This is a genomic window from Streptomyces sp. NPDC015171, from assembly GCF_043079545.1.
GTDB lineage: Bacteria > Actinomycetota > Actinomycetes > Streptomycetales > Streptomycetaceae > Streptomyces.
Genome location: NZ_JBIBUO010000011.1, coordinates 282,107 through 338,657, shown reverse-complemented (window position 1 = coordinate 338,657; position 56,551 = coordinate 282,107). Strand labels below are relative to the sequence as shown.

Genomic DNA, 56,551 nt, shown 5'->3' with positions numbered 1-56,551 from the left:
TATTCCTTTCTTCGGCAACTCATGTCACCCCAGGGAATTCTGACGCTGTGCCTAACGACTTCCGGCCGGGCCGGAAACCCCGTGCGGAGAAGACATATGAAATCCCCGACAGACCTTGGGGATTCGCCGTGTCGCCGCCGGCCGCCGGCCGGCGGGACATCAGCCGGCGAGAGGTCAGGCCGGCCGTCAGCCGGCCGTCAGCCGGCCGTCGGCGCGCTCGGCTCGGCGGCGGTCGCGGACGTGCTCGGCTCCGCGGTGAGCGAGGACAGCGGGGGCAGGTCGGTCAGGCTGGGCGCGGGGAGCCCGCCGCCGAGGAGGGTCGACGTCAGCAGGTCGACCAGCCCGGAGACCACGTCCGTGGCGGCCGACAGGAGCCCGCCCAGGCCGTCGGTGACCGCCTTCACCAGGTTGTCGACCGCCTTCTGCAGCGCGGCGAGCGCGTCGCCGGCGAGGTCACGGGACGCGGGCGTCACAGCGGCGGGCGCGTGCCGCGGCGCCCCGAGGGCGGTGAGCGCCGCTGGTGCCGCGGAGCCGACGGGGGCGGACGGGGACGCCGGGACCGACGGGGACGCGGGCGCGGAGGGGCTCGCGGGTGCGCTGGGCGCCGCGGGCTTGGCGGGGCTCGCGGGGGCGGTCGGCGTGGCGGATGCCGACGGCGACGCGTCGGTCGCGGGCTTCACCGTGGTCGACGGGGTCGCCTGAGCGGCGGGCGCGGTCGGCGTCGCGGGGCTCGCCGGAGCGGCGGGCTTCGTCGGCGTCGCCGGAGCGGCGGGCTTCGTCGGTGTCGCGGGGGCCGTCGGGGTGGTGAGGGACGCGGGCTCCACCGGTGTCATCGGAGCGACCGGCTTCGGGTCGGCGGCGGCCCTGGCGATGGCCTGCTTCGCCGCCTCGCCCAGCCTCCTGGCCTCGTCGGCGGGGAGCCTGCCCTTCTCCAGGGACTGATTGAGCAGGTCGATGACCGGATCGAGCACGGAGCCCGTGTTGCCGAGGGCTCTGACCTGAGCGAGCAGCTTCTCCTTCTCCGCGGCCGGGACAGCCGCCCCGGAGGCCGTACGCCCGTGCTCCCGGGCCGTGTCGGAGGCGACGGCGGCCGGGCCGGTGATGCCGGCCAGGACGGCCGCGCAGAGGACGGTGGACGCGAGACGCCGGGCGGGCAGATCACGCATGGGGGTTCCTTTCGGTGAACAGTGGGACCTGAGCCCACCGTCAGTTCACCGATCGCACACCGCAACCGCTCGTACACCGGCCTGATCCGTCCGAGGGAGCACACGACCGGCCGTCCGCCCCGCGGCTGATGCGCGGGGCGGACGGCCGGTCGAAAGGGTGCGCCCCGACGTCAGTCGTTGACGCAGGTGTTGCCGAACGCCGGGTTCAGCAGGCCGATGATGTCGACGGTGTTGCCGCAGACGTTGATCGGCACGTGGACCGGGATCTGGATGGCGTTGCCCGACAGCACGCCCGGCGAGTTGGCGGCGACGGCGCCCGCACCGGCATCGGCGGCAGCCACGCCGACACCGCCGGCGACGGCCGCGACGGCGGCAGAGGTCAGGACCAGGCCCTTGGCGATACGCGACATGGAGAGATGCTCCTTGGGATCGACACAAACATCCGGGCGGGATACCCGGCGTTGTGTCAACGCGCGGCACCTCGTGGGGTTGTGCGGCCGATGGGGTGATATGCGCAGCGGAGACCTTCACGCTTCCGACACACTTGTCCGGTTTCGCCAGATTAGTACGTATAGCGACTAGAGTTGCGCATCTCCCCAGCACGTGCGAAAGGGCACCGCCGGTCATGCGCAAGTTCCTGGGTCCGCTGCGTACGACGGCGGGCGCCCCCGCCTTCGGCCCGCGCCACCACACGGCGCGGCGGGCCGCCGCGAACGGCGACTCCGGCGTACTCTCCGTCGGCGACGACTCGTTCGGGACGCGCACGCGCTCCCCCGGCCCCCGGCGTACGCCGGTCGCACCGGGCGACTGCGCCGGTCCTGAAGACGGCGTACCCCACTCCACGATCAGCGGACCGGGCGGCGTACCGGCCCAGGGGGTTCCGGCCTACGCCAACACGCTCGGCTACGGCTCCGACGTGCGCGAACCAGGTCCGGCCCCCGGTCCGGCCCTACGCCAAGGCGGTGACCAGCCGGGCTTCCGGCTCGTTCCCCACCCGGACGCGGCATGGGCCGGTGCGCTCTTCGTCGCCGTGGACGCCCGGAGCTGACGGCGCGTTCACGACCGCAGTCCCGAGCGCCCCCGTGAGCGAGGTAACCCGCGAATGCACCAGCCAGCACGCGCCCCCGGCCCCCGGGTCCTGCACCTCGCGCAACCCGTCGACGGCGGTGTCGCCCGGGTCGTGCTCGACCTGGCACGGGCCCAGCTCGCGGCGGGCCTGTCGGTCACGGCTGCCTGCCCCGGCGGCGCGCTCGCCGCGGACCTGCGGGAACTCGGCGCCGATGTCCGGCACTGGCAGGCGGCGCGGTCCCCGGGACCCGGCCTGCCGGGCGAGGTACGACGGCTCGCACGCCTGATCGAGGAGGTACGGCCCGAACTGGTGCACGCGCACAGCGCCAAGGCCGGTCTCGCCGCGCGGCTCGCCGTCCGCGGGCGCATCCCGACCGTGTACCAGCCGCACGCCTGGTCGTTCGAGGCGGTGGGCGGCGCCACCGCGGCCCTCGCCCTGCGCTGGGAGCGGTGGGGTGCGCGCTGGGCGGACCGGGTGGTGTGCGTCAGCGAGGCCGAACGCGCGACGGGCCTGCGGGCCGGGGTGCGCGCGGCCTACACGGTCGTCCCGAACGGCATCGACACCACCCGCTTCGCTCCGGCCCCGCCCACCGAACCGACAGCCTCGCCCACCGAACCGGCAGCGCCGCCCGCCGAACCCACGGTCGCATCCATCGAACCCACGGTCGCGTCCACCGAACCGACAGCCCCGCCCGCCGAACCCACGGTCGCGTCCACCGAACCGACAGCCCCGCCCGCCGAACCCACGGTCGCATCCATCGAACCCACGGTCGCGTCCACCGAACCGACAGCCCCGTCCGCCGAACCCACGGTCGCATCCGTCGAACCCACGGTCGCGTCCACCGAACCGACGTCCGCCGGACCGCCGGTCCCGCCCACCAAACCGGCGCCCGCCACCACGACGGCCCCGCCCACCACCACGACGGCCCCGCCCGCCGACCCGGCGCCCGCCGAGCAGCCCTCCGCCGAGCAGCCGCCCGCCATCCAGCCGTCGGCCGCGCAACCGTCCGCTGAGCAGCCGTCCGCCTCGCGGGCGCCCGCCGCGCAGGCGCCCGCCGCCGTGACCGGTCCGCTCGTCGTCTGTGTGGGCCGCCTGTGCCGGCAGAAGGGCCAGGACGTGCTGGTGCGCGCCTGGGAGGACGTCGTCGCCGCGCTGCCGGGGGCCCGCCTCGTCCTGGTCGGCGACGGCCCGGACCACGCGGCCTTACGCCGGCGGGCGCACCCCTCCGTGCGGTTCACCGGCGCCGTCACCGACGTCGTGCCCTGGTACCGGGCCGCCGACCTGGTGGTGCTGCCCTCGCGCTGGGAGGGCATGGCGCTCGCCCCGCTGGAGGCGCTGGGCTGCGGACGTGCCGTGGTGCTCACCGATGTCGACGGCGCCCGCGAGAGCCTGCCGCCCGCGCTCGCCGCCCGCTGTCTGGTGCCGCCGGAGGACCCCGGGGCACTGGCCCGTGCGGTCACCGGGCTGCTGTCCGACCCGCCGCTCCGCGCGGCCCTCGGCGCCCAGGGCCGCCGACATGTCATGTCCCGGCACGACGTGCGGCACACCGCCGAACGGATCGCGGCCCTCTACCGCGAACTCCTCGGCCGCACCCCGGCGGCGACCGGTGAACCAGCCCAGCTCGTGCCCTCCGAGTGCAGGGAGTCCAGCCACCCGTGACTGCGGAAAGTACCGTCCCCTCCCCCGGCGCGTCCCCCGGCGCGCAGCCATGGGACCGCGGACTCTCATCCGTCTCCGTCCTGCCGCCCCGCGTCGCGGACGGCTTCCGGTTCCCGCTGCGGCGCCCGCCGGCGCGGCCCGCCTCACCGCTGCCCCTGCTCGCCGCCGACCTGCTCGCCGCCCTGGTGGGCGCGTTCGCGCTGGACGAGACCGCGCATCGGCCGGTGCTGGCCGCCGCCCTGGTGTCGGGCGCCCTGCTGCTGCGCCCGTACGCGGGCCGGCCGGTGCCCGGTGTGCTCGACGAACTGCCCGCGGTGTGCGGGCGGATCGCGGTGCTCTGGCTGGGCCTGGCCGCGCTGCTCGCCGCGTACGACCCCGAGCGCGCCCTCACCGCCCCGACCCTGCTGCTCGGCTGCGCGCTGCACACGGCGGCGGCCGGTGCCGGCCGGGGCGCGGTGCACTGGCGGCGCCGGATCGCACTGCTGCGCCACCCCCGTACCGCCCTGGTGATCGGGCCCGCCGCGACCGCGCAGCGGGTGTCCGCCGCGCTGCTGCGCAACGCGCGCTGCGGGGTGCGGCCGGTGGGCGTGGTCGCGGAACACCCGGACGGCACCGGCGGGCTGCCGGTGCTCACCACCGGCGAGGAGGTGGAGCGGGCCCTCATCCAGAACGGGGTGCGGGTCGTCCTCACCGTCCACCCGGCCGTGCGCACCGCGCAGGGACCGCTGCTGCGGGCGCTCGCCGGATCGGGCTGCACGCTGTGGGAGGTGGACGCGGACTGCCCGGCGTACGAGATGCGCGACCAGCTCGCCGGGTTCGCCGTGCGCCGGCTCGACCTGGGCGCCGGGCGGCGCGGCAGCGCGGGCAAGCGGCTGCTGGACGTGGCCGTCTCCGGGACGCTGCTGGTGCTGGCCAGCCCGGTGCTGCTGGTGTGCGCCGCGGTGCTGCGCTGCACCGACGGGCCCGGCGTGGTGTTCCGGCAGGAACGGATCGGCAAGGACGGCCGCCCCTTCACCCTGCTGAAGTTCCGCACCCACCGCCCGGTCGACGAGCACGAGGCGGCCACCCGCTGGAGCGTGGCCGGGGAGCAGCGGATGAGCCGCTTCTGCCGGTTCCTGCGGCAGACCTCGCTGGACGAGCTGCTCCAGCTGTGGAACGTCTTCTGGGGGGACATGAGCCTGGTCGGACCGCGCCCCGAACGCCCCTACTTCGTGGCCCAGTTCAGCAAGACCTACCCGGGGTACGCGGCCCGCCACCGGATGCAGACCGGCATCACCGGCCTCGCCCAGATCAACGGGCTGCGCGGCGACACCTCCATCGAGGACCGGGCCCGCTTCGACAACGCCTACATCGACAACTGGTCGCTGTGGCAGGACGTCTGCATCCTGCTGCGCACCGCCGCCGCGCTCGTGCGCTCCACGGGGAGCTGACCCATGGCCCTGGCCCTGCCGCTCCGCCGCCCCGTGCGCCTGTCCCCGGTCCTTCCGGTGGCCGCCGTCGTCGCGCTGCTCGCGCTGCCGGTCGCCCCCGGCGGCGAGGGCGGCGCCGGCCCCGCCGACGCGCTGTCCGCGCTGGTCGTCCTCTTCTGCGCGGTACGGCTGCTGCGCGCGCGCAGCCGCCCGCTCAGCCGGACCGCCGCCGTGGTCCTCGGCCTGCCGGTGGCCGGTGTCGCGCTGGCCGCGCTGCACGCGGTGTCGCCGGGCGACGGGATCACCGGACTCGGCCGCTACCTCCAGGTGTTCGTCCTGGTACCGGCCGCCGTCGTGCTCCTGATCCGCGACCGGGCCGACTTCCGGCTGCTGTCCTGGTCGCTGGTGGCCCTCGCGGCCTGCCAGGGGGCGATCGGGGTGCACCAGTACGTCACCGGGACCGGGGCCTCGTACCAGGGCGAGGACATCCGGGCGGTCGGCACCTTCGGGCCGTCGGACGTGATGGGCATGGCGACGGTGGTCGCCTTCGGCCTGGTCTGCGCGACGGGTCTGGCGCTCGGCCGGAGCGCGGCGCGGGAGCGCGCCGCCGCCGTCTGCTGCGCGCTCGCCCTGGCGGTGCCGCTCGCCCTGTCCTTCAGCCGGGGCGCCTGGATCGCCACCGCGCTCACCCTCACCGTCCAGCTGGCCCTGGCCGGGCCGCGCCGGGCGGTGCGGATCGGGGCCGCCGCGGTGGCCGCGGGCGTGGTGCTGGTGGGCGGCCTCGGCGTGGGCACGGCGATGCTCCAGGAGCGCATCGACAGCATCACCCATGTCACCGACGCCCCCGACCAGTCGGTCACCGACCGGTACACGATGTGGGCCGCGGCCACCGACATGTGGCACGACCGCCCGCTGACCGGCGTCGGGCTGAAGGCGTTCCCCGAGTACCGCGACGGACACGCCTCGCTCGCGCTGTCCTCGGGCAGCGACACCGAGGGCGCGGGCGCCGCCTACCGCAGGCAGCCGCTGCTCTCCCCGCACAACATGTACCTGCTGGTCCTCGGCGAGCAGGGCCTGATCGGGCTGCTCTGCCTGGCGGGCGGCTGGCTCGCGCTGCTGGTGTGCGCCGTGCGCGGCCTGTGGCGCACCCGGGCGGCCGGCGGGCGGGGCCTGGACTGCGCGCTGGTCGCCTGCGGGCTGCTGGTGTGGCAGCTGGTGGACTTCGGGTACGCCGACATCGGCGGCCCGTCGACCGTGCTGACGGCGGTGTGCTTCGGCCTGGTCGCCTGGTGGGCCCTGGTCGGCGGCGACCGCCTCACCCCCGCCGGCGGCATCGCCGTACCGGCCGGCCGGGACCCGGTGACGGGGGAGGCGGCCCTGCGATGACGGTGTCCTCCCTCAGCGCGAGGCCGGTCCGATGACCAGCCGCACGGCCGGTGAGGTGCCGGGGCCGGAGGCCGGGGCGCCCCGGGAGGCGGCGGACGCGGAGGGCGCGCGGCCGGCCGGGGCCGGTGCCGTCTCCGTACCGGTGGCCCGCAGCGCCGGACCCGGCGACGGGCCCCCCGGCACCCCCCAGACCCCCCGTCCGCTGCCCGAACACGCCCCGCCCACCCAGCGGTTCCTCGCCCGGGCCACCCTCGTCACCGCCTCCCTGTCGGTCGCGGCGGCGCTGCTCGGCCTGGTGCGGGACCAGTCGCTGGCCCGGCTGTTCGGGGCCGGGCAGGACACGGACGCCTTCCTGGTCGCGTGGACCGTGCCGGAGTTCGCGGCCACGCTGCTCATCGAGGACGGGCTGGCCTTCGCGCTGATCCCGGCGTTCAGCATGGCCCTGGCCCGCAGGGCGCAGGGCGACCCGGGGGATCCGGTGCGCTCGCTGGTCGCCGGCACCCTGCCCCGGCTGGCGCTGGCGTTCACGGCGGTCGGGGCGCTGCTCGCGCTGGCCGCGCCGCGGTTCGTCGCGGTGCTCGCGCCGGGCCTCGCCGACCCGGGCCTCGCCGTGGACTGCACCCGGCTCACCGCGACCTGTGTGCTGAGCTTCGGCCTCGCCGGGTACTGCAGCGCGGCCCTGCGGGCGCACCGCCGCTTCCTGGCGCCGGCCGCGATCTACCTCGTGTACAACGTCGGCATCGTCTCGGCGATGTACGTGCTCGGCGGCCACTGGGGCGTGCGCTCGGCCGCCTTCGGGGTCGCGGCGGGCGGCTGTCTGATGGTGGCGGTCCAGCTGCCCTCGCTGGTCCGGGAGGTGCGCCGCCGCCGTGCCGGCCGGGTGGACGAGGCAGTGGTCGCCGCGCCGCAGGCCCTTGACGTGCCGGTGCTGGCCACCGTGCTGCTGTTCGCGCTGTGCCGGCAGTCGCAGGTGCTCATCGAGCGGTTCCTCGCCTCCGGGCTGCCCGCCGGGGCCATCTCGCACCTGAACTACGCACAGAAGGTCGCGCAGATCCCGATGACGCTGTCGATGATGCTGTGCACGGTCACCTTCCCGGTGGTGGCGCGGGCGCTGGCCGACGGCGACACCGAGCGGGCCCGGCGCCGGGTGGAGCGGGATCTGGCGCTGGCCGCCTGCCTGGTGCTGCTCGGCACCGCCGCGGTCGTGGCCTGCGCCCCGCAGCTGATCGGACTGCTGTTCCAGCGGGGCGCGTTCACGGCCGCGGACACCGCGGCGACCGCGGACGTGATGCGGGTCTACGCGCTCGGCCTGCTCGGCCAGACCCTGACCGGCGTCCTGGTCCGCTCCTACTTCTCGGCGGGCCGGCCCACCTGGTACCCGCTGGCCGCGATGGCCGCCGGGATCGTCGCGACCTCCTGGATCGGCGTGTGGACGGTCGGTCCCTGGGGGGTCACCGGGATCGCCGCCGCCAACGCCACCGGCATCACCGTCACCGCCGTCCTGCTGCTCGCCGGCGTGCGGCGGCGCGGCGTGCCCATCCGGACCGGGCCCGTGCTGCGCGAGCTGAGCCGCCCGCTGCGCGCGGCGGTGCCGGCCGCCGTGGCCGGCACCCTGGCGGCGAGCCTGCCGTCGTCCCCGCTCGCCGGACTCGCCGTCGGCGGCGCCACGGTGACCGTCGTGTTCGTCCTGCTCGGCTGGGCCCTCGGCATCCAGGGGCTCGCAGCCGCGGTTGTCTCCGTACGCACCCTGACCCGAAGGCTCGCCCATGCCGTCCTCCGTTGAGTCACCGGCACCCGCCCGGCCCCTCGCCCCCGGACCGGTCCCGTGGATCGCCATGTACCACTCGGTCGGTGACTGCTCCGACGACCCGTACCGCGTCACCGTCACCCCCGACCGGCTGGAGCGGCAGCTGCGCTGGCTGCGCCGGCGGGGACTGCGCGGGGTGTCGGTGGCCGAGCTGCTCGGTGCCAGGGCCCGGGGCTCGGGACGGGACCTGGTGGGTCTCACCTTCGACGACGGGTACGCCGACTTCCTCGACAACGCGCTCACCGTGCTGGCCCGTTGGGAGTGCACGGCCACCCTGTTCGTGCTGCCCGGCCGGCTCGGCGGCACCAACGGGTGGGATCCGCTCGGGCCGCGCAAGCCGCTGCTGACCGCCGACGGCATCCGCCGGGCCGCGGCGGCGGGCGTGGAGATCGGCTCACACGGCCTCACCCATGTCGACCTCACCCGGGCCGACGACGCCCTGCTGAGGGCCGAGACGGCCGGCAGCAGGGCCGCGCTGGAGGAGCTGACCGGCACCCCGGTCACCGGCTTCTGCTACCCGTACGGCGCGGTCGACCGGCGGGCCGTGGCGGCCGTACGGGAGGCCGGTTACGACTACGCCTGCGCCATCGACCCCGGCGGGCTGAGCGGCCCGCACGTCCTGCCGCGCGTGTACGTCGGACAGCACGACACCGCCGTGCGCCTGTTCCTGAAGCACCGGCTGCACCGGCTGCGCCGGCGTCCCGTGGCGGGGCTGCGGTGAAGGCCCTGCACATCATCACGGGGCTCGGCGTCGGCGGCGCCGAGCAGCAGCTGCGGCTGCTGCTGCGGCACCTGCCGGCCGAGTGCGAGGTGGTGACGCTGACCAACCCGGGCCCGGTGGCCGACGGCCTCGCCGCCGACGGGGTGCGGGTGACCCACCTCGGCATGGCCGGCAACCGCGATCTGGCCGCGCTGCCCCGGCTGGCCCGGCTGATCCGGCGCGGCCGGTACGACCTCGTGCACACCCATCTCTACCGGGCCTGCCTGTACGGCCGGATCGCCGCCCGGCTGGCCGGGGTACGCGCGGTCGTCGCCACCGAGCACTCCCTGGGCGACACCCAGACCGAGGGCCGGCCGCTCACCGCGGGGGTCCGCGCGCTGTATCTGCTGGGCGAGCGGCTCGGCCGGTCCACCGTCGCGGTCTCCCCCACGGTCGCCGACCGGCTCGCCCGCTGGGGGGTGCCCGAGCCGCGGATCGCGGTGGTGCCCAACGGCATCGACGTCGCCCGGTTCGCCTTCGACCCGGAGGTCCGCCGGCGCACCCGTATCCGCCTCGGACTGCCGGAGAACGCCTTCGTCGTCGGCGGCGTCGGCCGGCTCGCCCCCGGCAAACGCTTCGACGTGCTGGTCCACGCGCTCGCCGCACTGCCCGCCGACTGCCGGCTGCTGCTGGTCGGCGGCGGCCCGGAGGAACCCGCACTGCGGCGGGCCGCGCGGCGGGCCGGGGTGGCCGGCCGGGTGGTGTTCGCCGGGGAGCGGCCCTATCTGCCGGACGGCTCGGCCGGGCCCGATCTGCCCGCGCTGGCCTCGGCGATGGACGTGCTCGCCTCCCCCTCCCCCGAGGAGGCGTTCGGCCTCGCGGCCGTGGAGGCGCTCGCTGCCGGGCTTCCGGTGCGCTACACCTCCTGCCCGGCCCTCCAGGACCTGCCGCCCGGGGCGGCCCCGGACGCGGTGCGGGTCGCGTGCGACGCCGGCGCCTACACCCGCGCCCTCGCCGGGGTCCGTGCCGCCGGGCCCGGCCCGCGCACCGCCCCCGAGGCGGTCCGCCACTACTGCATCACCCGCAGCGCCGCCCGGCTCATGGACGTCTACACGGCGGCGCTCGCCCGCACGTCCCCCAAGTCCCGATCCCCCCAGGGAGTCAGCCCGTCATGACCGAGAACCTCACCCGGCACCACCACCCCTCCCGCCCCTCCCGTCTGCGCGCGCTCCCGCCCTGGTCGCTGGTGGCGGCCGGCGTCCTGGCCGGCGGGCTGCTGGGCGGCGGATACGGCGTGCTGAAGCCCCCGCAGTACACGGCGACCAGCTATGTCGTGGTCGTCCCCAGCGATCGGTCCGACACCGCGAGCGCGCTCGGCTTCGCGCAGGCGTACGGCCGGGTCGCCACCCAGGTCGCGGTGCTCGGCGACGCCCAGGTGTGGGCCGGGGTCCCGGTGGCCACCCTGCGGGACAGCGTGCGCACCGCCACCTCGCCGGACGCCCCCATGGTCGCCGTCTCCGCCACCTCCCCGCGCCCCGGGCGGGCCGCCGACATGGCCAACGCGGTCGCCCGCGCCCTCACCCAGCACGCCAACGCGGCCAAGGCGGACACGCACGTCGGACTGATGCAGTTCTCCCGCGCGCCGAAGCCCTCCGAGCCCTCCTCGGCGTCCCCCGTGCTGACCGGTCTGGTCGGGGCGAGCGCGGGCGGGCTGCTCGGCGCCCTCGCGCTGCTGGTACGGCCGCGGCGCCGGCCGGAGGAGGAGACCGCCCGCCCGGCCTCGGTGCCGGGGCCGGCCGTCGCCGCCGACGCGCACGGTCAGCTGTGACCGCCACCTACCCGGCGCGCGCGGCCCGCCCCGCCCTGACCGCCGAACTCGTCACCGACGCGCACGCCTTCGCCGCGCTGGCCCCGGCCTGGGGGCGGCTGTACGGGCGGTGCGCCACCGCGACCCCGTTCCAGAGCCACGCCTGGCTGCACTCGTGGTGGCTGTCGTACGGCACCCCCGGGCGGCTGCGGCTGCTGGTGGTGCGGGCCGGCTCCGAACTGGTGGCCGCCGCGCCGCTGATGCTGGTCCGCCGGCCGCTGCCCGCGCTGGTGCCGCTCGGCGGGGCGATCTCCGACTACGCCGACGTGCTGCTGGACGACACCGACGACGGTCCGGCGGCCGGCGCCCTCACCGGGGCGCTGGCGGAGGCGGCCCGCACGGCACTGGTCGACTTCCGCGAGGTGCGCCCGGGCGGCGCGGTGGAGCGGGTCTACGACCGCTGGCCGGGACCGCACCGCGCGGTCGCCGACTCGCTGTGCCTCGAGCTGCCCGCGGTGCCGATGGCCGACCTGCTGTCCCGGCTGCCGTCGGCCAAGGCCCAGCGGGTGCGGGCCAAGCTGCGCAAGCTGACCGCGCTGGGCGTGCGGCGGCGGACGGTGTCCCCCGGGGACCCCGGGGACATGAACGCGGCGCTCGGCCGGCTGCTGGAGCTGCACCGGCTGCAGTGGCAGGGGCGGAAGGTGACGGGCGAACACCTCCGGCCCCGGTTCCGCGAGCATCTGGTGCGCGCGGTGGGCCCGATGGCGCGCGCGGGGAACGCCGTGGTCACCGAGTTCCTGATCGACGACGAGGTGGTGGCCGTCGATCTGACCCTGCTCTCGGGCAGCCTGGCCGGCGGCTACCTCTACGGCGCCCATCCCGGCCTCAGGGAGCGGAAGGCGGATGTGGCGGTGATGCTGCTGGACGCCTGTGCCGAGCTGGCCGGCGGCGGCCACGGCACGCTGAGCCTGCTGCGCGGCGACGAGCCGTACAAGCACCACTGGCGGCCCGAACGGGTGGCCAACCGGCGGCTGCTCATGGCCCGCCGGCGCACCGCCCCGCTGCTGGCGGCCGCGCTGTGCGACGCGACCGCCCGGCAGCGGGGCAGGGAGGCGCTGCACCGGTGGCGGGAGCGCGGTCAGGACCGGGACTAGCGGGTCCTCGACCACCAGTCGAGGCGGAAGCAGAGCTTTCCGCCGAGCCAGTGCTCGACCCAGTCGCCCAGCTCCAGCGGCGAGCAGTCGGGGGCGGGTTTGGCGGGCGTCGGCGTGGGCGTAGGTGTGGAAGTCGGGGTCGGCGCGGGTGCCGGGGCCTGGTGCTCGGTGCGGCCGTACAGGGCGGTCCGGTAGATCCGCGACGAGCGGGGGTTGTCCGCGCACTGCCACACACCGTGCGGGCAGTAGTCGGTCAGCGTGTTGTACAGCGGCTTGTGCTCGTCGATCCAGGCGAGCATGCGCCGCATGTACTCCGCGTTGTCGCCGTTGCGGAAGAGCCCCCATTCCGGATAGGAGACGGGCTTGCCGTGGGCCTTGGCGAAATCCACGTGCTGCTGGAGGCCGAAGGGTTCCTTCACCTGCTCGTCGAACGACATTCCGCTCGGCTGGTCGTAGGAGTCCATTCCGATGATGTCGACCGTGTCGTCGCCCGGATAGCACTCGGTCCAGGGCACCGCGTCCCGGCCGCGGCTCGGCGTGAAGTCGAACCGGAATTTCTGGCCCGGCACGGAGCGCATGACGGCGACGACCCGGTTCCAGTACGTCTTCCATGCCTGCGGGTCGGGTCCGCAGCGATGGGTGTAGGTGGTGCCGTTCATCTCCCAGCCGAGCACGAGCACCGTGTCCTGTGCCTTCAGCTCCACCAGCCGCTCGGCCAGGGCCTTGAAGTGGCGGTCGAACGCGCCGGCCGCGGCCTGCCGCAGCAGCCCTCGCACCTGGCTGTCCGAGAGGTGCTCCTCGTTGCGCTCCTGCATCGGCACATTGAGGACGAGCGTGCGGTCCGCCTGCTGGCGCCGCCAGTTCGCCCAGACGTCCAGGAAGCCGGGCGAGCCCTCGATGTCCTGCCAGCGTTCGCCGGGCAGATAGGTGTGGGCGACCTTCAGCTCCGTCCCACCGAGCCAGTGGCTCAGCTCGGCCATCCGCGCGACCCCGAGGGAACCGGAGTCGAGGAACGCCCCGAAGGGCGGGACGGCGGGGGCGGGCGCGGAGGCGGAGGCCACCGGGGTCTGCGAGGGGGTGGCGAGCAGCGGTCCGGTCGGCGTGGCGGAGGCGGGGGCGGTGGGCTTGGCGGAGGCGGGGGCGGTGGGCTTGGCGGATGCGGAGGCCGTGGGGGTGCCGGTCGCCGGGGCCGGCGGGACGGCGGGGGCCGCCGGCAGGGCCGGGGCCGTCGGGGCCGGGGCCGTCGGGCCGGCGGCTCCCGCCGTCACCGGGGTCACGGCGAAACCGGGACCGACCGCCAGGGTGACCGACACGACGACCGACGCCGCGAGGACGACCACCCGCCCGGACCGGGCCCCGCGCTGCTGTGCAGCCATGTCCGCCCCTTTCTCCACTCGCTCGACGACGACCCGGCGCATTCCGCCTATTGACACTCAGTCATATGAATACGAACCGTGCCAGTGCGGTTGCCGCATTCGGGTCCCCGAGGCCCCCGCACGGGCGAACGTCCGGGCGGGGCGGGCCCTGGCTGGTGGCGGCCGGCGGCGGGCTGCGCGCTGCCGTGCGGGACGGGCCTGACCGCGGCCGGCCGGTGGTGGAGAACCACCCGCCGCTGTGTGCGCGCTGCGGCGCCAACTGGCCTGCGGGCTGTTGGTGCTGTGGGCCCGGCTCGCGGCGGGCCGGCCGGCCGACGGCGAGAGAGCGGGCGGCCACTGAGGCGGGGCCCGCCGGCGACGGGCCCGCACGGCGTGGCGAGGTGCCACGGGCGGCGTGACCCGGAAGGATGCTCTACGACGCGGGAACGCGTCATGGGCGGCGGGTGCCGGACGCTGGGCCCGGCACCCGGCACGCTTACCTGCGTGAGGCGGACCGGCCTCGCCGGTACAGGAACGTCCCGGCCGCGATCAGCACGGCGCTGGCCGCCGAGGTCGCGATCATGGCCCGGCTGTCACCACCGGTGTGCGGGAGCGAGGGCGGCGTCCCGGGGTGGTGGTCCCCGCCACCCGGCGGCGGGGTCTCCTCACCTCCGTACGGAGGAGGCGGGGTCTCTTCGCCGCCGTACGGAGGAGGCGTCGTCTCCTCACCGCCGTACGGAGGAGGCGTCGTCTCCTCACCGCCGTACGGAGGAGGCGTGCTCGCTTCCCCGCCGTACGGAGGAGGCGTGGTCTCCTCGCCTCCGTACGGGGGCGAGGTCGTGGGCGGCGTGGTCTCGTCGCCGCCATAAGGAGACGGGGTCGCGGACGGCGTGCTGCCGTTGTCGCCGTACGCGCCCGGGGTCGCGGTCGGTGTGGTCTCGTCGTCGCCGTAGGGAGACGGGGTCGCCGACGGCGTGCTGTCGTCGTCGCCGTAGGAGGTCGGGGGCGCGGACGGCGTGCTGTCGTCGTCCCCGTAGGGGGTCGGGGTGGCCGACGGCGTGCTGTCGTCGTCGCCGTAGGCAGGGGTGGAGGGGGCCCCGTAGCCGTCGGAGTCGTCCGAGCCGCTGGAGACGCCGGAGCCGGATGTGTCGCCCAGGGCACCGGCCGCTTCCCGGGGCCCGCTGTCCCCCAGGCCCTTCGAAGCCAGGGCGGCGGCGACACAGGAGTTGACGAATCCCGGGTTCATCGCGGTCGCCGCGTCGACGGAGCCGCCGCAGACATCGGCCTTGACGTCCGCCGGGGACTGGACGTTGTCCCCGGCCACCGCGCCGGGGGAATCCTTCGCTGCACCGCGGGCATGGGAGTCGGCGAGCGCGGAGCCGCCGTACAAGGACAGCACGCCGGTCGCGACGGCGGCCACGGCCATGCCCTTGCTGAGAGTCTGTCGCAATCTCGTGGTCTTCCTGCTCGAAGATATGGGAAGGCCGGCCCCGGAACGAAGAATCGACTGATCGACGGTCCGGAGCCGGCCTGGAACACAGCCGGTGGGCTGGTGCGTACTGCGCGCGAACGTCAGACGTTGGCGCAGACGTTGCCGAACGCCGGGTTCAGCAGAGCGATGACGTTCACCGTGTTGCCGCAGACGTTGGCCGGGATGTGAACGGGGACCTGGATCACGTTGCCGGACACGACACCGGGGGAGTTCGTGGCCGTACCGGTGGCACCGGCGTCGGCGAACGCGGGGGCCGCCACGCCCAGGGCCAGGATGGCGCCGGCGACGACAGCAGCGCTCTTCTTCATGAAGTTTCCCTTCTCTGCGGTCATGCCCTGATGACGGCCGAAGCCGAGCGAGCACAACTGGAACGGCTCGCACCATGACCGGCAGGCTGTAGAACGAGGGATAGACAGCGGAAGAAACTCTGGAACGCGTGCCGTCACCTAATTCACTCGAACGCCTTCACAGAATTGACACCTTGGCGGACAAGCGGAGAAACGCTTCTTCGAAAAGACCACAAACGAAGCCCGAGCAGATGCGTGGAAAAAACCCACGCATCGCCCGGGCGGACTTCGCTTCGAGCTCGGTCAGCGGTTGCCGATACCGTTGCCCGCCAGCACGGAGATGTCGTCCAGGACGTGCGACAGCGGCTCGTCCTCCTTGGCCTGGGTCGAGTTCTCGGCGCACTGCTGGTTCTGCGGCGCGGACAGGACCGGGACGTCCTGCGCCACACCGACGGCGGCGAGGATGCCGACGACCGACTGGGCGTTCGCCTTCGCCGGCAGACCGACGCAGAGCTTGTTGAGCGAGCCCTGCACCAAGGTGGCCTGCGGGCTCATCCGGCCCGCGGTCAGCTGGTTGCCGAACGCCTCGCGGGCGCCGGTGCCGCTCGCCGACCTGGTGCCCGTGTCGTTGCCGATGGCAAGCGCCTGGGGGGCTGCCGCGGCCGACACACCGACGACGGACGCGGCGACCGCCGCCGCGGCCATTGCCTTCTTCAGCATGTGGGTTCCTTTCCTGGCTCTTCGCCAAGACGCACGTTCCTGCCTCCGCAACAACCGGGCCGGCGCCGTTTGGTTGCGGGGCGTCACCCGGATCTCCGCTCCGTGTGGGCCATCGGAGTGAACCGCAAGAACCCGGGGGTGAGAGCGGCAGTTGAACCAGGACGCTCCGGTGGACGGGGTTTCTCCAGAAGGGAATGACCAAGTGATCAAGCAGGTACTGGCCACCGCCGCGGTCGCCGCCTCCGTCGTCGGCGCCTCCGCCGCCACCGCGTCGGCCATCGGCAACGACACCGGCACCACGTCCTTCAGCGGCAACAACGCCGCCCAGGCGTTCGGCAACTCCGCCACGTACGGCAACATGAGCCCGCAGCTGGCGCTCATCCAGGGTTCGCTCAACAAGCCGTGCGTCGGCCTGCCGGCCAAGCTCAACCTCCAGGGCCTCGTCGGCGCCGGCGCCGTCGGCGTCCTGCAGGACGTGCCGGTCCTCTCCGCGCCGCAGAACCAGCAGTGCACCGAGAACTCGACCCAGGCCAAGGGCGACGAGCCGCTGTCGCACATCCTCGACGACATCTCCGCCCTCTCCGGCAACGGCACCGGCAACCACTGAGTTCCGCCGGGCCCGCGACGGGCCCACGACGGGCCGCCGAGCGCATCGGCGGCCCGTCCGCCGTTTCCCGGCCACGCCCCCGCCCGCCTCGACGGACGGGGGCGTTCATGGACTCATCGCACTGCGCTGCTCCGTTCGGGGCACTTGTCGCAACCCCGGCGGGGTGCGGGCCGTTGTCGATCACGCAGCTCCTCCCCGGAGTCCGCCTTTCGAAAGGGAACGAACATGAAGAAGCTGTGGGCAACCGCGGCTGTCGCCGCCTCCGTCGCCGGCCTTGCCGGGGTGGCGGCCCCCCAGGCCCTCGCCATCGGCAACGACACGGGCACCACGTCGCTCAGCGGGAACGACGCCAGCTCGGCGTTCGGCAACTCCGCCACGCTCGGCGACCAGAGCCCGCAGCTCTCGCTCGTCCAGGGCTCGCTGAACAAGCCGTGCGTCGGCCTGCCGGTGAAGGCGAACGGCCAGGGCCTGGTCGGGATCGTCGCCGTCGGTGTCGCGCAGGACGTTCCGATCCTGTCCGCGCCGCAGAACCAGCAGTGCACCGAGAACTCGACCCAGGCCAAGGGCGACGAGCCGCTGTCGCACATCCTGGACGACATCTCCGCGCTGTCCGGCAACGGCACCGGCAACAACTGATCCGCTTCCTCCCGCGGCGGCGGGTCACCGGTCCTCCCGGTGACCCGCCGCCGTGCTGTCTAGGCCCGCTTGCGGTAGAGCGCGTCGATCTCGGCGGCGTACGCGGCCGTCACCGCGTGCCGTTTGACCTTGAGGGACGGGGTCAGCATCCCGTTCACCTCGGTGAACTCCCCTTCGATCAGCGTGAAGGCCCGGATCGACTCGGCGCGCGAGACGGCCTCGTTGGCGTGGTCGACCGCCTTCTGCACCTCGGCGCGCATCCGCTCGTCGCCGACCAGCTCGGACAGCGGGGTGTCCGGCGGCAGCCTCCGTACGGACAGCCAGTGGGCGACCGCCTCGGGGTCCAGGGTGATCAGGGCGGCGACGAAGGGCCGGTTGTCGCCGACGACCAGGCACTGGCCGACGGGCGCCCGGCTGCGCAGCCGGTCCTCCAGGACGGCGGGTGCCACGTTCTTGCCGCCGGAGGTGACGAGGATGTCCTTCTTGCGGCCGGTGATGGTGAGGTAGCCGTCGTCGTCCAGCGCCCCGAGGTCCCCGGTGGCGAGCCAGCCGTCGTGGAGCACCTCGTCGGTGGCGGCCGGGTTGTTCCAGTACGACCCGAAGACCACCCCGCCCTTGATCAGCACCTCGCCGTCGTCGGCGATGCGCACGGACACGCCGGGCACCGGCCGGCCGACCGTGCCGGGGCGGGGGCTGAGCGGGGGCACGAGGGTGGCGGCGGCGCTGGTCTCGGTCAGGCCGTAGCCCTCGTAGACGACGATGCCGGCCGCGTGGAAGAACAGGTTGAGGTCGCGGTCCAGCGGGGAGCCGCCGCTGACGGCGTACCGCAGCCGGCCGCCCAGCTCTTTGCGGATGCGGCGGAAGACCAGCAGGTCGTACAGGGCACGGGCGGCGGACAGGCCGGGCCCGGGGCCGGGGCCCGTGCCGAGGAGCCTTCGCAGGCGGGCGGCGGCGAAGCGGACGGCGATCCGTTCGGCGCGGTCGAAGGAGGCGGCCCGTCCGATCCTCTCTGCGGTGGCCCGGCCGGTGTCGTGGATCTTCTCGAAGAGGTACGGCACCCCGACCAGGAAGGTCGGCCGGAACTCCCGCAGCGCGGGCCGCAGTTCGTCCGGCTTGACGCTCGGGAAGTGGCCCGTCTCGATCCGGGCCATCAGGCAGGCGAGTTGGAGGCTGCGGCCGAGGATGTGGGCGAGCGGCATGAAGAGCAGGGTGGAGGCGGTCCCGCCGGTGACGGCCTGGAACACCGGGTGCAGCAGCTCGACGGTGTTGGCGGCCTCGGCGTGCAGGTTGGCGTGGGTGAGGACGCAGCCCTTGGGGCGGCCGGTGGTGCCGGAGGTGTAGCAGAGGGTGGCGATGGTGCCGGGGGTCAACGCGTCGCGCCGCTTGGCGAGTTCGTCGTCGCCGACGTCCCGGCCGAGGGCGGTGAGGTCGGCGAGCGCGCCGGCGTCCAGCCGCCACAGCCGCGGGGGGTGCGGGTGGCCGGCCGTGCCGGTGGTGACGGTGGCCGCGTTCTCCTCGTTCTCGACGACGGCGAACCGGGCGCCGGAGTCGCGGACGATCCACTCCACCTGCTCGGCGGAGGAGGTCGGGTAGACCGGCACGGACTGGCCGCCGGCCGCCCAGACGGCGAAGTCCAGGACGGTCCACTCGTAGCGGGTGCGGGACATCAGCGCGACCCGGCCGCCCGGTTCGAGTCCGGCGGCGATCAACCCCTTGGCCACGGCCGCCACTTCGGCGGCGAAGACCGCCGCCGTGACCGGCCGCCAGGCACCCTCGCCACGGCGGCGCAGCAGGATCGCGTCCGGTGTCCCGGCCGCATGGGCGAACGGCAGGTCAGCGAGAGAGCCCGAGGCGAGCGGGGGCGCCAGGGGCGCGGCCCGCACCTCGCGGACCGCGCCCGCGGGGTCCCGGACGATCTCCACGGCGGCGCGGGCCATCAGATCGGTGCGCCGCCGTGCCCGTTTCAGATCCCTGTGTGCGCCCATCACGGCTCCCGGTGGGGTGCGTGGTCTGCTGAATCTCCGTGCGGAACCGCCAACTTACTCGCTAGTAAGAAAAGGTCAATGGGGTGCGCGCAGACTCGGCCGGACGGTTCACTCCACGGGCTCGGTACGGCTCGCCCCGCGGATGGTGTCGGCGAGGGCCCGTACGCCGCGCGCCGCCGAGCCGTCCTCGACGGGTCCGCGGTGCCGCGCGGGGCCGTGCCCGGCCGGGCCGCCCGGCCGCGAGAGTTGGTGCCCGGCCGGGCCGTCCCGCCGCGCAGACCGGTTCCGGGTGTCGCTGCCGCCGTTCCGTCTCGTCCTGCCCGTAGGTCCGTTGACGTCAGACGTGTGCGTCTGCCGCCGACCGTGACGGGGCGGGGGCCCGGAACGCGCGCCCCGGAGTGTTGCGGATGGATCTCGAACCGGCCACGACGGCGGACCGCCGTGACCGGCAGGTGATGTCCCGGTGGCCTAGGAGACGATGTCCTTGCGTGCGAAACCCCGGAAGGCCAGCGCGAACAGCACCAGGGCGTACGTCATGGAGAGCGCGGTGCCCTGGATCATGCCGGACCACTCGGCGTGCGGCTGGACGGCGTCGGCCCAGGCGAACTGCCAGTGCGCGGGCAGGAAGTCGCGCCAGTGGCCGAGAGCGGTGACGGCGTCCAGGACATTGCCGACGATGGTCAGGCCGACCGCGCCGCCGACCGCGCCGAGCGGGGCGTCCGTCTTGGTGGAGAGCCAGAACGCCAGTCCGGCGGTGACCAGTTGGGACACGAAGATGTACGCCACGGCGACCAGGAGCCGCTGTGCCGCCGTACCGGTGTCCAGGACGCCGCCGGTGGGGATCTGCAGCGGCCCCCAGCCGTAGGCGGCCGTGCCGGCGGCGAGCGCCACGAGCGGCAGCAGCACCATCGCGGCCAGGCTCAGGCCGAGCGCCACGACGAGCTTGGACCACAGCAGCCGGGCCCGGGGCACGGGCGCGGCGAGCAGATAGCGCAGCGAGGACCAGCTCGCCTCCGAGGCGATCGTGTCCCCGCAGAACAGGGCGACCGGGATCACCAGCAGGAAGCCCGCCGAGACGAAGAGGTTCACGGCGGCGAAGTTGGCGCCGGAGGCGGTGGCCGTGTCCATCAGGGTGACCTGGCCGTTGCGGCCCGCCGGGTCGCCGCCGATCGCGAAGGCGAGCAGCAGCACGAACGGCAGCACGGCCAGGATCGCGCCCATGACCAGCGTGCGGCGCCGCTTGAGCTGGCGGGCCAGCTCCACCCGCAGCGGCAGGGTGCGCCCCGCCTGGTAGCCGGAGGCGACCTCGGTGAGCGTGCTCATGCGGAACCTCCGATCAGGGTGAGGAAGGCGTCTTCCAGGCGGCGGTGCGGGCCGACCGAGGCGACCGGCACCTCCAGCCGCACCAGCTCCACGACCAGCCGCTCGGCGGTGCCGCCGGCGTCGAGCCGGATCAGGAGTCCGTCGTCGGTGCGCACGGCGGAGGTGACGCCCGGCAGTGCGCCCACCTTCTCCACCACCGGCTCCTCCACGGGCGCCGCGGTGCCGACCAGCAGGGTGTCGCCGGCGCCGACGATCTCCCGGACCGGCCCGGCCCGCATCAGCCGGCCGCGGTCCATCACCACCAGGTGGGTGCAGGACTGCTCGACCTCGGCGAGGAGGTGGCTGGAGACGATCACCGTGCGGCCGCCCGCCGCGTAGCGGATCATCACCTCGCGCATCTCGCGGATCTGGGGCGGGTCGAGGCCGTTGGTCGGCTCGTCCAGGATGAGCAGGTCGGGCAGGCCCAGCATGGCCTGGGCTATGGCGAGGCGCTGACGCATGCCCTGTGAGTAGGTGCGCACCGCGCGGGCGAGGGCGTCGCCGAGCCCGGCGATCTCCAGGGCCTCGTCCAGGTGGGCGTCCGCGGGCGGGCGGCCGGTGGCCCGCCAGTACAGCTCCAGGTTCTCCCGGCCGGACAGGTGGGGCAGGAAGCCCGCGCCCTCCACGAACGCGCCGACCCGGGAGAGCACCGACGCACCGGGCCTGATGACATGGCCGAAGACGCGGATCTCGCCGTCGTCCGGCCGGATCAGGCCCATCAGCATGCGCAGGGTGGTGGTCTTGCCCGCGCCGTTCGGCCCGAGCAGGCCGAGGACCTGGCCCTTCTCCACGCGGAAGGACAGGTCACGCACCGCGTACCGGTCGGTGGACTTCGCGTACCGCTTACTCAGGTCCTTGATCACCAGCGGGACCTCGGCCAGCTCCGGATCGGGTCCCGGGGCGGCGGTGCGGCGGCGGGCGGTGAGCAGCAGGGCGAGGGCGGCGGCCACGCCGGCGGCGGGCAGCCACCAGACCCAGGCGGGCAGGGCCGCGGCGGCGGCGGTGACCGCGGGGGCCGTCGGCACGCTCAGGCCGCCCTTCAGGGAGACGGTGTAGGTGGCCGGGGCGGCCGGTGAGGCGTAGCCGAGGTCGGTGGAGGCGAGGACCAGGCGGAGCCGGTGGCCCTTCTGCACCTCGTGGTCGATCGCCGGGAGGGTGACGGTGACGTCCTTGCCCGCCCCGGCGCCGGTCACCCGGAAGGGCGCGACCAGTTGGGCGGGCAGGACCTGCCGGGTGCCGCCGCCGGGGCCGACGTCGTAGACCTTGCCGAACAGGACGGCGTCGGGGGAGGTGGAGGCGATACGGATCGTGGCGGTCGGGGCGCCGGTGATGCGCAGGTCGCGGGTGAGCGGGGCCGAGTCGAAGTGCGCGTACTGGCCGGGGAAGTCCAGGGAGACGCCGACGCCGAGGGCGGACAGCTGGGAGAGGCCGCCGGAGCCGCCGAGGCCGGGCAGCGCGGAGACGCCGGGCGGGCTGGCGCCCGCCGGGTTGGCGACGCGCTGGGTGCCGCCGGTGAGGGCGATGCCGCGCCGGTGGTCGTGCAGGCCCGGGTAGGCGGCGGCGCTCGCGCCGCGCAACTGGACGGTGCCGTCGGTGGAGTCGATGCCTCCGGTGCGGGTGACCCGGAAGGCCGGGCCGGTGTCGGCCGCCTTGTCGCCCTTCAGATACCGGTCGAACCAGGCGCGCACGCGGGTCTCGATCCGGCTCGTCTCCAGATTGCCGCCGTCGTGTCCGCCGGCGATCCAGTCGACGTCGACGGGAGCGCCGCCCGCGCGGATCGCCCGCGCGGCCGCGTCGGCCTGGTCGAGGGTGAACAGCGAGTCCGTCTGCCCCTGCACCAGCAGGGTGGGCACCTTGATGCGGTCGCCGACGGCGGACGGCGAGCGCCCCTCCAGCAGCTCGCGGGCGGCCGGGTCCGGGGTGCCGGACTCGGCGACCCGGTCGTACATCCGGCAGAGCGCGGGTTCGAACGCCGCGCAGCCGCCGCCGCTGTTGAAGAAGACGCCGGCCCACAGCTTCTTGAACACGCCGTTCGGGAACAGGGCGTCCGCGAGGTTCCAGTAGGTGATGGCCGGGGCGATGGCGTCGACCCGCCGGTCGTGTCCGGCGGCGAGCAGGGAGATCGCGCCGCCGTAGGAGCCGCCGGCCAGGCCGACGCGCGGGTCGCCGGGCTTGTCGAGCCGCACCTGCGGCTGCTCGGCCAGCCAGTCGATGAGCCGGGAGACGTCGGCGACCTCGCCGTCCGGGGCGTTGAGGCCGATCTTGCCGGTGGAGCGGCCGAAGCCGCGCGCGGACCAGGTCAGGACCGCGTACCCGTCGCGGGCGAGGTCCTCGGCCTGCCGCCGCATGTCGTCCTTGCTGCCGCCGAAGCCGTGGGCGAGCAGGACGGCGGGGTGGCGGCCCGCGCCGGCCGGGGTGAAGTACGAGGTGTCCAGACGCACTCCGTCGACCGCCATGATCCGGTCGCTGCGGTGCACGGCCCGCGGGTCGTCGGAGGCGACGGCCGCCGTCCACGTCCCGGCGCCCGCGAGCACCGCGACGGCGGCCGCGGCGGCGACGAGCCGGCGCGGTCCCTTCAGCAGCCCTCGCAGCGCGGGCACTCGAAGATCCATGCGTCAACGGTACGGGCCGCCACCGACAACCGCCGCTGCCGCCGGTCGGAACTCCGGGCCCTCCCTGGGGCGTACGGGGGCGGGGCGGCGTACGCCGAACGCGGTACACGGCGCCGCCGCCCCCGTCACCCCCGGCGGCGGGGGCGGCGGGGGCGGCGGCCCCGGCGAGGGGTCCGGGCTTCGGCGGCTACCGAGGCGGGATGACGTCGTGGGACGGGACGCCCTGGGCCGGGATGCCGTGCGCCGTGGCGCCCGCCGGGGCCTGTGCGATCTGCTCGTCCTCCGGGATCGACACCAGCCAGCGGGTCTCGCGGCGCGGGCGCAGGTACAGGGCCCAGTAGAGGGTGGCGACGGCGGTGATGCCGCCGGTCCACAGCAGGTAGGTCGTCTCCTGCTGGCTCAGGATGTAGGCGAGGACCGCGATCAGCAGGACCGGCATCGCGGGCCACAGCGGCATCCGCCAGGCCGGTGTGTGCCGGTGGGAGCCGCGGCGGGCCAGCAGCGCGGCGACCGCGACCAGCAGGTACATGCCGGTGACGGAGACGCCGGTGACTCCGTAGAGGGTGTCCAGGTTGACGAAGCAGAGCACCGCGCCGGGGACGCCGACCGCGAGGGTGGCGACCCAGGGGGAGCCGAAGCGGCCGAGCTTGGAGAAGAGGCTGTTGACCGGGCCGGGCCAGGCCTTGTCGCGGGCGGAGGCGAACAGGACGCGGGAGTTCTGGATGACCATCACGATGCCCGCGTTGATGATGGCGAGGGCCACGCAGAGGCTGACGAAGGTGCCGACCGCCGAGTTGGACCAGGCCGTGACCATGGAGCTGATGTCGCCGCCGGTCAGCTCCCCGAGGTCGGAGGCGCCCATGGTGATGGCGACGACCGGGACCAGGATGACCACGGTGGAGATGGCGAGGGTGGCCAGCACCGTGCGGGCGACGTTGCGGCGCGGGTTCTCCAGTTCCTCGGAGAGGTAGACGGCGGTCGAGAAGCCCTGGGTGACGAAGAGGGCGATGGCGAGCCCGGAGACCACCAGCATGGCGGTGACGGTGTCCGTGTGGCTGTTCCCGCCGGCCACCTGCATGGAGACGAGGCTGCCCGCGCCGCGGTGGCTGTGCGTGAAGCCCAGCAGGGCGACGACGCCGGCCGCGATGACCTCCAGCACCAGGAAGATGCCGGTGATCCAGGCGTTGGCGCGCAGGTCGAGCAGGCCGGCGAGGGTGGCAAGCAGCATCACGCCGGCGCCGGTCATCGAGGGGTCGAGGTGCACGATCGGGGCGAGGTAGTCCGCCGTGCCCATCGCGATCACCGGCGGCACGATCATGACGACCAGCAGGGAGAGCACGAAGACGAGCCAGCCCGCGAGCCGCCCGGCCATCGTGGAGACCATGGCGTACTCGCCGCCCGCGCTGGGGATGAGGGTGCCCAGCTCGGAGTAGCAGAACGCCACGGCGATACAGAGGAGGGAGCCGATGGCGATCGTCAGGGCGGTGGCGGTGCCGAGGGAGCCGAACAGATCGGGGACGACCACGAAGAGCGTGGAGGCGGGCGTGACGCAGGACAGTGTCAGCAGGGTGCCGCCGACGACGCCGATGGACCTCTTCAGGCCCGGGGCGGGGGCTGTCGCGGGGTCGGCCACGGACTTCTGGAGCGTGTCGGTCATACGGCGGTTCCGATCGACTCGTGCGACTGCGGGTGGGGGTCGGGAGCGCTATCGCCTCCGGCGGATCGTCGTACGTTCATCTCGTCCGCTCCCGGCGCTGCATAGAACCCCGACGAAAACCGCTGCGTCAATGGCCGTTTACCTTCGGAATCCGCACTCGTGGCAAGCCGTGCGTCGCATCGCTTTCCCAGGCGTTGGCGCCCTTTAGATGCATCCATCAAGCCCAGACGGAGTGTGACCTTGCTTTTAAAGGTCATCTTCTGGCAACCCCTTCGTCACCCGTTTCGTCCGCCCTGAACGGGAACCGCAGCACGCGCGTCAAAAAAATGTCAGGGGTCCGCTATGCGGACGGTGAATAAGGTCGCGTTCATGTCAGGACTGCCGGATAGAGTGCGCCGCGCACATCAGTGCGGACACAGTGGGGTGGGGACATGGAGACGCGGCACACCGCGACCTGGGTGGCATGCACGGCGGCGGCGCTGATGGCGGCCTCCGGCTGCGGCACGCACGGCGCCGAGACGGCCGTCAAGGTGGTCGACAAGGCCGACGGGGCGATGGCGGCGCTGGCCCGGGCGACCGACCGTACGGAGGCCCTCCGCTCGGCCGAGGTGCGCATGACGACCGACACCGGCACCAGCGGCCCGGTCGCCATGGCAGGCACGTACTCCTGGGGCGACGGGTACGCCTTCGACGTCCGGATGGACACCGAGGCCGCGCACATGCAGGCCGTGAACCACTCCCCCGAGACGCACGTCCTGTTCGTCGACGGCGTCTACTACTACGACGTCGACACCTTCCGCTCCGGCCCGTACAAGGGCCGGGACTGGATCAAGGTCGACGGTTCCGCGGTGTTCGGGAAGAAGGGCTCCCAGGCCCTGGCCGGTGCCGACGGCAGCCCTTCGGCCTCCATGAAGGGCCTGAAGTACGCCCGCGACGTCCGGAACCTCGGTGCGCAGACCGTGGACGGGCGGCACACCACGCACTACCGGGCCGTGGTCGACCAGGACCACATGGGCAGGCTCAAGGACGCCTACGGCGAGGGCAGCCCGATGAGCGCGGCGACCGGCGCGACCTCGATCGCCACGGACGTGTGGGTCGGCTCCGACGACCTGCCGGTGCGGCTGCGGCAGAAGATGGGCACCCTGACGGTGACCATGGACTTCGAGAAGTTCGGCAGGACGGTCGACGTCAAGGCGCCGCCCGCCGCGCGCACCGCCGACCTCACCGCCGTGATCGAGGCCCAGCGCAAGCGGGGGCAGCTGGGCCGGCAGGGCTGAACGCACCGGTGCCCCGCTCTCCCGTGCGGAGGGCGGGGCACCGCGCTGTCAGGACCGGCGGGCGCTGAGGGCTCCCGGATCCGTGGCGGCCGGCGGCTGCTCAGTGGTTGCGCGGGAAGCCCAGGTCCACGCCGGCCGGGGCCTCGGACGGGTCGGGCCAGCGCGTGGTGACGACCTTGCCGCGGGTGTAGAAGTGGGTGCCGTCGTTGCCGTAGATGTGGTGGTCGCCGAAGAGCGAGTCCTTCCAGCCGCCGAAGGAGTGGTAGCCCACCGGCACCGGGATCGGGACGTTCACGCCGACCATGCCGGCCTCGATCTCCAGCTGGAAGCGGCGGGCCGCGCCGCCGTCCCGGGTGAAGATCGCCGTGCCGTTGCCGAACGGCGAGGCGTTGATGAGGGCCACGCCCTCCTCGTAGGTGTCGACGCGCAGCACGCACAGCACCGGGCCGAAGATCTCGTCCTGGTACGCCTTCGCGCTGGTCGGCACCTTGTCCAGCAGCGAGATGCCGATCCAGTGGCCGTCCTCGAAGCCCTCGACGGTGTAGCCGGTGCCGTCGAGCACGACCTCGGAGCCCTCGGCCGCAGCGCCCTCGACGTAGGAGGCCACCTTGTCGCGGTGCACCTTGGTGATGAGCGGGCCCATCTCCGACGCCGGGTCGTTGCCCGGACCGATCTTGATCTTCTCGGCGCGCTCGCGGATCTTCTCCACCAGCGTGTCCCCGACGGCACCCACGGCGACGACGGCCGAGATGGCCATGCAGCGCTCGCCCGCGGAGCCGTAGGCGGCGCTCACGGCCGCGTCGGCCGCCGCGTCCAGGTCGGCGTCCGGCAGGACCAGCATGTGGTTCTTGGCGCCGCCGAGGGCCTGCACGCGCTTGCCGTTGGCGGAGGCGGTGGTGTGGATGTAGCGGGCGATCGGGGTCGAGCCGACGAAGGAGACGGCCTTGACGTCCGGGTGCTCCAGCAGGCGGTCCACGGCCACCTTGTCGCCGTGCACCACGTTGAAGACGCCGTCGGGCAGACCGGCCTCGGCCAGCAGCTCGGCGATCTTGATCGACGCCGACGGGTCCTTCTCGGACGGCTTCAGCACGAAGGTGTTGCCGGTCGCGATGGCGATCGGGAACATCCACATCGGGACCATCGCCGGGAAGTTGAACGGCGTGATGCCCGCGACGACACCGAGCGGCTGGCGGATGGACGAGACGTCGACGCGGCTGGCGACCTGCATGGACAGCTCGCCCTTCAGCTGCACGTTGATGCCGCAGGCCAGGTCGACGATCTCGAGGCCGCGCGCGACCTCGCCGAGCGCGTCGGAGTGGACCTTGCCGTGCTCGGCCGTGATCAGCTCGGCGATGGCGTCGCGGTTGGCGTCCAGCAGCGCCCGGAACTTGAAGAGGATCGAGGTGCGCTGGGCCAGCGAGGACTGGCCCCAGGTCAGGAAGGCGTCCTTGGCCGCGGCGACGGCCGTGTCCACCTCCTCGGCCGACGCGAACGCGACCTTGGTGGTGACCGCGCCGGTCGCCGGGTCCGTGACCGGCCCGTACGTACCCGACGCGCCTTCGACGGACTTGCCGCCGATCCAGTGGTTGACGATCTTCGTCATGCCCAGAAACTCCTTTTACAGATGGCGGCGTCGGGTCGAGACGTGCCGTTCGTACAGCTCTCGTGCCTTGACCGCCGACGGTCGGGTCGCGGTCTCGGCCACAGGAACATCCCACCAGGCCTGCGCCGGAGGTGCGCCCGACACAGTGTCGGACGTTTCGGTCTCCACATAGACACAAGTGGGAGTGTCGGCGGCCCGCGCCTCGGCGAGCGCCGCGCGCAGCTCCCGTACCGTCCTCGCGCGCAGCACCCGCATGCCGAGGCTGGCCGCGTTGGCGGCGAGATCCACGGGCAGCGGGGCACCCGTGTACGCCCCCTCGTCCGTCGGGAACCGGTAGGCCGTGCCGAAGCGCTCGCCGCCCACCGCCTCCGAGAGCCCGCCGATCGACGCGTACCCGTGGTTCTGCACCAGCAGCACCTTGATCGCGATGCCCTCCTGCACGGCGGTGACGATCTCGGTCGGCATCATCAGATACGTGCCGTCGCCGACCAGGGCCCATACGTTCCGCTCGGGCGCGGCGAGCTTCACGCCGAGCGCGGCCGGGATCTCGTAGCCCATGCAGGAGTAGCCGTACTCCAGGTGGTACTGGTCGCGGGAGCGCGCGCGCCACAGCTTGTGCAGATCGCCGGGGAGCGAGCCGGCCGCGTTGACGAGGATGTCGGACTCGTCGACCAGCGCGTCCAGGGCGCCGATGACCTGCGGCTGGGTCGGCCGTACGTCCGGCTCCCCGGCCTCGAAGCAGGCGTCGACGCGCTGTTCCCAGCGCTCCTTGTCCTCGGTGTACTCGGTGACGTACCCCGCCGCGGCCGTGTACCCGTGCGCGGCCAGCGCCTCGGTCAGCTCGCCCAGGCCGCTGCGGGCGTCCGCGATCAGCGGGAGCCCGGCGAGCTTGTGGCCGTCGAAGGGCGCGATGCTGAGGTTGAGGAAGCGGACGTCCGGGTTCTCGAAGAGGGTGCCGGAGGCGGTGGTGAAGTCGGTGTAGCGGGTGCCGACGCCGATCACCAGGTCCGCGGTGCGGGCCAGCTCGTCGGCGGTCGCGGTGCCGGTGTGGCCGATCCCGCCGACGTCCTGCGGATGGTCCCAGCGCAGCGAGCCCTTGCCGGCCTGGGTGGACGCGACGGGGATGCGGGTGGCCGCGGCGAACTCGGCGAGGGCCTCCTCAGCGCGGCTGTGGTGGACTCCGCCGCCGGCGACGACCAGCGGCCGGCGCGCGCCGCGGACCGCCCGGACCGCCGCCGCCAGCTCCACCGGGTCCGCGCCCGGCCGCCGTACGGTCCACACCCGCTCGGCGAAGAACTCCTCCGGCCAGTCGTAGCCCTCCGCCTGCACGTCCTGCGGCAGCGCGAGCGTGACCGCGCCGGTCTCCACCGGGTCGGTGAGGACCCGCATGGCCTGCAGGGCGCTCGGGATCAGCTGTTCGGGGCGGCTGACCCGGTCGAAGTACCGGGACACCGGGCGCAGGGTGTCGTTGACCGACACATCGCCCGCGTACGGCACCTCCAGCTGCTGGAGCACCGGGTCGGCGGGGCGGGTGGCGAAGACGTCGCCGGGCAGGAGGAGCACCGGGAGGTGGTTGACGGTGGCGAGGGCGGCGCCGGTGACCAGGTTGGTCGCGCCGGGGCCGATCGACGTCGTCACCGCGTGTGCGGACAGGCGGCCAGACTGGCGGGCGTAGCCGACCGCCGCGTGCACCATGGACTGCTCGTTGCGGCCCTGGTGGAAGGGCATCACGTCCCGGTGCTCGATCAGCGCCTGGCCGATCCCGGCGACGTTGCCGTGGCCGAAGATGCCCCAGGTGGCGTCGATCAGCCGCCGGCGTGTGCCGTCCCGCTCGGTGTACTGGGCGGCGAGGAAGCGGACGAGTGCCTGGGCGACGGTCAGCCGGATCGTCATCGGTAGCCCCCTGTGCTCGCTGCGTGGTCGGGGTGGAAGCAGATCCGCCACTCCCGGGTCGCGCCCGGTCCCGCCATGACGTTCAGGTAGTACATGTCGTGGCCGGGCTGGGCGATCGACGGGCCGTGCCAGCCGTCGGGGACGAGGACGGTGTCGCCCGAGCGGACCTCGGCGAGCACATCGGCACCGCCCGCGCGGGAGGGGAAGACCCGCTGGTAGCCGAGCCCGCTCGGGCCGTCGATCTCGAAGTAGTAGATCTCCTCCAGCTCGGACTCCTCGCCCGGCCGGTGCTCGTCGTGCTTGTGCGGCGGGTACGAGGACCAGTTGCCGCCCGGGGTGATCACCTCGACGGCGATCAGCTTGTCGCAGTCGAAGGAGTCGGCGGAGGCGAAGTTGCGCACGCGGCGGGCGCAGCTGCCGCTGCCGCGCTCCTCGACGGGAACCTCCGGCGCGGGGCCGTAGCGGGCGGGGAGTCGTCGCTCGCACTTCGCTCCTGCCAGGGCGAAGCGGCCTCCCGCGCCGGAGGCGATCTGGACCCGGGTGTCCCGGGGGGCGTACACGAAGTCGGAGACGTCCGCGAACACACTTTCCCGGCCCAGGAGTTGGAACTCGTTCTCCTCGATTTGTACGGTACATCCGCCTTCCAGCGGAAGCACGATCCATTCACTGTCGCCGGTGGTGAACGTATGGCTGCCACCGGGCGCCAACTCGACGACGCGCAGGCTGCTGTGTGACCAGCCGGCCAACTTGGGATCGATGTCGACGACGTACTGGGGATTCGCGGTGGCACCCCTGGGCAGGTGCAGGTCGGTGCTGGTCATGCGGCCCTCACAGCAGTCCTACGGCGGTGTCCACGGCGGCGGCCACGTCGCCGTCCGCCGGGTACAGCAGCGAGCGGCCGACCACCAGGCCGCGCACGGTGGGGAGTCGGAGCGCGCCGCGCCACTTCTCGTAGGCGGCGTCCTGGTCCTCGGGGGCGTCGCCGATGTCCCCGCCGAGCAGCACGGCGGGCAGCGTGGAGGTCTCCATGACCCGGGCCATGTCGTCGGGGTTCTCGGTGACCGGCACCTTCAGCCAGGTGTAGGCCGAGGAGCCGCCGAGTCCGGAGGCGATGGCGATGGACCGGGTGACCGCCTCGGCCGAGAGGTCGTTGGTGAGCTTCCCCTCGGGGGTGCGGCGGCTGATGAACGGCTCGACGAAGACCGGCAGCCGGCGTGCGGCCATCGCGTCGATGGCGCGGGCGGTGGACTCCAGGGTGGTCAGCGAGCCCGGGTCGGTGTAATCGACGCGCAGCAGCAGTTTGCCCGCGTCGAAACCGAGGCGCTCGATGTCCTCCGGGCGGTGGCCGGTGAACCGGTCGTCGAGTTCGAAGCTCGCCCCTTGCAGGCCGCCGCGGTTCATCGAGCCCATGACGACCTTGTGGTCGAGGGCGCCGAGCAGGAGCAGGTCGTCCAGGATGTCGGCGGTGGCGAGGACGCCGTCGACACCGGGCCTCGAAAGGGCGAGGCAGAGGCGTTCGAGCAGGTCGGCGCGGTTGGCCATGGCGAGCCCCCGGTCGCCGACGCCGAGCGCGCCGCGGGCCGGGTGGTCGGCGGCGACGATCATCAGCCGGCCGTGCTCGGCCAGCAGGGGTCTGCGGGCGCGGCGGGCGGCGGCCTCGGCGATCGCCTCGGGGTGGCGGGTGCGGATGCGGACCAGTTCGGCGATGTCCACGCGGGAGTGCCGGACACCGTCCCCGCCCTGCGTGTGCGTCCCGGTGACGCGGCCGGCCCTCACAGCACCGCTCCCGCGTCGAGCGCGGCGGCCACCTCGTCGGGGGTCGGCATCGCGGAGGAGCACTCCAGCCGGGAGGCGACGATGGCGCCGGCCGCGTTGGCGTGCCGCATGATCGTCTCCAGGTCCCAGCCGGCCAGCAGGCCGTGGCAGAGGGAGCCGCCGAAGGCGTCACCGGCGCCGAGGCCGTTGAGGACGGTGACGGGGAGCGGGGGGACCTCGGCGGACTCGCCCTTCCGGTTGACGGCGAGGACGCCCTTGGGTCCCTGCTTGACCACGGCGATCTCGACGCCGGCGTCCAGCAGGGCGCGGGCGGCGGCGTGCGGCTCGCGGACCCCGGTGGCGATCTCCACCTCGTCCAGATTGCCGACGGCGACGGTGGTGTGGCGCAGGGCCTCGGCGTAGAAGGGGCGGGCCTCGTCGGGGTGGCTCCAGAACATCGGCCGCCAGTCCAGGTCGAAGACCGTGGTCCCCGCCGCGGCCCGGTGGGCAAGGGCCGCGAGGGTCGCCGTACGGCTCGGCTCCTCGCTCAGTCCGGTGCCGGTGACCCAGAAGATCCGGGCCTCGCGCAGGGCGTCCAGGTCCAGCTCGTGGGCCTCGATCTCCAGGTCGGGGGCCTTGGGCTGCCGGTAGAAGTAGAGCGGGAAGTCGTCCGGCGGGAAGACCTCGCAGAAGGTGACCGGGGTCGGGAGTCCGGGGACGGGGGTGACCCAGCGGTCGTCGACGCCGAAGCCGCGCAGCGCCTCGTGCAGATAGGTGCCGAACGGGTCGTCGCCGGTGCGGGTGATCACGGCGGTGCGGCGGCCGAGCCGGGCCGCGGCGACCGCGACGTTCGTCGCCGAGCCGCCGAGGAACTTGCCGAAGGAGGACACCTGGGCGAGCGGGACACCGGTCTGCAGGGGGTAGAGGTCCACTCCGATCCGCCCCATGGTGATCAGGTCGTAGGCCATCGGCTTCCCTTCGTCATGGCTCTCCCCGGTTTTCTAGCCCCGCTCGCCGAGCCCTGTCAATGTTTTGTCCGGACATTCGGACCAGCGTTCTCCCCGATGGGCGGAACCCGGCCAGGGGAGCCGGCCGGGCCGCTCGTTGCATAGGTGCCCTTTGTGGCCGCCGTGTCACAAACACCCCCCTCCCGTCACACATGTCACACGTACGCGGGCTCCGCGTCACACCCGGTCAACAGCCTTCCCCTGTTGGTCACTCTGCGTCGTTCACCGGGCACAGGCTTGGTGATCGCCAGTGCAGCGCCCGGTCCCCCCGGCGGCCGTTCCGGTCACCGCCGCGGCGCGCGCGCAGGGAGGTACAGCTCATGACCGACCGCAGGCTCTGGTCCTACAAGGAGATCGCGGCGCACATCCGGGTGCAGCCGGACACCGTACGGTCCTACCGCAAGCACGGGCTGCTGCCCCCACCCGACCACGTCGAGGGCGGCAAGCCCTACTGGTACGCCGACACCGTCCGCGCCTGGGTCGCCTCCCGCCCCGGCAACCGCGGCCGCAGAGACGGCTGAATCCCACCCGCCCGCGCTCCCCCGCCGACGCGCCATGCCGTGCCGCACCCGGTGCGGCACGGGGTCGCCCCCTACGGCTCCGCCGCCGCCCCGGCCCCGCCGCACCGCGGCACGAAGCGCGGGGCGAAGCGGGGGCGGGGCGGCGGCGGTGAGGGAGGGCGGTGGGCGCCCGCGCGGCCGGGAGCGGGGGTCAGGCGCTCCGCGCGTGGGGGCAGGTGCTCCGGGAGCAGGGGTCAGGCGCCCCTGGAGGCGCCGGCCCGTGCGGCCGGCGCGGGGGCGTCCCGCCCGGCCGCCTCGCCCTCCGCCGCCGTCCGGGCCGTGGTGCCGCGCTCCTCGCCCTCGCTCATACCGAACCGCGCGTGGAAGCGGCGCAGCGGGGCCGGGGCCCACCAGGTGGCGCGGCCGGTGAGGCGCATGATGGCCGGGACCAGCAGGCTGCGGACCACCATCGCGTCCATCAGCACCGCCAGCGCGATACCGAGGCCCAGCATCTTGGTGTTGGTCACCCGGGAGGTGCCGATGGCGACCATGACCACCGCCAGGATGACCGCCGCCGCGGTGATCAGCCCCCCGGTGCGCTGGAGTCCGTGGCGCACCGCCTCGTTGTGGTCGCCCGTGCGGTCGTACTCCTCCTTGATGCGGGAGAGCAGGAACACGCCGTAGTCCATGGAGAGGCCGAAGGCCACGCAGAACATCAGGACGGGCAGGGTGGTCTCGATGGAGCCGGAGCTGGTGAAGCCGAGCGCGCCGGACAGATGGCCGTCCTGGAAGACCCAGACGACCGCGCCGAACATCGCCGTCAGGCTGAGGGCGTTGAGCACCACGGCCTGGAGGGGTATCAGCACGCTGCCGGTGAGCAGGAAGACCAGCAGGAGTGTGACGACGGCGATGAACACGGCCGCCCAGGGCAGGCGTTCGGCGATGGCGTCCTTGGTGTCCACGAGGACCGCGGCCGTGCCGGTGACCTTGGTGTCGAACGGCGCGGGCAGCGCGCGCAGGTCACCGACCAGGCGCTGGGCGGAGTCGTCCACGGACTCGCCCCTCGGCTGGACCGTGAAGTAGGCGGCCCCGCCCTTGACCAGGGGGCCGTCCACGCGGACGACCTCGGGCAGGGCGGCCGCCCGCTGCTTGAAGGCGGCGTACTGGGCCGCGGTGGCCCGGCCCTCGGCGAGGACCTCGAGACCGCCGCCGGGGGTGCCGGGGAAGCCCTCGCGGAGGTGTTGCTGCACCACATGGGACTCGGCGGACGCGGGCAGCTGGCGGTCGTCGGCCGTACCGAACCTGACCCCGAGGAAGGGCAGTCCGAGCAGGACCAGCAGGGCGGTGGTGCCGAGCGCGAAGAGCGGGGCGCGGCGCATCACCAGGCCCGCCGTGCGCGCCCAGGCCGTGCCCGCCGCCGGTTCCGGCTCGCGGCCCCGGCGGAAGAGGCGGCGCAGGTCCAGGGAGTTGACGCGGTGGCCGAGCAGGACCAGCGCGGCCGGGAGCAGGATCAGGGCGGCCGCCGCCGCGAGGAGGACCACGGCGATGCCGGCGTAGGCGAAGGACCGCAGGAAGTACTGCGGGAAGACCATCATCGCGGCCAGGGAGACCGCGACGGTCAGGGCGGAGAAGAGCACCGTGCGGCCCGCGGTGCGCAGGGTCGTGCCGACGGCGGCCAACGGGGCTGCGCCGGTGGACAGTTCCTCGCGGTAGCGGCGGACGATGAACAGGGCGTAGTCGATGGCGAGGCCGAGCCCGAGGGCCGTGGTGAGGTTCAGCGCGAAGACCGAGACGTCGGTGACGGACGTCAGGCCGCGCAGCACCGCGTTCGTCCCGAGGATGGCGACGATGCCGATGCCGAGCGGGAGCAGGGCCGCGACGGCGCTGCCGAAGACCATGACCAGCAGCACCAGGGTGATCGGCAGGGCGATCAGCTCGGCGCGGGTGAGGTCCTCCTTGATGATGGTCTGCATCTCGTGCCGCACCGCGACCATGCCGCCCAGCCGCACCTGGACCGCGCCGTGCGTGCCCCGGTAGTGCGGGGCGATGCGGTCCAGGGTGCGGCCCATCGCGCTGTCGTCGCCGGTGACGCGGGCGGCTATCAGGGCCTCGTGGCCGTCCTTCGCGCGCAGGGCGGCGGCCGCCGAGGGGGCGGCCTGCCAGTACGAACCCACGCCGGTCACGCCCGGCTCCGCCGCCAGCCGGGCGGCCAGGGTACGGGCCTCGGCGGCCACCGCTGGATCGTCGACCGAGGCGCGGCCCGCGTCGACCAGGAGCAGCAGGTTCGGCTGCGAGTCGGGGAACTCGCGCTCCAGGGCCTTGGTCGCGTACGTCGACTCGGCCGCCGGGTCCTCCCAGCCGCCGCTGCCGAGACGGTCCGCGACCCCGCTGCCCGCCACCACGGCGAGCGCGGTGAGCACCAGGGCCACCAGGAGGGACAGCCGCGGACGGGCGGTCACGAACCGGGTCCAGCGCCCGATCGGGGGCGGCGCCTGCCCGGATTCCTCCCGCGGACGCGAGGCTGTGTCGATGTCGGTCATCGTGCGGTGTCCCCTTCACCCTGACCTGCGTGACCGCGCGCGAGCACGGCAGCATGGATGAGCCATTGCCATAGACTGGCAAACACGAGAGATCGCTCGCGTTTCACCAGAATGCGAGCGACCGCTCGCGTTTGTCAATCGCTCTCGGAGAGCTGGGGATAACGCGTGTCCGACGCCACAGACAAGGAGAAGGAGCAGCAGCCGCGCCGCCGCCAGGCCCGCGGCGAGCGCCGCATCGCACAGCTGCTCCAGGCCGCCGCCCAGGTCTTCTGCACCACCGGCTACACCGCCGCGAGCACGAACGCCATCGCCCGCGAGGCCGGCGTCTCGCCCGGCACGCTCTACCAGTTCTTCCCGAACAAGGAAGCGATCGCGATCGAGCTGGGCGACCGGCTCATGCACGAGATGCGCGAGGCGTACGGCGAAGCGCTGGCGCCCGTCGATCCGGCGACCCCGCTGGAGGAGGCGATCGGCGGGGCCGTGGACCGGTTCATCGACTTCAACACCGAGCACCCCGTCTTCTTCGCGCTCGTGCACGGCCCCGACATCCCGGGCCGGATGGCCGAGGCGCACGACCAGCTGCACGCCACCGTGACCGGCCGGATCGAGGCGCTGCTCACCTCGCTCATGCCCGGCGCCGCCCCGGCCGACGTCTCCCGCACGGCCCGCGTCTGCCTCGGCGTCTACAAGGCCGGTCTGGAGCTGGTGCTGGCCCACGAGGGCGCCGAGCGCGCCGCCTACGTCCGGGAGATCAAGGACGTCCTGATCCGCTATCTGGAGCCCCTGACGGGCGACCGGACCACCCGCGCGTGACGCTGGACGCCAAGTCGCCGGCTCCGGGGTGTCGCCACTGGATTCATACCCCCTAGGGGTATAGTGTGGGGAGCGTGGGGTTCCCTAGGGGCCCCAGCCGCCCCACACGCCTCGACGAGGAGTAACGACATGAGCGCCCAGACCGACACCCCGGGCTCCGTCACCACCGTCTACCAGGTGACCGGCATGAGCTGCGGCCACTGCGAGGGCTCCGTCTCCGGCGAGCTCTCCCAGATCCCGGGCGTCAGCTCGGTCAAGGCCGTCGCGTCGACCGGCGAGGTGACGGTCGTGTCCGCGGCCCCGCTGGACGACGAGGCCGTGCGCGCCGCCGTGGACGAGGCCGGCTTCGAGCTGGCCGGCCAGGTCTGAGGACCGGCCTGGCCCGAGAAAGCCGCTCCCTTTCCCCGACCGGGCCGTGCCGACCAGCTGATACTGGATCCGTACGGCCCGGTCCGATGTCTGGAGTCCGGACATGACCAGCACCACCACCGCCCAGCCGGCGGCCCCGATATCCGGTACCGCCCAGGTCGAGCTGCTCATCGGCGGCATGACGTGCGCCTCCTGCGCCGCCCGGGTGGAGAAGAAGCTCAACCGCATGGACGGCGTGAGCGCCACCGTCAACTACGCCACCGAGAAGGCCCGCGTCACCCTCGCGGACGGCGTCCGGGTCGCCGACCTGATCGCCACCGTGGAGAAGACCGGCTACACCGCCGAGGAACCCGCACCGCCCGAGCCGGCGCCCGAGACCGCCCCGGAGACCGCCGCCGGGCGCGACCCCGGACTCGGCGAGCTGCGGCACCGCCTGCTCGTCTCCGCGCTGCTCGCCGTCCCCGTGGTCCTGCTGGCGATGATCCCCGCGCTCCAGTTCGACAACTGGCAGTGGCTCTCGCTCACCCTCGCCGCGCCGGTCGTCGTCTGGGGCGGCGCCCCCTTCCACCGGGCCGCCTGGACCAATCTGCGGCACGGCGCCACGACCATGGACACCCTGGTCTCGGTGGGCACGCTGGCCGCGTTCGGCTGGTCGCTGTGGGCGCTGTTCTTCGGCGACGCGGGCATGACCGGCATGCACGACGAGTTCCGCCTCACCGTCGCGCGCATGGACGGCGCCTCCACCGTCTACCTGGAGGTCGCCGCCGGGGTCGTCGCGCTGATCCTGCTCGGCCGCTATCTGGAGGCCCGCTCCAGGCGCCGCGCGGGCGCCGCCCTGAAGGCCCTGATGGAGCTGGGCGCCAAGGACGTCGCGGTGCTGCGGGACGGCCGCGAGGTCAGGATCCCGGTGTCCTCCCTGGCCGTCGGCGACCGGTTCGTCGTACGGCCCGGCGAGAAGATCGCCACCGACGGCACGGTGACGGAGGGCGTCTCCGCGGTGGACGCCTCGATGCTGACCGGCGAGTCGGTGCCGGTGGACGTCGGCCCCGGCGACCGGGTCACCGGCGCCACGGTCAACGCGGGCGGGCGGCTGGTCGTGGAGGCCGCCCGGGTCGGTGCGGACACCCAGCTCGCCCGGATGGCCAGGCTGGTGGAGGACGCGCAGAGCGGCAAGGCCGAGGTGCAGCGGCTCGCCGACCGGGTCTCCGCCGTCTTCGTCCCCGCGGTCATCCTCGTCGCGCTCGGCACCTTCGCCGTCTGGCTCGCGGTCACCGGCGACACGGCCGCGGCGTTCACGGCCGCCGTCGCGGTGCTGATCATCGCCTGCCCGTGCGCGCTGGGCCTGGCCACGCCGACCGCGCTGATGGTCGGCACCGGGCGCGGCGCCCAGCTCGGCATCCTGATCAAGGGCCCCGAGGTGCTGGAGTCCACCCGCCGCGTCGACACGGTCGTCCTGGACAAGACCGGCACGGTCACCACCGGCCGGATGAGCCTGCAGGGGGTGTACGCCGCCGACGGCGAGGACGAGCGGGAGCTGCTGCGCCTCGCGGGCGCCCTGGAGCACGCCTCCGAGCACCCCGTGGCCCGCGCGATCGCCGCGGGCGCCGAGGAGCGCGCCGGGGCGCTGCCCGCGGTCGAGCGCTTCGAGAACGTCCCCGGGCGGGGCGTACGCGGACGCGTGGACGGCCGTGAGGTGGCCGTGGGGCGCCTGTACGACGAGGTCCCGGAGGAGTTGGCCCGCGCGGCCCGCGAGGCCGAGCGGGAGGGCCGTACGGCCGTCGTGGCCGGCTGGGACGGCAAGGCCCGCGGGGTCCTCGCCGTCGCGGACGCGGTGAAGGAGACCAGCGCCGAGGCCGTGCGCGAGCTGCGCGCGCTGGGGCTCACGCCGGTGCTGCTCACCGGGGACAACCGGACGGTCGCCGAGGCGGTCGCGAAGACCGTCGGCATCGACGCGGCGCAGGTGTACGCCGAGGTGCTGCCCGAGGACAAGGTGGACGTCGTACGGCGGCTGCAGCGCGAGGGGCGGACCGTGGCCATGGTCGGCGACGGCGTCAACGACGCCGCCGCGCTCGCCACCGCCGATCTGGGCCTGGCCATGGGCACCGGCACGGACGCCGCGATCGAGGCCGGCGATCTGACCCTGGTCCGCGGCGACCTGCGCGTGGCGGCGGACGCGATCCGGCTGTCCCGCCGGACGCTGACCACCATCAAGGGCAACCTGGTGTGGGCCTTCGGCTACAACGTCGCCGCGCTGCCGCTGGCCGCCGCCGGACTGCTCAACCCGATGATCGCGGGCGCGGCGATGGCCTTCTCCTCGGTGTTCGTCGTGACCAACAGTCTGCGGCTGCGGGCCTTCCGGTGATCCGGCGGTAATTGCCGGGACCGATCTCCCGGTCCCCCTGGAGTCCGGCGCGAGCCTCACATAAGCTCTTCACAAGGCTCGCGCATCATCCTTACGCTTGGGCCCCGATCACCGTATCGGGGCTCTTGCGCACCTAAAGGACATATGCAAGAGACGCAGATCACAGTGATGCGAACGTAACCATCGAAGGGGTTCGACGGTCTAAGTTGGCGATGTCAGTCCAGCGTCTTGGGGGGCGCTGACTGGCATCTGAGGATGTCTTGGGGGACTTCCTCAGATAGGGGGTACCTCCCTGCTCGAACGAGCTCGGGGGAGCGTGGCCGGGGCACGTACACCGGGAAGCTTTGAGCGGCCCTCCCAGCGTGCGTTGTCCCGGCAGATCGCATCGCATCACTGGAGCACGGCGAGTTCGCTCGTCGTGCTCGGACAGCGGTTCAGGCGCTGTCTTCACCGAGCGCCCGGCCGGATCCCGTGGGGGGAATCCGCACCGGGACATGGGAAGGCGCCCTGGTCGTCGGCCCGTGGGGGGACCGGCGTCTCAGGGCGCCTTCTGCTGTGCGTACGGCTGTCTCGGGCCGCGCCGCCGTTTCAGGGCCCGCCCGTGCGGCAGGCCCTGTCGCTCACGCGTTCAGCGCTCCTCGACCGAGACGAAGTCGCGCTCGACCACGCCCGTGTAGATCTGGCGCGGACGGCCGATGCGGGAACCCGGCTCCTTGATCATCTCGGTCCACTGGGCGATCCAGCCCGGCAGCCGGCCGAGGGCGAACAGGACCGTGAACATCTCGGTCGGGAAGCCCATGGCCCGGTAGATCAGACCGGTGTAGAAGTCGACGTTCGGGTACAGCTTGCGCTCGACGAAGTAGTCGTCGGAGAGCGCGTGCTCCTCCAGCTTGAGGGCGATGTCGAGCAGCTCGTCCGACTTGCCCAGCGCGGAGAGCACATCGTGCGCGGCGGCCTTGATGATCTTGGCGCGCGGGTCGAAGTTCTTGTAGACCCGGTGGCCGAAGCCCATCAGGCGGACGCCGTCCTCCTTGTTCTTCACCTTGCGGATGAAGGTGTCGACGTCGGAGCCGGAGTCGCGGATGCCCTCCAGCATCTCCAGCACCGACTGGTTGGCGCCGCCGTGCAGCGGGCCCCACAGGGCGCTGATGCCGGCCGAGATCGAGGCGAACATGTTCGCCTGCGAGGAGCCGACCAGACGGACGGTGGAGGTCGAGCAGTTCTGCTCGTGGTCGGCGTGCAGGATCAGCAGCTTGTCCAGCGCGGCCACCACGACCGGGTCCAGGTCGTACTCCTGCGCCGGGACCGAGAAGGTCATGCGCAGGAAGTTCTCGACGTAGCCCAGGTCGTTGCGCGGGTAGACGAACGGGTGGCCGATCGACTTCTTGTACGCGTACGCGGCGATCGTCGGAAGCTTGGCGAGCAGCCGGATGGTGGAGAGGTCGCGCTGGTTCTCGTCGAACGGGTTGTGGCTGTCCTGGTAGAAGGTGGACAGCGCCGAGACGACCGAGGACAGCATGGCCATCGGGTGGGCGTCGCGCGGGAAGCCCTTGTAGAAGTTCTTGACGTCCTCGTGCAGCAGGGTGTGCCGCGTGATGTCGTCCTTGAACGCCGTCAGCTGGTCGACGGTGGGAAGCTCGCCGTGGATGAGCAGGTACGCCACCTCGACGAAGGTGGAGCGCTCGGCGAGCTGCTCGATGGGGTAGCCGCGGTAGCGGAGGATGCCCGCCTCGCCGTCGAGGTAGGTGACGGCGGATTTATAGGCGGCCGTGTTGCCGTAACCGCTGTCCAGCGTCACCAGACCGGTCTGGGCGCGGAGCTTCCCGATGTCGAAGCCCTTGTCGCCGACGGTGCTGTCGACCACCGGGTAGGTGTACTCGCCGTCGCCGTACCGCAGTACTACAGAGTTGTCGCTCACGTCTTCCCTCACCGACGTAGTGCCTCATCTTCGAGGTGCCCTGACTGTCTCTACCATCCCCCATTTGGCTCAGGAGAGTGCACTCGGGGTCGACCATTGGGCCTATTGGCGGCACTCAGTGCCGTCAACCTGCTCATCCTGCCCCCTCGGAGGGGTCAACTGGAAGGCTCTGTGACCTTCATGACTCATTTGATCGATCATTTTTCGCGCCGAGCCTGAAGTCGAGGGCCGTACAGCGCCGGCCGGCCGACACCGTGCGCACCGCCTGGCCGATCGCCTTGCGTGAACCGACGAGGACGACCAGCCGCCGGGCCCGGGTGACCGCCGTGTACAGCAGATTCCGCTGGAGCATCATCCATGCCCCCGTGGTGACGGGAATCACCACGGCGGGATATTCACTGCCCTGTGAACGGTGGATGGTCACCGCGTACGCATGGGCCAGTTCGTCCAGTTCGTCGAATTCGTACGGAACCTCCTCGTCCTCGTCCGTCAGCACCGTCAAGCGCTGGTCGACCGGATCGAGCGAGGTGACGACGCCCACGGTGCCGTTGAAGACGCCGTTCTTCCCTTTCTCGTAATTGTTGCGAATCTGGGTGACCTTGTCGCCGACGCGGAAGACCCGGCCGCCGAACCTCTTCTCCGCCAGATCCGGCCGGCCGGGCGTGATGGCCTGCTGGAGCAGCCCGTTGAGCGCGCCCGCGCCGGCCGGCCCCCGGTGCATGGGCGCCAGCACCTGCACGTCCCGGCGCGGATCGAGGCCGAACTTCGCCGGGATGCGCCGGGCGGCCACGTCCACGGTGAGCCGGCCGGCCTCCTCGGTGTCGTCCTCGACGAAGAGGAAGAAGTCCTTCATGCCGTCGGTGAGCGGGTGCTGTCCGGCGTTGATCCGGTGCGCGTTGGTGACCACACCGGACTGCTGGGCCTGCCGGAAGACCCGGGTGAGCCGGACGGCCGGTACGGGGCTGCCGTCGGCGAGCAGGTCCCGCAGCACCTCCCCGGCGCCCACGCTGGGCAGCTGGTCCACGTCCCCCACGAACAGCAGGTGGGCGCCCGGCGGGACGGCCTTCACCAGCTTGTTGGCGAGCAGCAGGTCCAGCATGGATGCCTCGTCGACGACCACGAGGTCGGCGTCGAGCGGCCGGTCGCGGTCGTAGGCGGCGTCCCCGCCCGGCTTCAGCTCCAGCAGCCGGTGCACGGTGGACGCCTCGGCCCCGGTCAGCTCCGAGAGCCGCTTGGCCGCACGTCCGGTCGGGGCGGCCAGCACCACCTTGGCCCGCCGGGCCCGGGCCAGCTCCACGATCGAGCGCACCGTGAACGACTTGCCGCAGCCCGGCCCGCCGGTCAGCACGGCGACCTTCTCGGTCAGCGCGAGCCGGACGGCGGCCTCCTGCTCGGGCGCGAGGTCGGCGCCGGTGCGCGCGGTCAGCCAGCCGAGCGCCTTGCCCCAGTCGACGTCCCGGAACCCCGGCATCCGGTCCTCGCCGGTGCGCAGGAGCCGCAGCAGCTGGGCGGACAGGGACAGTTCGGCACGGTGGAAGGGCACCAGATAGACGGCGCTGACCGGCTCCGTGTCGCCGTCCGGACCCGGCACCTTCTCCCGCACGACCCCCGGATCGGTCCCGTCCCCGGGCACCTGGGACAGCTCGGCAAGACACTCGATGACCAGGCCGGTGTCGACCTGGAGGAGCTTGACGGCATCGGCGATGAGCCGCTCCTCGGGCAGGAAGCAGTGCCCCTGGTCGGCGGACTGCGACAGCGCGTACTGCAGGCCGGCCTTCACGCGCGCGGGGCTGTCGTGCGGGATGCCGACCGACTGGGCGATCTTGTCGGCGGTGAGGAAGCCGATGCCCCACACATCGGCGGCGAGCCGGTACGGCTCCTGCCGCACCACGGAGATCGAGGCGTCACCGTACTTCTTGTAGATCCGCACGGCGATCGACGTCGACACCTCCACGGTCTGCAGGAAGAGCATGACCTCCTTGATCGCCTTCTGCTCCTCCCAGGCGTCGGCGATCTTCCTGGTCCGCTTCGGCCCGAGCCCCGGCACCTCGATCAGCCGCTTCGGCTCCTCCTCGATGACCCGGAGGGTGTCGACGCCGAAGTGCTGGGTGATGCGGTCGGCGAAGACCGGTCCGATCCCCTTGACCAGGCCGGATCCCAGATAGCGCCGGATACCCTGGACGGTGGCCGGCAGGACCGTCGTGTAGTTCTCGACGTGGAACTGCTTGCCGTACTGCGCGTGCGAGCCCCAGCGGCCCTCCATGCGCAGGGACTCCCCCACCTGGGCACCGAGCAGCGCGCCGACGACCGTGAGCAGGTCCCCGGCGCCTCTGCCGGTGTCGACCCGGGCGACCGTGTAGCCGTTCTCCTCGTTGGCGTACGTGATCCGCTCCAGCACGCCTTCGAGCACGGCGAGACGCCGCTCGCCCGTGGGGTTCCCCGCCTGTTGCGCCATGATCCGACGGTACCGGGGGGATCTGACAACCGGAGCCGCGTTCCGGCCGGTGGGAGCCCCGGGCGACCGCCCGGACGGACCGGACGGCTCCGCTCCACGGCGCGGAAGTTGACCGATTGTGCACCCCTCGCGGACGCGATGTACGTCACCTCGTGCGACGGCCCCGCACGGACGCGCTGACACCCGGCTGACGGAGTCCTGACGTCCTCTTTTCCGGGCCCCGATCCGACTCATGGACAACCAGGGAAGATCCGTCACACAAAGGACACATGAATGCACATCTTCTTCACCGTGCATCAGTCCAAACGCGTCCGTGCCACCGCGACGGCCCGTGCCAAGACACACCGAACCGGGATGAACACAACAGGCCAATGTCTGAACTGGCCTTGCTGCCGACATCCCCCGGGATCCAGACTCGCTGCTGCACGACGAATGACCGTTCGGGCGCTATCTCAAGCTTCGAGCGGTATTTCCTTACATGCCCTCCTATCGGCATGTTCTCGCGCCGGCATTCCTTCGGCGCGTTCCGGTCTCCACCTTCCTCCGAAGGGAGTTCGTCATGTCCCGTACCCCGAACCCGCAGGGCGCCCTGGAGCTCCAGGACCTCGCTCTCGACGCGGACCTGGACCTCAGCGACCTGACCGTGACCTCGCTGCGCGACACGGCCGCGCTGCCCGAGAACGGCGCCTCGTGGGGCTCCTGCTCCTGCCAGGGCTCGTCCTCGTGTGCGCAGCCGCAGGTGGACACCCCCGTCCTCTGACGCCGGGCCCACCGAGTCCACCGTCCACCGTCCCTCGAACTGAGAGGCTCCACATGGCCGACCATCGCGAGGATCTCCTCGCACTCGAGGACCTCGACCTCGGCGAGCTGACGGTCACCGCCCTGCGGGACACCGTCGCGCTGCCCGAGACGGGCGCCTCCGGCGGAGTGAGCTCGTGCTCGTGCGGCTCCTCCTCGTGCGCCCAGCCCAGGCTGCCCGACCTGCCCTACTAGGGCGCCTTCGGCCTTGTCCCGCACAAGGCCGGTGAGCTGCGGCTCCCGTACGGCCGGCCGGCTCGTCCGCGCTGCCCGGCCGGCCGTACGACCCGTGGCCGCCCCGCCCGCTCCACCGAGCCCGCCCGCCCTCCGAGCCGTACGACGGGAGCCCTGTCATGCCGCACTCCGCCCCGCCGACAGCCCCGGCGCCCGTGCCGGCGCCCGGCCGGACCGGCCCGGCGGACCCGTGCGACCCGGCGGACCCCGGCGACCGGACCGCGCCGTACGCCCTCGTCCGTACGAGCGTGCTCCCGTACCCCGCCGAGACCGCGCCCGCCGCCGAGGTGCGGGCCCTGCTCGCCCTGCTCACCGCGCTGGCCGTCCAGGACTCCGCCCTGCGGGCCGCCCTGTCCGACGACCTCTTCGCCGCCCGCGCCGGCCACGACGAGGACTTCCACCGCCAGGTGGTCCTCCCGCTGCGCCGCGCGCTGCACAACGGCCGCGAGCCCCGGCCCGCCCTCCTCGGCCGGCTGGGCGCCCTTCCCGACCGGGTGCCGCGGCTCGCCGACTGGCTCGCCCTGCGCGAGCTGCGCGCCCGGCTGCTCGACCGGCTCGGCGCCGCCGTGCCACCCGCCCTGGCCGCCGAGCGCGCCGCGCTCGCGGACCTCTGCCGCTCCCCCGCCTTCGCCCGGGCCATCGCCCTGACCAGCGCCGACCTGCTGCGCGCGGTCGACAGGGCCGGACGGGGCGAGACGGGGCGGCGGGCGCGCAAGGAGGAGCCCTCGGTGCTGCGGCACGCACTGCGGGCCAGTACGAAGACCAGCCCGCTGTCGTGGTTCACCGCCGTCGGGTGGGCGGCCGGGCCGGCCGCCGACACCACCGCCCGGGCTGCCGCCGCCCTCACGAGCGGCACGAGCGGCACGGCTGCTTTCGCGGCGGAGCCCGAGGCCGGGGCCGCCGCCCCGCCGGTGTCCGTCGTCAAGGAGAACCGCACCCTCGTCGCCGCGCTCGTCGCGGCCCTGCTCGACGAGCCGCGCCGCCGCCGCGCCCTCCCGCACCGCATGACGAGCACCGCACGGGTGGCCGACGGGCGGGCCCGCTTCGCCCGCGCTGAGGCGCTGTTCGCCGGAGGCCGGTACCTGGTCACCCGGGAGGACGAGGTCGAGGCGGCCGCGCGCCCGGCGCTGGCCACGCTGGCCGCCGTCCTCGCCGAGGGGCCGCTCGGCCTCGGCGCGCTGACCGCCCGGCTCGCCGCCGGCCTGGGCCGTACGCCGGACGACCCCGCCGTCGCCGCCTTCGTGGACCGGCTCGCCGGTTCCGGGCTGCTCGTGCCCGCCGAGCCCGTCGACCCGCAGCACCCCGCCCCGCTGCGCGCGCTCGCCGACTGGCTGCGCCAGTGGCCCGCCGACGCCGTCCTGGCGGACCGGCTCGACCGGCTCGCCCACGACACCGGGCGGTTCGCGGACACCCCCGCCGCCGGGCGCCCCGCACTGCTCGCCGCCCTGGCCGGGCGCTGGCACGAGCTGCTCGCCGACACCGGCCGGCCCGTCCCGCCGGACGCGGCACCGCTGACCGCCCTCACCGAGGACGCCGTCGTCCCCGCCCCCCTGCCACCGCGCCGGCCGCCGACCGCACCCGGTACGGCCGCGCGGACCACGGGAGCGCCGTACGGGGACCGGCCCTCCGGGTACGACCCGTGCACCCCCGCCGACCGTGCCGCGCTCACCGAACTCACTGCCCTGGCCGAGCTGTTCGACCTCGGGCATGTGATGAGCCGGGTAGCCCGGGACCGCTTCGTCGCCCGCTACGGGGTGGGCGGCACCTGCCGCGACCCGTGGGACTTCGGCACCGACACCGCCGCCGCCTGGGAGGAGGCGGGCCGCCTCGCGGGCCTGCCGTCCGACGCCCCGGAGCTGCCCGCCGACATGGTCGAACTCGCCCGCGTACGGGAGGAGTTCGCGTCGCTGGCACGGGAGGCGGCGGGACCGGCCGGGGACGCGGCCCCCGAGGTCGTCCTGCCGGCCGGCCCGGTCCGCGCCCTCGCCGGCCGGCTGCCCGGCTGGACGGCCGCCCGGCCGCTCAGCTACTCCCACTTCGTCCAACGCGCGTACGACGGCGAGCTGTTGTGCGTCAACCACGTCTACGGCGGCTGGGGCCGGTTCACCAGCCGCTTCCTCGACGCCCTGCCCGCGAGCGCCGCCGCCGCGGTCGGCGAGCGCGTCCGGCGCGGCCTCGGCGCGGGCGCGCGGGCGGCCCAGGTCCGGCCGGTGGGCGGGTTCAACGCCAACCTGCACCCGCTGCTGCTCGCCGAGGAGGTCGGGCCCGACCGCGGCCGGACGGCCCTCGCCGAGGCCGACCTCGATCTCGTCCACGACCCGGCCACCGACCGGCTGCGGCTGCGGGTACGGGCGACCGGGGACCCGCTGGACGTGCTCTACCTGGGCTTCCTCGCCCCGATCATGCTGCCGGCGCGGCTCGGGCCGTTCCTCTGCGACCATCCCGAGGGAGTGGTCGACTTCCGCCCGCTGCTGCCCCGGCACGCGATGGCGGCACCGGGCGGCCAGGTGGTGCGTACGCCGCGGCTGCGCCACCGCCACCTGGTGCTGGCCCGGCGCCGCTGGCACCTGGGCCCGGGCGTGCTGGACGCGCTCCGCGGCGACCTCGCGGCGGAGGGGGAGGTGCCGGCCGCCGCCGTGACCCGCTGGCGGGCCCTGCTCGACCTGCCGGAGCAGCTCTTCCTGCATCCGGCCGCACGGCCCCCGGCCGAGCGCGCGCTCGACGACTTCGTCGCGCGGCTGCGGGCGCCCAAGCCGCAGGCGCTCGACCTGGGCAACGCCCTGCACCTGCGCTGTCTGGGCAGTTGGCTGGCACGCCACTCCCAGGGCGTCGTCCTGGAGGAGGCCCTGCCCGCCTTCGGCGGCCGGGACCGGCCGGTCCACGCCGTCGAGTCCGTCGTCGAGACGTACCGCCCGGCACGCCGCCGTGCCGCCGGCGGGGACGCGCTCCGCACCGCCGTACCGCCCGTACCCCGCCGAGGAGGCACCCGATGAACGCCCCGGCCGGCCCCGCCCCCGCGGCCGCCCCGCTGGACCCGGCCGCGCCCGGCTCCGCCGCGGCCCTCGACGTCGTCCTGTACGACTACCGCGAGGACAAGGCCCCGCTGCTGCGCGAAGCCGTGCTGCCCCTGGCCCGCCGGGCCGTGGCCGCCGGCCTGACCGCGCACGTCGAGCGCCACTGGCTGTACGGCCCGCACGTCCGGCTCCGGCTGCGCGGCGCCCCCGACCGGGCGGCAGCGGCGGCCGAGCACACCGCGACCGCGCTGCGGACCTGGGCCGCCGGCCATCCCCCGGCCGCCCGCGTCACCGAGGCCGAACTCCTCGCCCGCGCCGAGGCGGCCGGCCGCGCCGAGCTGATCGCCCCGCCGTACGGGCCCCTCGTACCGGACGGCACGGTCCGTGTCGAGCCGGTGGACCAGTCGTCCCTGCGCGCCCTGATCGGGCCCGACGGGGTCCGGCTCCGCGACGACCTGCTGGCGCTCGGCCTGCCGGCGCTCGACGCCGGGTGCGCGTTCCTCGGCGGGCACGGCGACGCGTCCGCCGCCCGCGTGCAGCTCGCGGTCACGGCGCTGGCCGCGCACGCGGCGGCGCACCCGGAGGGGCTGGTCGGGGGCCACTACTCGTTCGTCTCGCACCTGGAGGACTTCCTGGTCCACGAGGACCGGGACGGGCGGCTGCGGGCGGCCTTCGAGCGCCGCTGGGAGGCCGCGGGGCCGGCCGTCACCGCGCTGGTCGGGCGGATCACGGGCGGCGGGGCGGACGGCTGGGAACGCGCCTGGGCCGACTGGTCCGCCCAGGCGTGGCGCGTCGCCGCCGAGCGGTTCGCGGCGGGCGCGGACTTCGCCGGCGATCCCGGCGAGTACCGGGACCGGGCGGCGGCGTTCGGCGACCGGACGGTGGCCGACCGCTGGGACCAGGACGTCCGCACCCGCTACAGCGAGTTCCACCGGCGGCTGCGCCGCTCGGACCCGCAGGGGGCGATGTGGAGCCGGCCCGACTACCTGATCTACCGGGCCTGTACGAACGCGCTGTACCGGCTGTTCGCGATCTGCGACGTACGGCCGGTGGAGCGGTACCTCGCCGCGCACCTGGTCGTGCGCACGGTGCCGGGGCTCACCGGGCACACCTGGCAGGGCCGTATCGACGAGGTGATCGCGGCGGTGGAGGGCACGTCATGAGCACCGCTCCCGCCGCCGCGTCGGGCACGGCCCCGGAGCCGGGCGTGCCGGACGCGCGCGTGCCTGACGTCTCCGCCGCGCCCGTGCCGGGAGGGGAGCAGCGGTTGCGGCTGCGGCCAGGCGTGGCCGTCACCCCGCTGCTCGCGGGTCTGCACCTGCGCGGGCGCGCCGCCGGCGTCACGCTGGAGGGCAGCCGTGCGCTGCCGGCCCTGTGGCGGCTGCTCTCGGACCGGCTCGCCGCCGGGGGCGGGACCGATGCTCCGGTTACGGACGGTGCTCCGGCTTCGGTTCCGGACGGGGCTCCGGCTTCGGTTCCGGACGGGGCTGCGGCTTCGGTTCCGGACGGGGCTCCGGTTCAGGAGGACGGTCCGGTTCAGGAGGACGGTCGGGCGACGGGCGTCGCGAGCGGTCGGGGCGACCCGCGGGTGGAAGCCGCGCTCGGCACGCTCACGGCCCGGCTGCGCGAGCACGACCTGCTGGTCGAGTACCCGGGCGGCGCCGAACTCCCGCCCTGGCCCAGCTCTTCGGCGGCCCGCCCGGCCGAGGCGGTCGAAGCGATCCGGACCTCGCACCCGCTCGTCGCCGCACCGGATCCGGAGGGCCCCCTCGCGGTGAGCCTCGTACAGGCGCTGCGCCGCGCGGGGGCGAGCCCGCGGGTCACGGCCGACGGCCGCCTCCCCGAGGGCCGGGCCGTGGTCACGGCCGACGCTCCGTCGGGGGCCGTGGCGCTGGCCGTGTCCTGCGACGCGGGCGGCGGCTTCGTCACCGAGCCCGGGCCCCCGGACCGCGCCCGCGCCGACGCCGCCGCCCTCGCCGCCCGCCTCGGCGGCAACAACGACGGCGGCAGCGGCGGCAGCGGCAGCGCCCAGGGGCCGTCCCTTACGCAGGTCGCGCTGCTCGCCGGTGCCGCGGCCGGGCGGTTGCTCGCGACCGTCGCCGGACTGCCCGACCCCGCCGCGCACGAGGACACCGCCGGGGCGGCTACGGCCGGACACCCGGCCGTACTGATCGCCCGGGCCGAGCCCCCGGAGGCCGCGTACCACCCGTGGGCAGCGGCCCCGCGCGCCGCCCGCCGGGGGCCGGACGCCCCGCCCGCGCCCGACCTCACGGAGGCCCTGCGCCGCGTCACGGCCCTGGGCGACCCGTACCTCGGCGTGTTCGACGCGCCGCAGCCCGGGGACCTGCCGCAGCTCCCCGCGTCGCTCGCGTCCTGCCGGACCCCGGCGGGTCTGCTGGTCGCCGGAGCGGTACGGGCGGACCTGGCCCGGCTGGAAGCGGCCTGCCGGGCCGCCGAACTCGCCCTCGCCGACGGACCGTCGGCCCCGGTCGTCGGAGCGAGCCCCGACCACGCCCATGGCCGGGCACTGCGCCGTGCCGCCCTCGGCCCGGTCACCGACTCCACCGACCTTTCCGGCTTCACCGACTTCACCGACCTCACCGACTTCTCCGGGGACGACGTGCGGCTCGCGCATCCGCAGGCCCGTCACTGGTGGACCGTGCTGACCGAGCGCATGGGCCGGACCGCCGAGCTGTCGGTCCGGCAACTCCACGGCGGGGAAGCCCACTTGGCCGTCGTACGGATCCGGCAGGACGCGACCGGCAGCGGCACCGGCACGGGTACCTGCACCGGCACGGTGAGCCGCGCCGTCGAAGCCACCGCGGCGGACGCCGTCGCCCTCGCCGCTCTCGGCGCGGTCACCCGCGCGATGGCGGCGGAGCACGCGCCCGACCTCGCCCGGCACACCGCGCTCAGCGGCGCCGCCGCCCCGCTCGCAGCGGCCGGCGTCGAACCGGCCGGCTGGGCGGACGAGGGCTGGACCGACGCCTGGCTGGCCGGGATCGCCGCCCGGGAACCCGCCCTGCGGGCCGCCCTGCACCGCCTGACCGGCCTGCGCCCCGCCCCCTGGCGCGGCACCGGCCGCCACCCCGTCGCCGACGCCCTGCGCGCGTCCGGATTCACGGTCCTGGCAGCACCCGGGCCCGGACCGGGAGGCCCCCGATGAGCACCGCCGCCCCGTACACCGACCCGCACGCCGATCCTTCCTACGCCGGTCCACTCTCCGTCCCCGCTCTCGCCCCCGTCCCCGTTCTCGATCCGGAGGCGGCGCTCGCGACCGTGGAGGGCACCGCCGTCGTACGGCTGACCGCGTGGGACCTCGCGCTGGCCGAGCGGCTCAGCCGGCACGCCCTGGCGCATCCGGTGCGGTTCGTCCCGGTGCGCGAGGACGGGGCGCTGACCGTGATCGGGCCCGTCCTCCACCCCGGGGCACCGGCCTGCGTCGGCTGCGCGGAGTACCAGCGGCTGGCCACCGCGGGCGGCCGGGTGCCGTGGCAGAGCGGGCGGCTCACGCTCGGCGGCACCGGGACCCCGCCGCTGGCCGAGGCGGCGCTCCGGCTCGCGGCGGACCTGCTGACGGCCGCCCCGCCCGGACCGAGCCCGGTCGCGGCCGGCGCACGCCCGGCCGGCCCCGGCGCCCCCGGCCCGGTCGCGGCCGACGGCCGGGCCGTCGTCCACATCCTCCAGGGCGACCGGTACACCTGGTCCACCCACCGCGTCCGGCCGGTCGGCGGCTGCCCGGTCTGCCGGCCGCTGCCGGACGACTCGCCCGCGGGCGCCCGGCTGCCGGCCGGGCCCAGGCCGCTGCCCGACCCGTCGGTGCTGCGCGGTCCCAACGCCCGTACCACGCCCGCCCGGCTGCGGGCCGAACTGCACGACGAGCGGTTCGGGCCGGTGCGCCGGCTCTTCAGGACCGAGGACTCCGCGTTCGCGCTGACCACCGCCTGGGTGACGGACGGCCGCTCGCTGGACGACGGCGGTTACGGCCGGTCGGGCGACTTCCGCTCCAGCGAGCGCGTCGCCCTGTTCGAGAGCGTGGAGCGGTTCGCCGGGATGCGGCCCACCGGACGCCGTACCGTGCTCCGCGCCTCGTACGCCGACCTCGTGGCCAGGGGCGAGCACGCCGTGCTCGACCCCGTCCGGCTCGGCCTGCCGGATCCCGAGTACGACGGCCACCCCGCCCGGCGGACCGTCCCGTACGCCCCGGACCTCGTACTCGACTGGGTGTACGGCTGGTCGCTCACCGAGCGCCGCGCGCTGGCGGTACCCGAGCACGTGGCGTACTGGGACGTACCGGGGCCGGACAGGCCGCGGGTGGTGTACGAGTCCTCGAACGGCTGCGGACTGGGCAACAGCCCCGAGGAGGCCGCGCTGTACGGGCTGTTCGAGGTCGCCGAACGCGACGCCTTCCTGATGGCCTGGTACGCGCGCACCCCGCTGCCCCGGGTCGCCGTCCCCGCCGACGACCCGGAGGTCACCGCCCTCGCCGACCGCGCCGCGCTGCTGCGCTACCGCCTGACCCTGCTCGACGCCACCAACGACCTGGGCGTCCCGGCGGTGGTCTCGCTCTGCCGCTACGAGGGCGCGCATCCCGACGCGCCCCGGACGTTCCTGGCCGCCGGCGCCCATCACGACCCCCGGGTGGCGATCCGCTCGGCGGTGGCCGAGGTGGTCACCAACGTCCAGGAGGCCGCCCGCCGTTCGGCACCGGGCGGCCCCCGGGACCCTGAGCGGCTGCGTCCGATGCTGGACCGGCCCGAACTGGTGCTGGACCTGGACGACCACGTCGGCCTCAACACCCTGCCCGAGGCACAGCACCGGCTGGACTTCCTGTTCGCCGACACCGCAGACACCGCCGACACCGCAGACGCCGCCGAGGTGCCGTGGTACGTGCGGTGGGCCGGGGCTCCGGAGCCGGTGGCCGACCTGACGGCGCTGCTGGAGCGGACCGTGGAGCGGCTGGCCGCCGAGGGCCTTGAGGTCATCGCGGTCACGCAGGACGAGCCGGGCGTGCGGGACCGGCTGGGGCTGCACTGCGCCAAGGTGATCGTCCCCGGCACGCTTCCGATGACGTTCGGGCACGTCAACCGCCGCACCACGGGTCTCGACCGGCTGCTGGAGGTGCCCCACCGGCTGGGCCGCACCGCCCGGCCGCCGCTGCGCGGCGAACTGCCCCTGGACCCCCACCCCTTCCCATGAGAACGCGCGCTCCCGTACGGACGAGCACTCCCGTACGGACGAGATGTCCCGTGAGGACGCGACTTGCCGTGAGGACGCCATGACGACCGCCCGCCCCCGCCCCGCCACCGCCGCCACCACCGCAGGAGCCGTGTCCGGAACCACGCCGGAGGACTCCGGGCACCCCTGGCACAGCCTGCACCTCGCCCTGCACACCGGCGGCGCCGCGACGGACGCGTTCGTCACCGACGACCTCGCCCCGCTGATGGACGACCTGACCGCCGGCCCGGGCGCCGCCTGGTTCTTCATCCGCTACGGCGAGGGCGGACCCCACCTGCGGATCCGCTTCCGGGGCCCGCTGGCCGCCGGTGCGGCGGCCGGACTTCCCGCAGCCCTCGCGGAGTCGGCCGCCGCCCGGCCCGCGGAGTTCACCGGCCCCTGGCCGTCCCGGCACGGCGAGGTGCGCGAGGTGCCGTACGCACCCGAGACCGAGCGGTACGGCGGTCCCGCCGCGCTGCCCCTCGCCGAGGAGGTGTTCGTCCACTCCACCCGCGCGGCCGTCGAGGCCCTGCGCGCGACCCCGGACCGCGCCGCCCGGCTCCCGCTCGCCCTCGACCTCGCCCACACCACCGCCCACGCGCTCGGCCTCGACGAACTCCAGGCGGCGGGCTGGCTGCGCCGGCACGCCGCCTCCTGGCGCTGGATCACCGAGGTGGAGCCGCTGCCCGGGGCCGCCGTCCATTCCCGGGTGAACTCGGTGTTCGCCCTCCAGCGGCCGGGCCTCGTCCGCCGGGCCCGGGGCCTGCGCGCCGCCCTCGACGCGGGCACCGCCGCGCCCTGGCTCACGGAGTGGGCCCGCCGGGTCGCCGCCGACGACGCCCGGGTGCGCGGTGCGGTGCCGGCGGAGCAGGCCGACCGCCGCGTGCCCTGGGTGTGGGCCTCCCAGCTGCACATGCTGTTCAACCGGCTCGGCGTGACCCCCGACGAGGAGCGGGCCGTCTGCCGTCTCGCGGCCCGTACGCTGCTGGAGACCGAGGACGACCCGGGGTTCTTCCCCGTCGGGCACCGCGCGGCCGACTACCAGTACCTGGAGCGCAGCAAGTTCCGCGTCGGGCGTCCCGAGGACACCGCCCTGCGCGACCTGCCCCCGCCGCCGACCCCCTCGGCAGCCCAGCTGACGGCCGAACTCCCCCTGCCCGCCGCGCCCTTGCCGGATCTGTCACTCACCGAGGCACTGCACCGGCGCAGCTCCGTGCGCGGACCGCTGTACGGGCCGCTCGACGCGGGCACCCTGGGCGGGGTGCTGTGGTCCGCGTACGCCGAGAGCCACGAGACGCGGCAGCCGCTCGCCGACGGCACCGTACGCACCCTCCGGCACCGCCCGTACCCGAGCGCCGGCGCCCTCTACAGCGTGCGGCTGCGCCTGGTGGCGCTGGACGTCGCGGGGCTGGCCGCGGGTACGTACCACTGCGTGCCGGAGCGCCGCGCGCTGCTCCCGATCGGCCCGGCGCCGACCGTCGCCGAGCTGAAGGCGCTGTCCTCGTACCTCTCCCGGCCGGCGGACGACCCGGACGCGGTGGGCATCGACGAGGCCCCGGCGGTGCTCACGGTCCACCTGGACCTCGGTGTGCTGCGCCGCCGCTACGGTTTGCGCGCGCTGCGGCTCGGTCTGCTGGAGGCCGGCCACCTCGCGCAGACGCTGCTGCTCACCTCGGCGGCGTTCGGCCTGGCCACCCTGCCGCTGGGCGGCCTCCACGACGACCTGGCCCACGAACTCCTCGGCCTCGACGACCTGGACGAGCCGATCCAGTACCTGCTGCCCCTGGGCCGCACCAGCCCCTAGGAGCGGGAGTACGGCTCCCGCTTCAGGGCTTCGAGGAAGCAGGCGAAGGCGGGGGCGGGGAAGGTGAGGACGGCTCGGGCGGGGGCCTTGGAGTCACGGAGGGATATGCGGGAGGGGGAGGCGGCGACCTCCACGCAGTCGTTTCCGTCGCCGCCGTCAGAGTAGGACGACTTCCGCCAGTTGTCGGGAGTGGTCACGCGTCTCCTCACAGCTCTTGCGCCAGCCTGCGGATGAAGTCACGCGACGGTTCCGGTTCGAGTGACATGCCTTCTACCTTACGGAAGCGCGTTCGATAGGTATCGAGTTGGGCTTCGGCATCGACATAGACCGTGCCGTGAGGCGCATCGCGGAGCACTGTGTCCAGTGCGGGAAGGGGCCCGCCCATGTATGTCATCGAACTGCCGCCCCACGAGAAGCCGTCCAGATCCAAGGGGACGACACACACGGCCATCCTGCCGCTGGGCGGCCTCCACGACGACCTGGCCCACGAACTCCTCGGCCTCGACGACCTGGACGAGCCGATCCAGTACCTGCTGCCCCTGGGCCGCACCAGCCCCTAGGAGCGGGAGTACGGCTCCCGCTTCAGGGCTTCGAGGAAGCAGGCGAAGGCGGGGGCGGGGAAGGTGAGGACGGCTCGGGCGGGGGCCTTGGAGTCACGGAGGGATATGCGGGAGGGGAAGGCGGCGACCTCCACGCAGTTGTTGCCGTCGCCGCCGCCCGAGTACGACGACCTACGCCAGATGTCGGAAAGGGGCACGGGGGCTACCTCGGCTTCTCCGTCAGCCTCTGGATGAGGTCGCGCGCCCGGCCGTGGACCCAATGGATCGTGAGTCCGCCCTGAGGGCATCGAGGAATGCGACGAACGCGGAGGCGGGAAAGGTGAGGGTGGCTCTGTCAGGGGCTTTGGAGTCACGGACGGATATGCGAGTGCGACGGGCAGCGACCTCCACACAGGCGTCCCCCTGTCCGCCTCCAGAAAAAGAGGACCTCCGCCAGGTGTCGGCGCTCAACATGGTCACAACTCCTTCGCCAGCCTGTGGATGAAGTCACGCGACTCGGTCGGTTCGAGTGACGCCGCCTCCACCCTACGGAAGAGCTTCCGATAGCGGTTGAGCTGGGCTTCGGCATCGATGAACACGGGACCGCCGGGGCCGTCTCGTACGACGGTGTCAAGCCCGGGCACTGGGCCGCCCGCATACACCATCGCGCTGCCCGCACCGCCGAAGCCGTTCAGGTCGAAGGGCACGACACGCACCGTCACATGCTCGGCCCCGGAAAGCTCCAGCACCTGAGTGAGCTGAGCGCGAGCCGCGCCACGGTCGCCGACTCTGATGCGCAGAGCCGCCTCATGGACCAACGCCTCATAGGGCACGGGTTCTGCGCGCTCGATGATGACCCTGCGCCGCATCCGGTGTTCCACCCAGCGCTCCACCTCGTCTTCCGGGAACTCCGGGTTCACGTAGGCGAAGAGGGAGCGGGCGTATTCCGCTGTCTGCAACAGCCCGGGCACGTGCAGGAACTCCACGTCCCGTCGATGGCTGGCGTGATGTTCCAGCTCCGGCAGGTCCATGAACGGCGTGGGGAGCAGACCCCGGTACTCCTCCCACCATCCGTGCGTCCTTTCGGTCGCCATCGCGACCAAGGCATCGATCAAGGCGGAGTCGGCGCAGGAATACTGCGCCGCGAGGCGTCGCACACGCTCCTCGCTCACACCGGCCGTACCGGCCTCGATCTGGCTCATCTGAGCAGAGTCGGTGCCGAGCAGTTCGGCAGCCTCACGCCCCTTGAAACCCGCCGCTTCGCGCAGTTTGCGTAGCTCGGCACCCAGGCGTTCCTGTCGTGCGGTGGGCCGCTGCCTGCGTGGCACGTCTACCTCCCGGACCTCAACTACTCGGAGGCGAAGCCTCGTTCGGGGGACAGAATACGACAACGGCTTGCGCCGTCCCAAAATGTGTCCCTACTGTCAGTGGCGCCACGGAAGCAGAGCGCCGTCTCCTCTGCCCTCGCCTCCCCCCACCACCGAACCGGAGCTGCCGCATGCCCGAAACCTGGGACTACACGCTCTACGTGCCCAACGATCCAAGAGCCGTCACCGTCTGCCGCCGCACCCTGCGCGCCATCC

General features: G+C 73.9%; 48 protein-coding genes (1 of these 48 only partly in view). 25 read left to right on the top strand and 23 right to left on the bottom strand.

Features of this window, described 5'->3' with window-relative positions; genetic code table 11:
- Positions 1–197: 197 nt before the first annotated feature.
- Together ACF073_RS28750 and ACF073_RS28745 are read right to left on the bottom strand one after the other, a co-directional pair.
- Positions 198–1,166, bottom strand: coding sequence for a hypothetical protein (locus tag ACF073_RS28750; protein WP_392074292.1), 969 nt, complete (start codon positions 1,164–1,166; stop codon positions 198–200).
- Between the two features lie 170 nt (positions 1,167–1,336).
- Positions 1,337–1,576: a chaplin gene (locus tag ACF073_RS28745; protein ID WP_392074291.1), complete on the bottom strand. Its 240-nt coding sequence runs from the start codon at positions 1,574–1,576 to the stop codon at positions 1,337–1,339.
- A 215-nt stretch (positions 1,577–1,791) separates the two neighbouring features.
- Between ACF073_RS28745 and ACF073_RS28740 the strand changes: the two genes are divergently transcribed.
- Genes ACF073_RS28740 through ACF073_RS28700 form a run of 9 tightly spaced genes read left to right on the top strand, consistent with a single transcriptional unit; the run spans position 1,792 to position 12,157 of the window.
- Positions 1,792–2,214 carry a hypothetical protein gene (locus ACF073_RS28740; RefSeq protein ID WP_392074290.1) on the top strand — a complete coding sequence of 141 codons (423 nt, stop codon included), beginning with the start codon at positions 1,792–1,794 and terminating at the stop codon, positions 2,212–2,214.
- A gap of 54 nt (positions 2,215–2,268) precedes the next feature.
- Positions 2,269–3,894: a glycosyltransferase gene (locus ACF073_RS28735; RefSeq protein WP_392074289.1), complete on the top strand. Its 1,626-nt coding sequence runs from the start codon at positions 2,269–2,271 to the stop codon at positions 3,892–3,894.
- Positions 3,891–5,324, top strand: a complete 1,434-nt coding sequence (locus ACF073_RS28730; RefSeq protein ID WP_392074288.1) for a sugar transferase — start codon at positions 3,891–3,893, stop codon at positions 5,322–5,324. The genes ACF073_RS28735 and ACF073_RS28730 overlap by 4 nt, the downstream gene beginning before the upstream one ends.
- 3 nt (positions 5,325–5,327) lie before the next feature.
- On the top strand, positions 5,328–6,689 hold the full coding sequence (locus ACF073_RS28725) for an O-antigen ligase family protein (RefSeq protein ID WP_392074287.1): 1,362 nt from the start codon (positions 5,328–5,330) through the stop codon (positions 6,687–6,689).
- 31 nt (positions 6,690–6,720) lie between these two features.
- Positions 6,721–8,472 (top strand): murein biosynthesis integral membrane protein MurJ, encoded by a 1,752-nt coding sequence (gene murJ / locus ACF073_RS28720; RefSeq protein WP_392074286.1) that lies wholly within the window; start codon positions 6,721–6,723, stop codon positions 8,470–8,472.
- Complete coding sequence (locus ACF073_RS28715; RefSeq protein WP_392074285.1) at positions 8,456–9,217, top strand: polysaccharide deacetylase family protein; 762 nt, start codon at positions 8,456–8,458, stop codon at positions 9,215–9,217. The genes murJ and ACF073_RS28715 overlap by 17 nt, the downstream gene beginning before the upstream one ends.
- On the top strand, positions 9,214–10,371 hold the full coding sequence (locus ACF073_RS28710; protein ID WP_392074284.1) for a glycosyltransferase: 1,158 nt from the start codon (positions 9,214–9,216) through the stop codon (positions 10,369–10,371). Before ACF073_RS28715 ends, ACF073_RS28710 begins: the two co-directional genes overlap by 4 nt.
- Complete coding sequence (locus ACF073_RS28705; protein ID WP_392074283.1) at positions 10,368–11,024, top strand: lipopolysaccharide biosynthesis protein; 657 nt, start codon at positions 10,368–10,370, stop codon at positions 11,022–11,024. Before ACF073_RS28710 ends, ACF073_RS28705 begins: the two co-directional genes overlap by 4 nt.
- A complete protein-coding gene (locus ACF073_RS28700; RefSeq protein ID WP_392074282.1) occupies positions 11,021–12,157 on the top strand; it encodes a GNAT family N-acetyltransferase in 1,137 nt (378 codons plus the stop codon). Before ACF073_RS28705 ends, ACF073_RS28700 begins: the two co-directional genes overlap by 4 nt.
- Here ACF073_RS28700 and ACF073_RS28695 read toward each other — a convergent pair.
- The 4 genes from ACF073_RS28695 to ACF073_RS28680 all read right to left on the bottom strand — a co-directional run bounded on the left by ACF073_RS28695 (position 12,154) and on the right by ACF073_RS28680 (position 16,011).
- Entirely contained in the window at positions 12,154–13,533 is a 1,380-nt protein-coding gene (locus ACF073_RS28695) for a glycoside hydrolase family 26 protein (protein WP_392074281.1), read from the bottom strand. The two genes, ACF073_RS28700 and ACF073_RS28695, sit on opposite strands and share 4 nt — an antisense overlap.
- 475 nt (positions 13,534–14,008) lie before the next feature.
- Entirely contained in the window at positions 14,009–14,962 is a 954-nt protein-coding gene (locus ACF073_RS28690) for a chaplin family protein (protein WP_392074280.1), read from the bottom strand.
- Between the two features lie 122 nt (positions 14,963–15,084).
- Positions 15,085–15,312 carry a chaplin gene (locus ACF073_RS28685; protein WP_392074309.1) on the bottom strand — a complete coding sequence of 76 codons (228 nt, stop codon included), beginning with the start codon at positions 15,310–15,312 and terminating at the stop codon, positions 15,085–15,087.
- Between the two features lie 282 nt (positions 15,313–15,594).
- Entirely contained in the window at positions 15,595–16,011 is a 417-nt protein-coding gene (locus tag ACF073_RS28680) for a rodlin (RefSeq protein ID WP_392074279.1), read from the bottom strand.
- Positions 16,012–16,213: 202 nt separating this feature from the next.
- Here ACF073_RS28680 and ACF073_RS28675 point away from each other — a divergent pair, with 202 nt between their 5' ends.
- Both ACF073_RS28675 and ACF073_RS28670 read left to right on the top strand, forming a co-directional pair.
- Positions 16,214–16,618: a rodlin gene (locus ACF073_RS28675; RefSeq protein WP_392074278.1), complete on the top strand. Its 405-nt coding sequence runs from the start codon at positions 16,214–16,216 to the stop codon at positions 16,616–16,618.
- 225 nt (positions 16,619–16,843) lie between these two features.
- Entirely contained in the window at positions 16,844–17,254 is a 411-nt protein-coding gene (locus tag ACF073_RS28670; RefSeq protein ID WP_392074277.1) for a rodlin, read from the top strand.
- A gap of 59 nt (positions 17,255–17,313) precedes the next feature.
- On the opposite strand, the gene ACF073_RS28665 is transcribed toward ACF073_RS28670, so the two are convergent.
- From ACF073_RS28665 to ACF073_RS28650, 4 genes are all read right to left on the bottom strand, one after another.
- Positions 17,314–19,239: an AMP-dependent synthetase/ligase gene (locus tag ACF073_RS28665; protein ID WP_392074276.1), complete on the bottom strand. Its 1,926-nt coding sequence runs from the start codon at positions 19,237–19,239 to the stop codon at positions 17,314–17,316.
- Between the two features lie 468 nt (positions 19,240–19,707).
- On the bottom strand, positions 19,708–20,562 hold the full coding sequence (locus ACF073_RS28660; protein WP_392074275.1) for an ABC transporter permease: 855 nt from the start codon (positions 20,560–20,562) through the stop codon (positions 19,708–19,710).
- Positions 20,559–23,213, bottom strand: coding sequence for a CocE/NonD family hydrolase (locus tag ACF073_RS28655; protein WP_392074274.1), 2,655 nt, complete (start codon positions 23,211–23,213; stop codon positions 20,559–20,561). The genes ACF073_RS28660 and ACF073_RS28655 overlap by 4 nt, the downstream gene beginning before the upstream one ends.
- Before the next feature lie 187 nt (positions 23,214–23,400).
- Positions 23,401–24,870, bottom strand: coding sequence for an APC family permease (locus ACF073_RS28650; protein ID WP_392074273.1), 1,470 nt, complete (start codon positions 24,868–24,870; stop codon positions 23,401–23,403).
- A gap of 431 nt (positions 24,871–25,301) precedes the next feature.
- On the opposite strand from ACF073_RS28650, the gene ACF073_RS28645 reads away from it, so the two are divergent.
- Positions 25,302–26,147 (top strand): hypothetical protein, encoded by an 846-nt coding sequence (locus tag ACF073_RS28645; RefSeq protein ID WP_392074272.1) that lies wholly within the window; start codon positions 25,302–25,304, stop codon positions 26,145–26,147.
- A 100-nt stretch (positions 26,148–26,247) separates the two neighbouring features.
- Here ACF073_RS28645 and mmsA read toward each other — a convergent pair whose 3' ends face one another.
- From mmsA to iolC, 5 genes are read right to left on the bottom strand one after another with little or no spacing between them, the layout of a single operon-like run.
- Positions 26,248–27,750 carry a CoA-acylating methylmalonate-semialdehyde dehydrogenase gene (gene mmsA / locus ACF073_RS28640; RefSeq protein ID WP_392074271.1) on the bottom strand — a complete coding sequence of 501 codons (1,503 nt, stop codon included), beginning with the start codon at positions 27,748–27,750 and terminating at the stop codon, positions 26,248–26,250.
- Positions 27,751–27,765: 15 nt separating this feature from the next.
- Positions 27,766–29,643: a 3D-(3,5/4)-trihydroxycyclohexane-1,2-dione acylhydrolase (decyclizing) gene (gene iolD, locus ACF073_RS28635; protein ID WP_392074270.1), complete on the bottom strand. Its 1,878-nt coding sequence runs from the start codon at positions 29,641–29,643 to the stop codon at positions 27,766–27,768.
- Positions 29,640–30,464 carry a 5-deoxy-glucuronate isomerase gene (iolB, locus tag ACF073_RS28630; RefSeq protein WP_392074269.1) on the bottom strand — a complete coding sequence of 275 codons (825 nt, stop codon included), beginning with the start codon at positions 30,462–30,464 and terminating at the stop codon, positions 29,640–29,642. Before iolB ends, iolD begins: the two co-directional genes overlap by 4 nt.
- Positions 30,465–30,471: 7 nt before the next feature.
- The gene (locus tag ACF073_RS28625) at positions 30,472–31,356 is read right to left on the bottom strand and encodes a deoxyribose-phosphate aldolase (protein ID WP_392074308.1); all 885 of its coding nucleotides are present in this window, start codon (positions 31,354–31,356) and stop codon (positions 30,472–30,474) included.
- A gap of 59 nt (positions 31,357–31,415) precedes the next feature.
- Positions 31,416–32,366 carry a 5-dehydro-2-deoxygluconokinase gene (gene iolC, locus ACF073_RS28620; protein ID WP_392074268.1) on the bottom strand — a complete coding sequence of 317 codons (951 nt, stop codon included), beginning with the start codon at positions 32,364–32,366 and terminating at the stop codon, positions 31,416–31,418.
- Positions 32,367–32,725: 359 nt separating this feature from the next.
- Here iolC and ACF073_RS28615 point away from each other — a divergent pair, with 359 nt between their 5' ends.
- A complete protein-coding gene (locus ACF073_RS28615; protein WP_059249651.1) occupies positions 32,726–32,926 on the top strand; it encodes an AlpA family transcriptional regulator in 201 nt (66 codons plus the stop codon).
- Between the two features lie 233 nt (positions 32,927–33,159).
- On the opposite strand, the gene ACF073_RS28610 is transcribed toward ACF073_RS28615, so the two are convergent.
- Entirely contained in the window at positions 33,160–35,445 is a 2,286-nt protein-coding gene (locus ACF073_RS28610) for an MMPL family transporter (protein WP_392074267.1), read from the bottom strand.
- 165 nt (positions 35,446–35,610) lie between these two features.
- On the opposite strand from ACF073_RS28610, the gene ACF073_RS28605 reads away from it, so the two are divergent.
- The 3 genes from ACF073_RS28605 (at position 35,611) to ACF073_RS28595 (ending at position 38,989) form a co-directional block, all read left to right on the top strand.
- Positions 35,611–36,258 carry a TetR/AcrR family transcriptional regulator gene (locus ACF073_RS28605; protein WP_392074266.1) on the top strand — a complete coding sequence of 216 codons (648 nt, stop codon included), beginning with the start codon at positions 35,611–35,613 and terminating at the stop codon, positions 36,256–36,258.
- Positions 36,259–36,387: 129 nt separating this feature from the next.
- On the top strand, positions 36,388–36,627 hold the full coding sequence (locus ACF073_RS28600; protein WP_392074265.1) for a heavy-metal-associated domain-containing protein: 240 nt from the start codon (positions 36,388–36,390) through the stop codon (positions 36,625–36,627).
- A gap of 103 nt (positions 36,628–36,730) precedes the next feature.
- Positions 36,731–38,989, top strand: a complete 2,259-nt coding sequence (locus ACF073_RS28595; RefSeq protein ID WP_392074264.1) for a heavy metal translocating P-type ATPase — start codon at positions 36,731–36,733, stop codon at positions 38,987–38,989.
- A 628-nt stretch (positions 38,990–39,617) separates the two neighbouring features.
- On the opposite strand, the gene ACF073_RS28590 is transcribed toward ACF073_RS28595, so the two are convergent.
- Both ACF073_RS28590 and ACF073_RS28585 read right to left on the bottom strand, forming a co-directional pair.
- Positions 39,618–40,907, bottom strand: a complete 1,290-nt coding sequence (locus ACF073_RS28590) for a citrate synthase (RefSeq protein ID WP_392074263.1) — start codon at positions 40,905–40,907, stop codon at positions 39,618–39,620.
- Between the two features lie 178 nt (positions 40,908–41,085).
- Positions 41,086–43,362: an ATP-dependent RecD-like DNA helicase gene (locus tag ACF073_RS28585; protein WP_392074262.1), complete on the bottom strand. Its 2,277-nt coding sequence runs from the start codon at positions 43,360–43,362 to the stop codon at positions 41,086–41,088.
- Between the two features lie 559 nt (positions 43,363–43,921).
- On the opposite strand from ACF073_RS28585, the gene ACF073_RS28580 reads away from it, so the two are divergent.
- The 7 genes from ACF073_RS28580 (at position 43,922) to ACF073_RS28550 (ending at position 54,429) form a co-directional block, all read left to right on the top strand.
- Entirely contained in the window at positions 43,922–44,122 is a 201-nt protein-coding gene (locus ACF073_RS28580) for a thiazolylpeptide-type bacteriocin (RefSeq protein ID WP_392074261.1), read from the top strand.
- A gap of 53 nt (positions 44,123–44,175) precedes the next feature.
- Entirely contained in the window at positions 44,176–44,355 is a 180-nt protein-coding gene (locus tag ACF073_RS28575) for a thiazolylpeptide-type bacteriocin (protein WP_392074260.1), read from the top strand.
- A 158-nt stretch (positions 44,356–44,513) separates the two neighbouring features.
- Complete coding sequence (locus tag ACF073_RS28570; protein WP_392074259.1) at positions 44,514–47,387, top strand: lantibiotic dehydratase; 2,874 nt, start codon at positions 44,514–44,516, stop codon at positions 47,385–47,387.
- Positions 47,384–48,571, top strand: coding sequence for a hypothetical protein (locus tag ACF073_RS28565; protein ID WP_392074258.1), 1,188 nt, complete (start codon positions 47,384–47,386; stop codon positions 48,569–48,571). Before ACF073_RS28570 ends, ACF073_RS28565 begins: the two co-directional genes overlap by 4 nt.
- Positions 48,568–50,574 (top strand): hypothetical protein, encoded by a 2,007-nt coding sequence (locus tag ACF073_RS28560; RefSeq protein WP_392074257.1) that lies wholly within the window; start codon positions 48,568–48,570, stop codon positions 50,572–50,574. The genes ACF073_RS28565 and ACF073_RS28560 overlap by 4 nt, the downstream gene beginning before the upstream one ends.
- A complete protein-coding gene (locus tag ACF073_RS28555) occupies positions 50,571–52,607 on the top strand; it encodes a TOMM precursor leader peptide-binding protein (RefSeq protein WP_392074256.1) in 2,037 nt (678 codons plus the stop codon). The genes ACF073_RS28560 and ACF073_RS28555 overlap by 4 nt, the downstream gene beginning before the upstream one ends.
- A 79-nt stretch (positions 52,608–52,686) precedes the next feature.
- Complete coding sequence (locus ACF073_RS28550) at positions 52,687–54,429, top strand: thiopeptide-type bacteriocin biosynthesis protein (RefSeq protein ID WP_392074255.1); 1,743 nt, start codon at positions 52,687–52,689, stop codon at positions 54,427–54,429.
- Here the strand turns inward: ACF073_RS28550 and ACF073_RS28545 are convergent.
- Both ACF073_RS28545 and ACF073_RS28540 read right to left on the bottom strand, forming a co-directional pair.
- A complete protein-coding gene (locus ACF073_RS28545; protein WP_392074254.1) occupies positions 54,426–54,626 on the bottom strand; it encodes a DUF397 domain-containing protein in 201 nt (66 codons plus the stop codon). The genes ACF073_RS28550 and ACF073_RS28545 overlap by 4 nt on opposite strands.
- A gap of 8 nt (positions 54,627–54,634) precedes the next feature.
- On the bottom strand, positions 54,635–54,880 hold the full coding sequence (locus ACF073_RS28540) for a Scr1 family TA system antitoxin-like transcriptional regulator (protein WP_392074253.1): 246 nt from the start codon (positions 54,878–54,880) through the stop codon (positions 54,635–54,637).
- On the opposite strand from ACF073_RS28540, the gene ACF073_RS28535 reads away from it, so the two are divergent.
- Positions 54,813–54,989: a hypothetical protein gene (locus ACF073_RS28535; protein WP_392074310.1), complete on the top strand. Its 177-nt coding sequence runs from the start codon at positions 54,813–54,815 to the stop codon at positions 54,987–54,989. The genes ACF073_RS28540 and ACF073_RS28535 overlap by 68 nt on opposite strands.
- Here the strand turns inward: ACF073_RS28535 and ACF073_RS28530 are convergent.
- The 3 genes from ACF073_RS28530 to ACF073_RS28520 are packed head-to-tail and all read right to left on the bottom strand — an operon-like array spanning position 54,986 to position 56,296.
- A complete protein-coding gene (locus tag ACF073_RS28530) occupies positions 54,986–55,186 on the bottom strand; it encodes a DUF397 domain-containing protein (RefSeq protein ID WP_392074252.1) in 201 nt (66 codons plus the stop codon). The genes ACF073_RS28535 and ACF073_RS28530 overlap by 4 nt on opposite strands.
- 22 nt (positions 55,187–55,208) lie before the next feature.
- On the bottom strand, positions 55,209–55,442 hold the full coding sequence (locus ACF073_RS28525; RefSeq protein ID WP_392074251.1) for a DUF397 domain-containing protein: 234 nt from the start codon (positions 55,440–55,442) through the stop codon (positions 55,209–55,211).
- A gap of 2 nt (positions 55,443–55,444) precedes the next feature.
- Positions 55,445–56,296: a helix-turn-helix domain-containing protein gene (locus tag ACF073_RS28520; protein ID WP_392074250.1), complete on the bottom strand. Its 852-nt coding sequence runs from the start codon at positions 56,294–56,296 to the stop codon at positions 55,445–55,447.
- Between the two features lie 170 nt (positions 56,297–56,466).
- Between ACF073_RS28520 and ACF073_RS28515 the strand changes: the two genes are divergently transcribed.
- Positions 56,467–56,551: the beginning of an ATP-binding protein gene (locus tag ACF073_RS28515; protein WP_392074249.1), read on the top strand. Its footprint extends 320 nt past the window's final position; 85 of the gene's 405 nt are visible here — the first part of the coding sequence; the start codon lies at positions 56,467–56,469; its stop codon lies beyond the right edge, outside the window.

Excerpts from the sequence above, each read along its gene's own strand:
- ACF073_RS28575 (WP_392074260.1), top strand. The coding sequence starts at position 44,176 with ATGGCCGACCATCGCGAGGATCTCCTCGCACTCGAGGACCTCGACCTC.
- ACF073_RS28565 (WP_392074258.1), top strand. The coding sequence starts at position 47,384 with ATGAACGCCCCGGCCGGCCCCGCCCCCGCGGCCGCCCCGCTGGACCCG.
- ACF073_RS28645 (WP_392074272.1), top strand. The coding sequence starts at position 25,302 with ATGGAGACGCGGCACACCGCGACCTGGGTGGCATGCACGGCGGCGGCG.
- ACF073_RS28665 (WP_392074276.1), bottom strand. The coding sequence starts at position 19,239 with ATGGGCGCACACAGGGATCTGAAACGGGCACGGCGGCGCACCGATCTG.
- ACF073_RS28600 (WP_392074265.1), top strand. The coding sequence starts at position 36,388 with ATGAGCGCCCAGACCGACACCCCGGGCTCCGTCACCACCGTCTACCAG.
- ACF073_RS28615 (WP_059249651.1), top strand. The coding sequence starts at position 32,726 with ATGACCGACCGCAGGCTCTGGTCCTACAAGGAGATCGCGGCGCACATC.
- ACF073_RS28580 (WP_392074261.1), top strand. The coding sequence starts at position 43,922 with ATGTCCCGTACCCCGAACCCGCAGGGCGCCCTGGAGCTCCAGGACCTC.
- ACF073_RS28555 (WP_392074256.1), top strand. The coding sequence starts at position 50,571 with ATGAGCACCGCCGCCCCGTACACCGACCCGCACGCCGATCCTTCCTAC.
- ACF073_RS28740 (WP_392074290.1), top strand. The coding sequence starts at position 1,792 with ATGCGCAAGTTCCTGGGTCCGCTGCGTACGACGGCGGGCGCCCCCGCC.
- ACF073_RS28610 (WP_392074267.1), bottom strand. The coding sequence starts at position 35,445 with ATGACCGACATCGACACAGCCTCGCGTCCGCGGGAGGAATCCGGGCAG.
- iolD (WP_392074270.1), bottom strand. The coding sequence starts at position 29,643 with ATGACGATCCGGCTGACCGTCGCCCAGGCACTCGTCCGCTTCCTCGCC.
- ACF073_RS28695 (WP_392074281.1), bottom strand. The coding sequence starts at position 13,533 with ATGGCTGCACAGCAGCGCGGGGCCCGGTCCGGGCGGGTGGTCGTCCTC.
- ACF073_RS28570 (WP_392074259.1), top strand. The coding sequence starts at position 44,514 with ATGCCGCACTCCGCCCCGCCGACAGCCCCGGCGCCCGTGCCGGCGCCC.
- ACF073_RS28745 (WP_392074291.1), bottom strand. The coding sequence starts at position 1,576 with ATGTCGCGTATCGCCAAGGGCCTGGTCCTGACCTCTGCCGCCGTCGCG.
- ACF073_RS28585 (WP_392074262.1), bottom strand. The coding sequence starts at position 43,362 with ATGGCGCAACAGGCGGGGAACCCCACGGGCGAGCGGCGTCTCGCCGTG.
- iolC (WP_392074268.1), bottom strand. The coding sequence starts at position 32,366 with ATGGCCTACGACCTGATCACCATGGGGCGGATCGGAGTGGACCTCTAC.
- ACF073_RS28725 (WP_392074287.1), top strand. The coding sequence starts at position 5,328 with ATGGCCCTGGCCCTGCCGCTCCGCCGCCCCGTGCGCCTGTCCCCGGTC.
- ACF073_RS28550 (WP_392074255.1), top strand. The coding sequence starts at position 52,687 with ATGACGACCGCCCGCCCCCGCCCCGCCACCGCCGCCACCACCGCAGGA.
- ACF073_RS28660 (WP_392074275.1), bottom strand. The coding sequence starts at position 20,562 with ATGAGCACGCTCACCGAGGTCGCCTCCGGCTACCAGGCGGGGCGCACC.
- ACF073_RS28655 (WP_392074274.1), bottom strand. The coding sequence starts at position 23,213 with ATGGATCTTCGAGTGCCCGCGCTGCGAGGGCTGCTGAAGGGACCGCGC.
- iolB (WP_392074269.1), bottom strand. The coding sequence starts at position 30,464 with ATGACCAGCACCGACCTGCACCTGCCCAGGGGTGCCACCGCGAATCCC.
- ACF073_RS28595 (WP_392074264.1), top strand. The coding sequence starts at position 36,731 with ATGACCAGCACCACCACCGCCCAGCCGGCGGCCCCGATATCCGGTACC.
- ACF073_RS28715 (WP_392074285.1), top strand. The coding sequence starts at position 8,456 with ATGCCGTCCTCCGTTGAGTCACCGGCACCCGCCCGGCCCCTCGCCCCC.
- ACF073_RS28670 (WP_392074277.1), top strand. The coding sequence starts at position 16,844 with ATGAAGAAGCTGTGGGCAACCGCGGCTGTCGCCGCCTCCGTCGCCGGC.
- ACF073_RS28685 (WP_392074309.1), bottom strand. The coding sequence starts at position 15,312 with ATGAAGAAGAGCGCTGCTGTCGTCGCCGGCGCCATCCTGGCCCTGGGC.
- ACF073_RS28525 (WP_392074251.1), bottom strand. The coding sequence starts at position 55,442 with ATGTTGAGCGCCGACACCTGGCGGAGGTCCTCTTTTTCTGGAGGCGGA.
- ACF073_RS28750 (WP_392074292.1), bottom strand. The coding sequence starts at position 1,166 with ATGCGTGATCTGCCCGCCCGGCGTCTCGCGTCCACCGTCCTCTGCGCG.
- ACF073_RS28540 (WP_392074253.1), bottom strand. The coding sequence starts at position 54,880 with ATGGCCGTGTGTGTCGTCCCCTTGGATCTGGACGGCTTCTCGTGGGGC.
- ACF073_RS28680 (WP_392074279.1), bottom strand. The coding sequence starts at position 16,011 with ATGCTGAAGAAGGCAATGGCCGCGGCGGCGGTCGCCGCGTCCGTCGTC.
- ACF073_RS28535 (WP_392074310.1), top strand. The coding sequence starts at position 54,813 with ATGTATGTCATCGAACTGCCGCCCCACGAGAAGCCGTCCAGATCCAAG.
- murJ (WP_392074286.1), top strand. The coding sequence starts at position 6,721 with ATGACCAGCCGCACGGCCGGTGAGGTGCCGGGGCCGGAGGCCGGGGCG.
- ACF073_RS28560 (WP_392074257.1), top strand. The coding sequence starts at position 48,568 with ATGAGCACCGCTCCCGCCGCCGCGTCGGGCACGGCCCCGGAGCCGGGC.
- mmsA (WP_392074271.1), bottom strand. The coding sequence starts at position 27,750 with ATGACGAAGATCGTCAACCACTGGATCGGCGGCAAGTCCGTCGAAGGC.
- ACF073_RS28650 (WP_392074273.1), bottom strand. The coding sequence starts at position 24,870 with ATGACCGACACGCTCCAGAAGTCCGTGGCCGACCCCGCGACAGCCCCC.
- ACF073_RS28705 (WP_392074283.1), top strand. The coding sequence starts at position 10,368 with ATGACCGAGAACCTCACCCGGCACCACCACCCCTCCCGCCCCTCCCGT.
- ACF073_RS28735 (WP_392074289.1), top strand. The coding sequence starts at position 2,269 with ATGCACCAGCCAGCACGCGCCCCCGGCCCCCGGGTCCTGCACCTCGCG.